This window comes from Alkalihalobacillus pseudalcaliphilus, assembly GCF_028610675.1.
GTDB lineage: Bacteria > Bacillota > Bacilli > Bacillales > Bacillaceae_D > Alkalihalobacillus > Alkalihalobacillus pseudalcaliphilus.
Genome location: NZ_JAQQWS010000009.1, coordinates 71,845 through 121,306 on the forward strand (window position 1 = coordinate 71,845; position 49,462 = coordinate 121,306).

Annotated in this window: 40 protein-coding genes; 5 read left to right on the plus strand and 35 right to left on the minus strand. The window is 40.5% G+C overall.

Annotated elements, in window-relative coordinates; genetic code table 11:
• From PQ479_RS16645 to PQ479_RS16655, 3 genes are all read right to left on the minus strand, one after another.
• Window positions 1-963, minus strand: a 963-nt coding sequence (locus PQ479_RS16645; RefSeq protein WP_273717102.1) for a hypothetical protein, incomplete at its 3' end; no start/stop codon positions are given.
• A 1,233-nt stretch (window positions 964-2,196) separates the two neighbouring features.
• The gene (locus PQ479_RS16650; RefSeq protein ID WP_047987003.1) at window positions 2,197-3,546 is read right to left on the minus strand and encodes a C40 family peptidase; all 1,350 of its coding nucleotides are present in this window, start codon (window positions 3,544-3,546) and stop codon (window positions 2,197-2,199) included.
• 527 nt (window positions 3,547-4,073) lie between these two features.
• Entirely contained in the window at window positions 4,074-7,154 is a 3,081-nt protein-coding gene (locus tag PQ479_RS16655; RefSeq protein ID WP_047987002.1) for an efflux RND transporter permease subunit, read from the minus strand.
• A 959-nt stretch (window positions 7,155-8,113) separates the two neighbouring features.
• On the opposite strand from PQ479_RS16655, the gene PQ479_RS16660 reads away from it, so the two are divergent.
• The 3 genes from PQ479_RS16660 (at window position 8,114) to PQ479_RS16670 (ending at window position 11,768) form a co-directional block, all read left to right on the plus strand.
• Entirely contained in the window at window positions 8,114-9,670 is a 1,557-nt protein-coding gene (locus tag PQ479_RS16660; protein WP_053070274.1) for a S1C family serine protease, read from the plus strand.
• Window positions 9,671-9,843: 173 nt separating this feature from the next.
• Entirely contained in the window at window positions 9,844-10,950 is a 1,107-nt protein-coding gene (locus tag PQ479_RS16665; protein ID WP_047987001.1) for a metallophosphoesterase, read from the plus strand.
• Between the two features lie 311 nt (window positions 10,951-11,261).
• Window positions 11,262-11,768: a sigma-70 family RNA polymerase sigma factor gene (locus tag PQ479_RS16670; protein ID WP_053070273.1), complete on the plus strand. Its 507-nt coding sequence runs from the start codon at window positions 11,262-11,264 to the stop codon at window positions 11,766-11,768.
• Between the two features lie 319 nt (window positions 11,769-12,087).
• Here PQ479_RS16670 and PQ479_RS16675 read toward each other — a convergent pair whose 3' ends face one another.
• The 7 genes from PQ479_RS16675 to spoIIID form a co-directional block, all read right to left on the minus strand.
• Window positions 12,088-12,417: a hypothetical protein gene (locus tag PQ479_RS16675; RefSeq protein ID WP_047987000.1), complete on the minus strand. Its 330-nt coding sequence runs from the start codon at window positions 12,415-12,417 to the stop codon at window positions 12,088-12,090.
• A 331-nt stretch (window positions 12,418-12,748) separates the two neighbouring features.
• Window positions 12,749-13,171, minus strand: a complete 423-nt coding sequence (gene fabZ / locus PQ479_RS16680) for a 3-hydroxyacyl-ACP dehydratase FabZ (protein WP_047986999.1) — start codon at window positions 13,169-13,171, stop codon at window positions 12,749-12,751.
• 1,972 nt (window positions 13,172-15,143) lie between these two features.
• On the minus strand, window positions 15,144-16,058 hold the full coding sequence (locus PQ479_RS16685) for a DNA-directed RNA polymerase subunit beta (RefSeq protein ID WP_083991136.1): 915 nt from the start codon (window positions 16,056-16,058) through the stop codon (window positions 15,144-15,146).
• Window positions 16,059-16,093: 35 nt separating this feature from the next.
• Entirely contained in the window at window positions 16,094-16,933 is an 840-nt protein-coding gene (locus PQ479_RS16690; RefSeq protein ID WP_047986998.1) for a flagellar hook-basal body protein, read from the minus strand.
• Window positions 16,934-17,049: 116 nt separating this feature from the next.
• The gene (locus tag PQ479_RS16695) at window positions 17,050-17,880 is read right to left on the minus strand and encodes a flagellar hook-basal body protein (protein WP_047986997.1); all 831 of its coding nucleotides are present in this window, start codon (window positions 17,878-17,880) and stop codon (window positions 17,050-17,052) included.
• A 582-nt stretch (window positions 17,881-18,462) separates the two neighbouring features.
• Window positions 18,463-19,467 carry a rod shape-determining protein gene (gene mreB / locus PQ479_RS16700; protein WP_047986996.1) on the minus strand — a complete coding sequence of 335 codons (1,005 nt, stop codon included), beginning with the start codon at window positions 19,465-19,467 and terminating at the stop codon, window positions 18,463-18,465.
• Between the two features lie 108 nt (window positions 19,468-19,575).
• Window positions 19,576-19,863 (minus strand): sporulation transcriptional regulator SpoIIID, encoded by a 288-nt coding sequence (gene spoIIID, locus PQ479_RS16705; RefSeq protein WP_047986995.1) that lies wholly within the window; start codon window positions 19,861-19,863, stop codon window positions 19,576-19,578.
• 469 nt (window positions 19,864-20,332) lie between these two features.
• On the opposite strand from spoIIID, the gene PQ479_RS16710 reads away from it, so the two are divergent.
• Window positions 20,333-20,893, plus strand: a complete 561-nt coding sequence (locus PQ479_RS16710) for a hypothetical protein (protein ID WP_273717103.1) — start codon at window positions 20,333-20,335, stop codon at window positions 20,891-20,893.
• 535 nt (window positions 20,894-21,428) lie between these two features.
• Here PQ479_RS16710 and PQ479_RS16715 read toward each other — a convergent pair.
• The gene (locus tag PQ479_RS16715; protein ID WP_047986994.1) at window positions 21,429-22,358 is read right to left on the minus strand and encodes a stage II sporulation protein SpoIIQ; all 930 of its coding nucleotides are present in this window, start codon (window positions 22,356-22,358) and stop codon (window positions 21,429-21,431) included.
• A gap of 202 nt (window positions 22,359-22,560) precedes the next feature.
• On the opposite strand from PQ479_RS16715, the gene PQ479_RS16720 reads away from it, so the two are divergent.
• The gene (locus PQ479_RS16720) at window positions 22,561-23,151 is read left to right on the plus strand and encodes a dihydrofolate reductase family protein (protein ID WP_047986993.1); all 591 of its coding nucleotides are present in this window, start codon (window positions 22,561-22,563) and stop codon (window positions 23,149-23,151) included.
• Window positions 23,152-23,196: 45 nt separating this feature from the next.
• On the opposite strand, the gene spoIID is transcribed toward PQ479_RS16720, so the two are convergent.
• The 24 genes from spoIID to PQ479_RS16840 form a co-directional block, all read right to left on the minus strand.
• Complete coding sequence (spoIID, locus tag PQ479_RS16725; protein WP_047986992.1) at window positions 23,197-24,225, minus strand: stage II sporulation protein D; 1,029 nt, start codon at window positions 24,223-24,225, stop codon at window positions 23,197-23,199.
• A 382-nt stretch (window positions 24,226-24,607) separates the two neighbouring features.
• Window positions 24,608-25,924, minus strand: coding sequence for a UDP-N-acetylglucosamine 1-carboxyvinyltransferase (murA, locus tag PQ479_RS16730; RefSeq protein WP_047986991.1), 1,317 nt, complete (start codon window positions 25,922-25,924; stop codon window positions 24,608-24,610).
• A 44-nt stretch (window positions 25,925-25,968) separates the two neighbouring features.
• Window positions 25,969-26,733 carry a YwmB family TATA-box binding protein gene (locus PQ479_RS16735; RefSeq protein WP_053070272.1) on the minus strand — a complete coding sequence of 255 codons (765 nt, stop codon included), beginning with the start codon at window positions 26,731-26,733 and terminating at the stop codon, window positions 25,969-25,971.
• A gap of 129 nt (window positions 26,734-26,862) precedes the next feature.
• Complete coding sequence (locus PQ479_RS16740) at window positions 26,863-27,174, minus strand: DUF1146 family protein (protein WP_273717104.1); 312 nt, start codon at window positions 27,172-27,174, stop codon at window positions 26,863-26,865.
• 1,123 nt (window positions 27,175-28,297) lie between these two features.
• Window positions 28,298-28,699, minus strand: coding sequence for a F0F1 ATP synthase subunit epsilon (locus PQ479_RS16745; RefSeq protein ID WP_047986989.1), 402 nt, complete (start codon window positions 28,697-28,699; stop codon window positions 28,298-28,300).
• Window positions 28,700-28,854: 155 nt separating this feature from the next.
• Window positions 28,855-30,267, minus strand: a complete 1,413-nt coding sequence (gene atpD / locus PQ479_RS16750) for a F0F1 ATP synthase subunit beta (RefSeq protein ID WP_047986988.1) — start codon at window positions 30,265-30,267, stop codon at window positions 28,855-28,857.
• Between the two features lie 78 nt (window positions 30,268-30,345).
• Complete coding sequence (gene atpG, locus PQ479_RS16755) at window positions 30,346-31,212, minus strand: ATP synthase F1 subunit gamma (RefSeq protein WP_047986987.1); 867 nt, start codon at window positions 31,210-31,212, stop codon at window positions 30,346-30,348.
• Between the two features lie 282 nt (window positions 31,213-31,494).
• The gene (gene atpA / locus PQ479_RS16760) at window positions 31,495-33,003 is read right to left on the minus strand and encodes a F0F1 ATP synthase subunit alpha (RefSeq protein ID WP_047986986.1); all 1,509 of its coding nucleotides are present in this window, start codon (window positions 33,001-33,003) and stop codon (window positions 31,495-31,497) included.
• A 21-nt stretch (window positions 33,004-33,024) separates the two neighbouring features.
• On the minus strand, window positions 33,025-33,573 hold the full coding sequence (locus PQ479_RS16765; protein ID WP_047986985.1) for a F0F1 ATP synthase subunit delta: 549 nt from the start codon (window positions 33,571-33,573) through the stop codon (window positions 33,025-33,027).
• Window positions 33,570-34,076 (minus strand): F0F1 ATP synthase subunit B, encoded by a 507-nt coding sequence (gene atpF, locus PQ479_RS16770; protein WP_047986984.1) that lies wholly within the window; start codon window positions 34,074-34,076, stop codon window positions 33,570-33,572. The genes PQ479_RS16765 and atpF overlap by 4 nt, the downstream gene beginning before the upstream one ends.
• Before the next feature lie 181 nt (window positions 34,077-34,257).
• On the minus strand, window positions 34,258-34,473 hold the full coding sequence (gene atpE / locus PQ479_RS16775) for a F0F1 ATP synthase subunit C (protein WP_047986983.1): 216 nt from the start codon (window positions 34,471-34,473) through the stop codon (window positions 34,258-34,260).
• 71 nt (window positions 34,474-34,544) lie between these two features.
• The gene (gene atpB, locus PQ479_RS16780; protein WP_273717107.1) at window positions 34,545-35,261 is read right to left on the minus strand and encodes a F0F1 ATP synthase subunit A; all 717 of its coding nucleotides are present in this window, start codon (window positions 35,259-35,261) and stop codon (window positions 34,545-34,547) included.
• A 13-nt stretch (window positions 35,262-35,274) separates the two neighbouring features.
• Entirely contained in the window at window positions 35,275-35,667 is a 393-nt protein-coding gene (locus tag PQ479_RS16785) for an ATP synthase subunit I (RefSeq protein ID WP_047986982.1), read from the minus strand.
• Window positions 35,668-35,669: 2 nt separating this feature from the next.
• Window positions 35,670-35,888, minus strand: coding sequence for an AtpZ/AtpI family protein (locus PQ479_RS16790; RefSeq protein WP_047986981.1), 219 nt, complete (start codon window positions 35,886-35,888; stop codon window positions 35,670-35,672).
• A gap of 1,017 nt (window positions 35,889-36,905) precedes the next feature.
• The gene (locus tag PQ479_RS16795; RefSeq protein WP_273717105.1) at window positions 36,906-39,242 is read right to left on the minus strand and encodes a S8 family serine peptidase; all 2,337 of its coding nucleotides are present in this window, start codon (window positions 39,240-39,242) and stop codon (window positions 36,906-36,908) included.
• 710 nt (window positions 39,243-39,952) lie between these two features.
• On the minus strand, window positions 39,953-40,582 hold the full coding sequence (upp, locus tag PQ479_RS16800; protein ID WP_047986980.1) for a uracil phosphoribosyltransferase: 630 nt from the start codon (window positions 40,580-40,582) through the stop codon (window positions 39,953-39,955).
• A 233-nt stretch (window positions 40,583-40,815) separates the two neighbouring features.
• Window positions 40,816-42,057, minus strand: a complete 1,242-nt coding sequence (glyA, locus tag PQ479_RS16805) for a serine hydroxymethyltransferase (protein WP_047986979.1) — start codon at window positions 42,055-42,057, stop codon at window positions 40,816-40,818.
• Between the two features lie 122 nt (window positions 42,058-42,179).
• Window positions 42,180-42,734 carry a TIGR01440 family protein gene (locus tag PQ479_RS16810; RefSeq protein ID WP_047986978.1) on the minus strand — a complete coding sequence of 185 codons (555 nt, stop codon included), beginning with the start codon at window positions 42,732-42,734 and terminating at the stop codon, window positions 42,180-42,182.
• Between the two features lie 1,060 nt (window positions 42,735-43,794).
• On the minus strand, window positions 43,795-44,232 hold the full coding sequence (gene rpiB / locus PQ479_RS16815) for a ribose 5-phosphate isomerase B (protein ID WP_047986977.1): 438 nt from the start codon (window positions 44,230-44,232) through the stop codon (window positions 43,795-43,797).
• Window positions 44,233-44,324: 92 nt separating this feature from the next.
• Window positions 44,325-45,620, minus strand: a complete 1,296-nt coding sequence (locus PQ479_RS16820) for a methyl-accepting chemotaxis protein (RefSeq protein WP_047986976.1) — start codon at window positions 45,618-45,620, stop codon at window positions 44,325-44,327.
• Between the two features lie 170 nt (window positions 45,621-45,790).
• Window positions 45,791-46,243 (minus strand): low molecular weight protein arginine phosphatase, encoded by a 453-nt coding sequence (locus PQ479_RS16825; protein WP_047986975.1) that lies wholly within the window; start codon window positions 46,241-46,243, stop codon window positions 45,791-45,793.
• A 427-nt stretch (window positions 46,244-46,670) separates the two neighbouring features.
• Complete coding sequence (locus tag PQ479_RS16830) at window positions 46,671-47,210, minus strand: manganese efflux pump MntP (RefSeq protein WP_047986974.1); 540 nt, start codon at window positions 47,208-47,210, stop codon at window positions 46,671-46,673.
• A 197-nt stretch (window positions 47,211-47,407) separates the two neighbouring features.
• Window positions 47,408-48,448, minus strand: a complete 1,041-nt coding sequence (locus PQ479_RS16835) for an L-threonylcarbamoyladenylate synthase (protein ID WP_047986973.1) — start codon at window positions 48,446-48,448, stop codon at window positions 47,408-47,410.
• Between the two features lie 227 nt (window positions 48,449-48,675).
• Window positions 48,676-49,128: a GNAT family N-acetyltransferase gene (locus PQ479_RS16840; protein ID WP_047986972.1), complete on the minus strand. Its 453-nt coding sequence runs from the start codon at window positions 49,126-49,128 to the stop codon at window positions 48,676-48,678.
• Between the last annotated feature and the right edge of the window lie 334 nt (window positions 49,129-49,462).

Here is a 49,462-nt window from a genome sequence, read left to right on the forward strand (position 1 = left end):
TTCTTCTAGTTCTTCTTCATCTTCCTCGCTGTCATCTTCTTCTTCTAGCTCTTCATCTTCTTCCTCGGTATCATCATCCTCTTCTAGCTCTTCATCTTCTTCCTCGGTATCATCATCCTCTTCTAGCTCTTCATCTTCTTCCTCGGTGTCTTCTTCTTCATCTTCTGGGTCGTTTTCTTCCTCTGGCGGTTCTTCTTCACCATTTCCGTCATCGTCCTCTTCGTCATCATCGACCGGCTCTTCGTCCTCGTTATCATTATAATCAATTTCTAATTCGTTAAGGATGGGATTAGAGACTTCATCAACATCAACAATACCGTCAGTTAATGCTGCTTTAAATATGTAAACTCCATGATCTAAAGCACGATCTTCCGTCTCAATTCGGAAATTCGCTGCATAATGTGTTCCTTCTTCGATCGGTGTTAAATCAAAAAACTCATAGTAACCATTAATATCAAAGACAACACTATTAGTAGCTCTATTAATTGATACAAAATCATCGGTCGGATGGTCACCTGGGCTTTTCGTTCTTACCTGGTCGTTCTCAATGACGTAACCCGCCATGAAAAAGCTCGTAATAATCCCATTTACTACAGATTGATCATCTAATAAATAGGCCAATTCACTTGGAAATTTCACTTGATATGTTAAGTTACTGTAGGTTTCAAAATCAAAATGAGCATCGCTTGTATTATAAAAATGATGAGCGGTCGTCTCGTAATAATCATTATGAGTGTAACTCATGTAAGTAAGTCTATCCCAAGGAGTCATCAAGTTCGATGTTTGTGCATAAGCAACACTATAACCACCAATAACAGGAATCGAACTTGTATAGTTAAGGATCGCAGGAGCTGTAGAGAGGGTCAGTGAAGCAACCGTCAATGCTGCTACATTTCTAGTAAAACGCATTCTTTTCTTGTTCCTTTGTTGCATTTTTTTCTTATAATCTACTTTTCTTGACAATGTTTATCACCCTTTTACAATTTATTCCTCCATACCTTATCAACCTCTTTCAAAATATTCAAATTCGCAAAAATCAGTCTAATAATCCTAGATTCGTTTATCATTTTAATAGTTCTTTATTTTCAAACGTGAATAAAAGACTATTTTTCTCATTCTAAAGGTCATAAATACACTTATATGTTGATTTAAAAGACGGTAAATATGACAAATTGAGTAAATTCATGTAATTATAAGAATTTTATATTATTACATATTTTATCGTAAGTTTTCCGTATTTTTATATAAAAGTGCAACATTGAGCGTTAATTACCGCTACTGAAAATCATGCTGCTCGTCCTGCGGGAGCATTCGCATGTCTCGCCCGTTAGATCAGCTAAATCTCCATTACATACATCCCCTTAACAGGGAAGGTTGCTTTCAACAGACATGTGCTCACTTCTGGTGTATGCCTATTATATCTAATAGGTAAGAGTCAGATTAATTACCCCTCACATCCAGTCCAGAACATTTTGAAGGAGTTAAGTGACTAGTCAATAGAAGTACTTATGAAATGTGAGTGATTTTAGCTTTTAATTGGTGGCACTTCTGTCAATTTTTCTTTTTCGTTCGTTTACTTAGTGGTTGCGGATCTGTTATTGGATAATACACCCTTCTTGTGCAGATACTGACTCACTTCTCATTAGTATTTGACATGTTCGGCTCTTTTCGTGCACTTACTACTACTATTCCCCACAGTAACTGACATGATTCGCCTTTTACGTGCACTTACTACCGCCCTACCACTCAGTAACTGACATGTTCAGCTCTTTTCGTCCACTTACTACCGCCCTACCACTCAGTAACTGACACGTTCAGCTCATTTCGTGTACTTACTTCCTCCCTACCACTCAGTAACTGACACGTTCAGCTCTTTTCGTGTACTTACTTCCTCCCTACCACTCAGTAACTGACACGTTCAGCTCTTTTCGTCCACTTACTACCTCCTTAACCTTTAATAACTGACATGTTTAGCCTTTTTCGTGTACTTACTTCCTCCTTCACCTTCTGTAACTGACATGTTTAGCTCAATTCGTGCACTTACTACCTCTCTCACACATCACTATCTGCACATATCCCTCCCTTTTGTACACCTACTCCACCTACCCACCACAATATTTGCACATAACGACAAAAAACCTAACCCCCGACTCACGGGGCATTAGGTTTTTCTATATATTGAATTTTTAGTGCTAATTAATGAAGTCGCTTTGCTCCTAGATAACGGGCTTTCCAATATGAGTTGTCCATGCTTGTAATCGTTACACCTGTGGATGAACCACTATGAATGAACTGATTGTTACCGATATAGATACCGTTATGCGAAGGTCCATTCGTATAGGTTTCAAAAAATACGATATCCCCTACGCTTGGTTGAGAGACAGCTGTGGCTGCATTCCATTGTGTCGCAACTGTTCGAGGAATCGAAATGCCTTGTTGGGCAAAAACATATTGAACAAATCCGCTACAATCAAAGCCAGATGGTGTCGTTCCACCCCAGACATAAGGGGTGCCGATATGTATCGAAGCTTCCGCAATCATATTTGTGACAAGTGCCGCTGGTGAATTTTCTACTGCACCACCTGAATTGCCACCGGAACCACCTGTTTGTTGTTTTCCATCTTGATTGGTTGCTACTTCTTTTAATTTGGTCAGTGTCTTGGGACCGGCAATTCCATCTGCCGTTAAACCGTGTGTACGTTGGAAGTTACGAACTGACGCTTCCGTATCTTTTCCATAATAACCGGTTGGATTTTGATTAAAAACACCCACCGAACGAAGTTGGGATTGGAGAGCATGGACTGCATCGCCACTACTACCTACACGATAAATACCTGAAGTTACTGGATTTGATGGCTGTGTTGGTTTTGTTTGATTATTATTCTCTGATGGTGCCGTTGGTGTTTTCGGCTTCTCACCTTTAACCGCGCTCGCTAAAGCTTGGATTGTTTGTGGACCAACAATACCATCTACCTGAATCCCTTGACTTTGCTGGAATTGACGAACGGAAGCTTGTGTGACCGTTCCGTAATAACCAGTTGGATCCTGATTGAAAACACCGACAGATCGTAATTGTGATTGTAGCTCTGTTACGGCCGAACCTGTACTTCCAATTCGATATATACCTGATGGAATCGATCCTGCATTTGATGGTTGGCTCGTTTGGGCAGGTGCTTTTGGTTTTGTTTCTTCTTTTTTCGGTGGAGCTACATCCGCCGGCTTTTTTGCAGCAGCTTGTCCAAGTGCAGCAAAAGTCTTCGGACCAACAATACCATCTGCTGTTAGGTTATTCGCTCTTTGAAAGTCTTTGACTGCATCAAGCGTTACCGTTCCAAAGAAACCTGTTGAACGCTCATATGTAAAAAAACCCTTCTCCGATAACAAATCCTGTAAATCTACCACATCCGGATGTGACATTCCTGAATGAAGCATTTGATCACCAAGAGCAGCATCGACAACCGTTGGTGATGCAAGTGCTAATCCAGTTGCCACGGTGGATGTCATTACTACTTGCTTAACCGTTGACTTCCTAGCCTTTTTCCCCATTATTATACCTCCCTATGTTCTTTTTTTTGTTGCGATAATAAGGACTTTTAAGCTATATATAAGAGTATGACTATTATTACTTTAAAAATAGAACTGGTTAATATGACTTATAACCTACTTATTTATAGATATTTTACTTCATTTATCACCAAGTAGCTATAATTGTAATGAAACTGTAATAAACTTGGATCAAACGACCTAGTCCTATAGACTATTTATCTAGTAAAAAATAAGACCTACTATAATAAAACTAGATAAAAAATCTCACAACGATGATTCTTACCCGTTATAATCTTTAATTAAACGTTTAATTAAGGACTTATGTAATGTTAATTAACCATAACCTTCGATTCACTTTTACTACTATTCGTAACTTTTTAAAATCATGATACAGAAAGCCTTTCTCTTTAGTCACCCTTCCGTTAAAGCGTTTAAGGCTAAATATTGATTTACAAGACAAAAGAGCCAACCGTATGTGGATTCCATACTTAATTGGCTCTTTTTCATTATTTACTTATTATATTTGATTAGTGCACCGGTTGTTTCTGCTCCTTCCCCTTCTTCCACCGGTTTTGCATGAGATAAAGGGCTGGCACGATAAATAAGGTTAGTACGGCAGAAAAGGTAATTCCTGATACGATTGTAATTCCAAGTGGCTTAAATAATGTGTTGTTGCCAAGGGCGATTGGCATTAAGCCTGCTATGGATGTTAATGTCGTTAGTATAATCGGGCGGAAGCGTTGATTGGCTGCTTGTATGACCGCTTCCTGAACGTCCATCCCCTCTGCTCGGCGTTGCTCGATAAATTCGATTAAGACAATTCCGTTTCTTACGACGACCCCTGCTAAACTGACAGCACCCATCATCGACATGAAACCTAGACCTGTCTGGGTAATAAATAGACCTAGTAGGGCTCCAGCAATCGCTAAGTACACAGAGCTGAAGATAATTAACGGTATCGTTAAAGAATAGAACTGAATGACAAGAACAATCAAGATTAAGAAGATGACCACGATAAAGATTTTGCCAATATCAATAAAGACATCTGTTCGTTGTGAAGTCTCTCCACCAATTGAAATGGCATATCGTTCTTCATCTGCAACTGTTTCATCAATGGCATCTGAAGCATCCGCTAATATATCATCGGCTGAGCGATCGCCGGGGTAAGCTCTCACTGTAATCGTCCGCATACTATTTTTGTGCGGGATTTTTGGCTCGATTGTTGTTTCCTCCACTGTAACTAAATCTTCTAAAAGTGTTGCCTGACCTGTTTGGCCGGTAACCGAAATCGTACTAAGCACATCGGCTGGCTCTTGCCAGGCACCGCTAAAAACGAGTCGCATGTCGAGTAGATCGTTGCCCTGCTGAAGCTGACCAACAGGTATACCTTCACCGACAAGTCTTAGGGCTTCCGCCAGGTCCTCACTTGTCACTGCATTCTCTTCTAAGGCCGTGCGGTCTGGTACAAAACGATAAGCGGGCTGTGCCTCACCAACATCGTCTTCAACCGATAAAACCCCCTCTGTACTTTCTAAAATTTGCTGGACTTCCTCAGACAGCTCCATTAAGCGGTCGATTGAATCACCACTGATTTCTATAGCAATTGGTGCTCCTACTGGTGGCCCAGATTCAATTATCGTCGCATTAAATTGAAGACCTTCAAACTCTTCTGGTAATCGTTCATTCCATTCATTCATCGTTTCTCGTGTTGTTTTCTCCGTTCGGTCTATAAAGACAAAAAAGTTCGCTTGGTTACTGCTTGCTACGCCTCCACCACCAGCTCCAAATAAAGCAGGAATTTCTGTCCCTAGATAGGTCGTCACCGACTGAACATGGCTTTGTTCATTAAACCATTGCTCTAGTTCTAACGCCTGTTCCTCAGTCGCTTCAAGTGTCGATCCTTCTGGTAAGGACATTTCGACAAATACTTCATTTCGATCCGTGTCAGGGAAAAATTCTAATGGTATCCATGGTATTAATACATAAGCGGCTGTTCCAAAGGCAAATCCGACAATTACGACGAGTACTGGTTTTTTGGTTACACGGCGCATTAATTTTTCACTATAAAAATCGGCCACTCTATCAAAAGCTGGACCGAGTAAACCTGCCGAACGCTTTGATGCTTGTTTTTGCTTCTTTTCTAAACGTGATTCACGCATCATTCTATAGATTGGAACAAGCATTAAGGCAAATAAGGTCGATGCCACAACGGTTGAAATTAATACAATCGGTAATGGTTTCGCAAACTCTCCGGCCGCACCTGGTAAAAGTAGTAATGGCAGGAATGTAAAAGCGACCGTTAATGTCGATGTAATAACTGAAATCGATACTTCTTTTGTTCCATTTACGGCGGCTTCAAACGGCCCATCTCCAAGTCGTCTTCTTCGGTCGATATTTTCATTAATCACAATGCCGTCATCAACTAAAATCGTAAGAGCGATGATAAAAGCGATCAAGGAAATTTGGTTAAGGTCGACACCAGCAAAAGGTAACAGAATAGAGCCGATACTTAACGAAATTGGAATCGCCAAGGCAACACTTAATGAAGTCGATGGATTTAAGCCTAACGAACAAACGAGTAAAACGGCGCCTACTGCAATCGCAAAGGATATAGCTAAGTCTCGAAATAGCTCTTGTACGAGGTCAGCTTGTGTATACAACAATTCAATTTGAACGCCTTCTGGTAAATCGGCGGCTAATTCCTCAACAAAAGGCGTCAGCTGATTTTGTGTGCTCGTTACACTCGCTCCTTCTTTCAGATAAAAAGTAAGTGCTAATGCCTCTTCACCAGCAAAACGAACTTTTTCTTCTGCTGGCTCAAAATCATTCACAATCGTAGCCACATCACCGACACGAAGGATTTCTCCATCTGGACTTGCTCCTAAAGGGACATTTTCTAAATCACTAATCTCTTCATAGGTTTCGAGCTCTATATAAAAGGACCCAGATCCTTGCTGCCACTCTCCAGGAGGCGTCGTACTGACTTCTCCAAAGAGCACACCTAATAATTGATCGGTCGATATTTGAGCATCTTGCATAGCTTCTGCATCTACTTCGATACGTATTTCTTTTTCTCGTAGACCTTGTGATTCAAACGAGACGATATTCGGAAGCTCACTTAAACGATTTTGATAATCATGTAAGACCTGTTGAACCGCCTCCATTTGTTCAGCCGATTCAAAGGTCAGTTGGTAAGTAGCAAGCCCCTGCACACTCAAATCATTATTGAATTGAGGAGCAAAAGCATCCTCTGGGAAAGCCTCTTGTGCATTGGTAATTCGTTGACGCACCTCATTCCAAACTTGATCCTGATCCTGTAGCCCATCCTGAAGTTGAATCGTCAAAAATGAAAAGCCTGGACTTGAAACCGAGGTGAGCGTCTCAATTTCATCGATTTGATTCAAATTTGTCTCAAGCTCATTCGTAATTTGTTGCTCTACCTGTGAAGCAGAAGCCCCTGGGTACACTGTACTAACTTGGGCAATCGCCAAATTTGTCTCCGGTATTTCTCGCTGCGGCAACTGCAAAAAGCTCAATACCCCGACTATTGTAAACATTAAAAAGAACATGATCGTAACTTTGCGTTTTCGAATTAACCAAGCAATCATCGCTGCTTTGACCTTCTTTCCTTATTTAAATGAACGCCTATTGACTAAATGAATAATAATGGACCTAAAAATGCTTTTTGGTAACTTGAAGTCGTGCTTATGTGATATATTTCCGACTTACATGAATGTACAGCTGCCACTGAGTGCTCTGGGATCGTTGCTAGGGCTGGTTGGTGTGTGGCTATGCTGTAGTATTGTGCCTAGATAATGGACTATTTTGAGGTTCTAACTTTGGTCCATTTGGGTGCTTTTTGGTCCACTTCAGGTGTTTATTTTTACTGGAAGTGGCTGCTTCCCTCTCTATACGGCCACTACTACCTTTCTTTTCTACTCGAAATGGCCGCTTCCCTCCCTTTGTTCGATTACTTTTATCTACGCTAAAGTGTCATAAACTTCCTTATGTAACTTTTCCCCCTCTCGCAGAGCCCTCATCAAACTATGTTCACCATATCTTCACTCTACCCTCCTATTCCTGAAAACAACCCCAACATAATAATTCCGATCAAACCAAACTTGTGGCACCTCACTAAAACAAAGGGTCCTCGTTTTGCTTTAAACGTTCCTTTCTTCCTCTATAAATAATCCATGTTCTAATCCCCATTTTCCCCTCTAAATGTTTAATCAATTGAAAAATAAGGAATAGATTACTGATTCCAACAGAAGATTGTGTTCAGAAACGAATTAATAATGGGCTCATTATATATGACATTTACCGTAAATATGAAACTATTTGTTCGGTGAACCCGTCTTATATATAGAGCCATTCAGACTTATTTACCCCAAAAAGACACATCGTACTCTTAAAAACTAGCTACTTTTTTCTATATTTTTATTTTAATTGTCCCAATACTGATAGCACTTGTTATAATGTGGGTATACTATTGATAGATTCGGATACATAACGGACTCTATCCTTTCGTTGAACCGATCTCTAAACAAAGATAGAAGGAGGGTATTTGATGAGCAATCGACCAAATGAATTCGATAATGCCAACCCTTCTCTTTTTTCGAAAATAAATAAACGTAGCCTAATCTTCATTTCCTTTTTTGCCGCTTTACTACTCGCAGTCGTTATTGGTTTTGGATCTTATTACACAAATGCTAACCAGACACCAAAAGTCATGAACGAGCATGTAACTGCAAGTATCCAGACCCAACCAAAAGATACGAGCACGCCTGATTTTTTAAAGGAAAATGAAGAAAAAACCGTAGTACCAGATGAAGAGGAAAAAGAGGAACCGGTTGAACATAACGATCAAACTATCGTTATCGATGTTGATACAGATGAATCAGAAGATAATACAAATAATGAAGAAATAAATAACGAAGAGGACTCTTTAGATAACGAAAAACAAGAGGTAGAAGTAGAAAATGACACTTCCACTGAAGACGAAAAAGCCGATTCAGATAGCTCCGACAGCGAAAAGGACGCCGAGGAGAATGGAGAAAATGAGCAGGAAAAGCTAGAAAAAGAAAAAGAAGAGCGTCGTCAGTACCTACTTAGTGAAATTAGAAACCAAGTCTTCACCATATACTCGACGACCCACCAAGGTTCAGGTTTTCTATATAACGACCAAGGGATTGTGATTACCAATGCCCACGTTGTTAAAGGAGACCTTCATGTAGACGTCGAAACTCAGGAAGGTACAGTCCATGTGGCTGAAGTAATTGGTTATTCAAATGAAACAGATGTAGCTGTTTTACTAGTTAATGATTTTATTGGGAAAAGCTCCGCACCGCTCGATCGCGCCAATCAATTAGGCATTGGTGATGAGGTCATTACATTAGGGACACCTCAAGGAGAGGGTTTCCGAATGACAAGTGGTCAAATAACAGAAATCGGTATTAATTTTTCCATTGATAGTTTTTACTATATGAATATTTATGAATCTTCTGCAAGAACCCAACCTGGTAGCAGTGGTGGACCACTTATCTCACTTGAGAGCGGGCAAATTGTAGGTATTAATTCAGCCATGGATAAAAATCGAGATAGTATCAGCTACACCATTCCACTCTTTACAGTTGATTCACTCATTCAGGAGTGGGTACAATCACCACTTCTTCAAGACGAGTTGCTTGTTTTATATGGTGATGACAGTGCGATTGTTATTGATGACTCAGATACACAAGGCAATGAGGAAGGTACTCCGCGTGAGGAAAGCGAAGCAAGTGATAGTGTAAGCTCAAGTACACCTTCTTCTAGTCAAAGCAATAACTCGAGTGACCGGGACAACCAACAAGAAGATAATGAACAACCAAAAGAGCAAGTAGAAAAGCACGCTGAACAAGAAAAGGAAGAGACCAATTCTTTAGATAAAACATCTTCAAATAACAAAACGGCAAAGTCACTTCAAAAACAAAATGAACTGCAGGCCGAAATTAATGAAGAGCAGCCTAGTTTAGCGGAAGAGCCACAACAGGAAGAAAACCATTCAGCTTCTAGTAACCAGACAAATACGGTGGATGAACATCAAACTCGTTCGACATCAGAAACAGCTACGGTGGATAACGAATAGCTTCAATTTATGTACCAAACACCCATCTTGGAAAAAATGGGTGTTTTTTATGCCCCTCTCCAATCTCATGTCATGAAAATTTCTTTGAGAATGAAGGGCTTTCAGTTTACATTTTATATCCATCACATGTATGCTATTTTGGGTAGATGATATTTAATGAAAGGATTTGTTTTATGGCTATACTTTATTTCCTATTATTCATTTTAATATATAGTTCTCTTTGTTTTTATGCGGGTTTTAATGGTTGGCGTTGGCTTCAAGCCGCTTTTTCGTTCACGTATAAAAAAACCTATATCCTGATTATTGTTTTATTCTCGTCCGCTTACATAGCCTCTTATTTTATTCCTTCAATACTTTTAGAGTTAATCGGTGGTTATTGGCTGATTATCGTTGGATACAGTCTCATTCTCTTACCACTCGTTAACCTTATTTATTTTGCTAGTAAAAAAAGATGGAAAGTACCATTAGGTTATGTCGTGTCTGCCTTTTTGTTATTTGTCATGATTTACGGCTCTTATAACGCTTGGTCCCCTGTCATTCGAGAGTACGAAATTACCATCGACAAATCGATTACAGAAGAAGACCAGGAGTTGACGGTTTTATTAGCAGCAGATCTTCACATTAACGATATCATTGGCGAAAATCACATGCAGCGGCTCGTTCATTTATCCAAAAAAGTTGAGCCAGATATGATTTTAATACCTGGGGATATCATTGATGATAATATCCAGCCCTATATTGACCAAGGAATTTCTGATGTAATGCTACAGCTGCGTGCACAGTACGGGGTCTATGCCGTGCCAGGAAATCATGATTATTACGGTGGAGATTTAATGCGTTTACGGGCTGAGCTTGAGCAAATCAACATACCCCTTCTTATGGATGAAGTCATTATATCTAAAAATGACATTGCTATTGTTGGGCGTGAGGATTTAACTAACTTTGACAGAGCTTCGATTGCTGAGTTAATCGCCGACATCCCTGAAGATATGCCTATCATTATGCTCGATCATCAACCGGTGGAGATCCAAGAAGCAGCCGAACATGGTGTCGACCTGTTAGTTTCTGGCCACACACATCGCGGCCAAGTTTTTCCAGCAAACATCATCACCGGTTTATTGTTTGATAATGATTACGGTCATTTACAAATCGATGATTTCCATTCCTTTGTTACATCTGGCTTTGGCTTTTGGGGACCAGCCGTTCGCTTTGGCACCCGCTCTGAAATTATGGTTATCAACATCACCTTTACCGGTGAGCAAGCAAGTGAAACTGAGTAAGTTTTTCCATTTATAGGTTACGAATTCTTAGGATTCATTATTGTTCAGTGACGACAAGTACGCATATACTTGTCGTTTTTTCGATCGTGATTCAGGAAGTTTTGTAGCAGTTTACGAATTTCATTGATAGTGGCTAAATCAGGGACTTAGTCATCTGTAAACTCATCAAATCCCCTACGGATAACGCCAAAATCAATCACTTTTTGTTTGGGGTTTTTACAAAATCCCCTTGTGATCGATCATGATATTTACATTAAAGTGAAGCTACCGGTAAAAAATTGAAAGCTAGTTTTCAAGTTATGGGGTTTTAATTGGAGAAAGGTGATACATTTGAAAAGGTGCTAGTAAGCTATGAACCAATGCTTAAAAATCAACTTAAGAAACTTCATATTTATAAAGAACACGAGGATTATTATCAAGTGGCCCAAATTCTTTTATGGAAGGCCTACCAACAATTTGATGCAACAAAAGGAGCTTTCCCAGGCTACGCCCAACATTTAGTTCGTTGTGGACTCATTGACCACTTAAGGAAGGAACGAATTTATGAAGACCGTCACGAAATGATAGAATGGGATTCAAAGACGGAAGGTTTGCTTGGCTTTTTCATTCAAGAGGAAAACCATCCCCTATTAGATGAAATCGAGGAAAGGTACAAGCATTTATCTAAGCGCGAAAAAATATGGTTGATAGAAACCTTCATCAACGATCGGAAGCTCAGCGAAATTGCTCACCTCTATCAAGTTTCCAAACATACAGTCAGCAGCTGGAGAAAAGCTTGCTTAAAGAAACTTCGAGGTCCAAGATTGTCGAACGACTAATGCTACGTTTACCAAAAGGAATAGTTTTAAACAGATATCCTGTCATATCTTTAGATGACACCTACATGTTTCATCAATTCTATTGACAGATTAAAGGAGTTTTACTTTTTATTTGTTTGTCACTGATCATTTGCTGTCAATTCTAGCTATTATTTCCCGAAAAATAATAGAGTTTCTAGAAATACTGAACATCTCATCGACAAACGTAACGAGACACCCCTGCTTCAAACACATTTCGCTATTTTCGTCACTTATTATGCAAAAAAAAGATGCTCAAAGGTCGAAATGACCGATGAACATCTTTTTATATTGATCTATATTATTCTACATCTTCGCCTTCATCGTCACCTTCTAGGCCACCCATGTCATCTTCTTCACCAAAGCCGTCGTTCTCATCTTCAACGCCGCCCATGTCACCATCTTCACCGAAGCCATCATCTTCAAGACCGTCTTCTCCTAAACCATCGTCTTCAAGTCCATCTTCACCTAATCCGTCATCTTCTAATCCGCCATCATCCGTTGCTGGATCTTCAACAGATGGGTCCGTTCCTGGCTCTGTTGCTGGATCCTCTGTTCCGTCTCCGCCACAAGCTGTAAGGAGACCTAAAGACACGACTGCTGCTGCTGATGTTAATAAATATTTTTTCATTTGAAATTACCTCCAATAGTAAATAAAGCTCAGATTTTTAGTATGACTAACCTTATTTGTATCGCTTATCTGTTAGTCTGATTGTATCTTAACAAGGATTATTTTTGGCGTCTATAGGTTGCAGGTTTCTTTTGCAATGTCATACTACATCCAGACTTTGTCACAAATTCTCCCATAAAAAAGTGGGAGAGGTTTTATAATTGAGAGGTTTAAAAGTCGCTTTATGTGGGTTTAGGGGGATTTTTGTTTTAGGGTGAAAGTTCGAGTACCAGCTATTTGCGATTAAAAAAAAGCTTGTCCATATTCAACAAGCTTTCGTTCTTAAGTTGCTTTATTTTAAGGCAAATGTCATTTCTGCTTCAGCCGCTACTTGGCCATCAACAGTGGCCACACCTTTCGCTTTTGCAACTGGTCCCTTCATCCGTGTAATTTCAACTTCTAAACGAAGTTGGTCTCCAGGTCGTACAGGCGTCTTAAAACGACAGTTATCAATCTTAGCAAATAACCCAAGTTTGCCACGGTTTTCTTCTTTTTGGAGCATCGCGACTGCACATGTTTGGGCTAATGCTTCCACAATTAAAACACCTGGCATAACTGGATATTCTGGAAAATGTCCATTAAAAAACTCTTCGTTAGCCGTTACATTTTTAATACCGACTGCACTATGACCAACTTCACATTCAATCACCTTATCCAATAACAAAAAAGGATAACGATGCGGAATAATCTCTTTAATTTCATCAATTCCAATCATTCTATACATCCTTTCAAAACTAGTTTGATTTATTATAACATAAAATCAGGTAATAGTATCAGGTGATAAAAGATGAGGTTTTTTTATATGAAAGTTAGTTCATGCTGGTATGCGGAGTTCTACTCATCGCTACCGAAAATTACCACGTCTCCTGCGGGGTGGCGCTGAGCTAATCGGCTACGCCGCTGGATCTCAGCTCTGCCACTACTTCCCGCGGGAGCTTTTCTCGAGAGAGTCTCCGCATGTTTTCGTTCGCTGGGTACTGCTCATTCTCAAGGTCAAAATCATACTTACAACAAAAATTAAAATGAATAAGAACTAAAAACAAAGGCGAAATGATCGAAGTGCCAACAGTTAAAGAGTCAAACACTACTTTCATTTTTGTCGGTTTCGGAGCGGTTTTGGCTTCGCCATGTCGGTTTTTTACGAAAGTTCATAGGGTGATGCACGGAAACTCGTCAAGTTCACTACCAGTATGACAGGTTACGACTAATCATTAAGCTCAAGAGCTCATTGTAACATCATGCCCCTTGAGTAACTGACATGATTAGACCTTTTTGTGTAGTTACTCACCTTATTCCTTTGAGTACCTGTCTCGATCAGCCTTTTTCGTGCAGATACTCCAAGGGTTGGACTCCTTATCTTCACATTAACCCCCTTTTTGTGCAGATACTCCAAGGTTTGGCCTCCGTATTTTCACATTAACCCCCTTTTTGTGTAGATACTCCAAGGGTTGGCTTCCGTCTCTTCACATTAACCTCCTCTTTGTGCAGATACTCCAAGATTTGGACTCCTTATCTTCACATTAACCCTCTCTTTGTTCAGATACTCCGAGGGTTGGACTCCTTATCTTCACATTAACCCCTTCTTTGTGTAGATACTTCAAGGTTTGGCTTCAGTATCTTCACATTAACCCTCTCTTTGTGCAGATACTCCAAGGTTTGGCTTCCGTATCTTCACATTAACCCCTTCTTTGTGCAGATACTCCAAGATTTGGCTTCCGTATCTTCACATTAACCCTCTCTTTGTTCAGATACTCCAAGATTTGGCTTCAGTATCTTCACATTAACCCTCTCTTTGTGCAGATACTCCAAGATTTGGCTTCCGTATCTTCACATTAACCCTCTCTTTGTGTAGATACTTCAAGGTTTGGCTTCAGTATCTTCACATTAACCCCTTCTTTGTGTAGATACTTCAAGGTTTGGCTTCCGTATCTTCACATTAACCCTCTCTTTGTGTAGATACTTCAAGGTTTGGCTTCCGTATCTTCACATTAACCGCCTTTTTGTGCAGATACTCCAAGATTTGGACTCCTTATCTTCACATTAACCCTCTCTTTGTGCAGATACTCCAAGGTTTGGCTTCCGTATCTGCACATTAACCGCCTTTTTGTGCAGTTACTCCAAGATTTGGCTTCCGTATCTTCACATTAACCCCTTCTTTGTGTAGATACTCCAAGGTTTGGACTCCTTATCTTCACATTAACCCTCTCTTTGTGCAGTTACTCCAAGATTTGGCTTCCGTATCTTCACATTAACCCTCTCTTTGTGCAGTTACTCCAAGGTTTGGACTCCTTATCTTCACATTAACCCTCTCTTTGTGCAGATACTCCAAGGTTTGGCTTCCTTATCTTCACATTAACCGCCTTTTTGTGCAGATACTCCAAGGTTTGGCTTCCGTATCTTCACATTAACCGCCTTTTTGTGCAGATAATCCAAGGTTTGGCATCCGTATCTGCACATTAACCCTCTCTTTGTGAATGATACTCCTAAGGTTGGCGTCCGTATCTTCACAAACCTTATAAATCGTTAAGATCGCGATAGATGACTTTCATCTTTGTTTGTGGCGGAGCTGTCTTTGACTCCGACATGGGCCTTTTATGGAATGCCTTATGAAATGAGCCTTACTTAGTTAACTTTCATATTTAAAAACCACACACCTCGCAATAGGTGTGTGGTTTTTGAATTTCCTTTTATTCGTTTCCTCTGATTATATCTAGGATGTGGTACCAAATTTCTGGTCTGATGGCGTCGGCGGGTTCTCGTCCTCCGATGATTCCGTAGCCGACCATTAAACCGAGAATGAGGCTACCACCAAATAGTGCAACAACAATAGGGATTCGAAGCCATAGGGGAATGAGACGAATTCGACCCTTTCGTTCTTTTGGTCCTCCAGAACGGCTCTCCTTCTCTTTCTCCTGTTCCTCTTCTGCTTCTCCTTCATCCTGTTTTAACTTTTCTCGTCGTTTGGGTGACCTTGTTTGCTTTTCCTTGTTAGAAACAATAGCAGCTGCTGCCGCATGTTGCCCGTCTTCCGCTTCCTCACTCTGCATCGACGTCGACTCAGCCTGATCAAACTCGTTACTTGTTTGGGAGTCTGCTGCTTCCTCATGATGGTCAGTCGTTGCTTCTGGATGCTCAGCTTGTTTACTCGTTTCAGAATTCGCTTGGGCTTCCGGTTGATTCGTCTCTTTGGCATCGTTAGCTTTTGGCTTTGAAACAAACAAACGTGGATGCTCTTCGTCTTTTTTAGCATCAGATTCGGTTCCATCCGAAGGTACTTCATTTGCAACCTCGGTTTCTTCGTTATCTGTTTGTTGGTTATCCGGTTTAGGTTCGTTTGTTTGTTCAGCTTGTAATGACTGATTGGATTCATCTTTTGCCGCATCTTCTGACATTAGGTTCATTTTTTCACCAGGATTATCCTGAAGTGATAAAGGTCCTTGAGTGGGAAGCTCTTGAGAAGAGTCAGTAACTGAATCAGCGTGCTCGGCTTTTTCACTGGAAGACTCCTGCTCTTTGGCTTCGGTTGGATGCTTTGCTGCGTTATTTAATTGGTCGCTTGAAGCGTTATTCGTTTCTACCGATTTGTTGTCTTTTTCACTCATTGGTTTCTCCTTGAACTAATCAGATTCCACAATCATTAACCTCGAATACCATTAACTAGACCAGACATTTGATCGGCCATTGAGATTGCTCTTGAGTTGAACTGATAGTGTCTTTGAGCCACTAATAAGTCACTCATCTCTTTAGCCATATCTACATTCGAGCTTTCTAACGTTTTTTGTAAAACGGCGATTTCTGCTACGCCAACATCTTCAACTATATCTGCTTCAGCATAACCTAATGCTTCCAAATCAGCAAGTGCAAATTGATTTTCGCCAGCTGGCACAAGTGCTTGTGGATTATGTACTTGTCTAATACCCAATGTCCCGATATTTTCTAAGCTTCCATCTTGCATCGTTACAAAAAGCTGTCCATCTTGTAGTTGGAAAGATGTGAAGTCCTCAGGGATTATCATTCTTTCTCCATTATTATCGAGTAGATAATCACCGTTTGCCGTCACAAGTGTTAATTGCTCTGGATTTTCACTATTAGCAGTAATATAGAAATTACCTGCCCTTGTTAACCTTTCTTCTGTCCCCGCACCGTCTGAGGACTCAATTCGGAAAAAGTGGTTCGCCGTCGTTAAGGCAAAATCTAATTCGCGACCTGTGGTTTGCAAAGAGCCTTGTTCAAACTGTAGGACGGTTTGCGCTATTTTTGCTCCGCTCCCAACTTGAAGGCCAAGCGGCGTTAATCTGCCGACTTCCATTTGTGGATTCGATTGGCTATGAAGCTGCTGGGAAAGTAAATCGTGAAAAGCCGATTCTCTTCGTTTATATCCAACCGTTTGACTATTAGCCATATTGTGAGAAATACTATCTATCTGACTTTGAATTTGATTCATCGTTACACTAGCTGTAATCATCGCTCGGTTCAATTTCTTCACCACCTTCTTAATTTTTTTGTGATATGGATTAATGAACATTTGCTTGAGCCTATGCTCCTTCATCCTTATACGCCCACTTTTTTGTTCGTGGTGTCATGTTGCACTCATTAGCCAAGGCGTCCGATTTCATTGACGGCTTTTTGTAAGCTTTGGTCATATGCTTGAAGAACACGCTGGTTCGCTTCAAAGGCACGATATGCATTCATCATTTCTGCCATGGTTTCTGTCGCATCAACATTCGACCTTTCCACAAAACCTTGTTGAATTTGGTAGGTGACTCCATCTAACCCAACCGCTTGAGGAAAGCCTGCTTCAGCTTCTTCTCCATCATAAGCGAGTAAGCCACTTCCTTCTCTTCGTAATTCGAGCGGGTTAGCTACGTACACAACGCCAACTTGTCCAAGAATTTCACCTTCAGATGATGAGATAACGCCATTCTCATTCACATTGAAAAAAGTACTGCCCACTTCAATTTCATTTCCATCCGTATCCAAAACGCGGTGACCAGCTGCCGTTGTTAACATGCCTGCACCGTCGACCGTAAATTGACCATTTCGTGTATATCGTACAGCACCATCATCGCCGGTAACAGTAAAAAATAAAGAACCTTGGGCACCGTCTTCACCCTCTGGCAACACGCCTTGTAGTAACGCTAAATCAGTCGGATTACCTGTTTGGTTTAAATCACCCTGTTTGAAGTTCGGAACTTGCTCTTGCATATAGACACCCGTCGCTATGGAGCCAATTGTAGGATTTTGCTTTACCGGTCCCTCTCCCGTATTCATCGCTTTAAGCATCATATTCGGAAACGATCGAATGGTAGCCTGGTCTGCTTTAAACCCTGCTGTTTGCACGTTCGCTAAATTATTCGTTAACATCTCTTGACGTTGCTGTTGAGCTATCATACCTGCAGCCGCTCCATACATACCTCTTAGCATCCTTACACCTCCATCCTCTTTGAGTTCATCGAAAAATTACTACTATGTATATATCGGATTAATCGTCCATTTTTTCTGTTCATTTGCTTGTCAAAATCATATTCACATAGAAATTAGGTCTTTTTTTATAAAAAGTTGCTGCCAATGCTCGTCCGATCTTTCATCCTAATCTTCCGTGGTGCAGCCTAATTCACTTCCCCACCAACAATGATGAATTTTTAAACATTTGCCTCGTCGTTTACAACTCGCTTAGTATTAGGAGTCGCACGAACAAAAAGGAGCAATATCTAATAAGGTCATCTTTACAAGTTGAGTGACCAGCTAACTTCCAGGCACAACCTGTCGGCCCTTCATAGTCCTGTCGAATCCAGCACTCACCCTAAAAAAGAACGTTCTGATACTACTGTTAAATGCTAAGGACTTATATGGGGTAGGACGGAAATGTAAATGGACGGAAAAGCATGACCAGTGTTGGACATGCTCCTTTTATATATGATGCTACTTCTTTTTGGATTGATCTAGGTTGTTCAGGTTCATTCAATATCAAAATTTGACGACCTCAAACATTAGAAAATACTGATATTATATTTGGACTCGTTTTTTCGACATTTTGTCGAGGTTTTCTAAAATGATGCCCGTTCCCTTCGCTACGCAATGCATAGGCTCGTCCGCGATAAGAACTGGTACTTTTAGTTGATCAGCGAGCAATAAGTCGATTCCGTGCAATAATGCTCCACCGCCTGTTAAAATAACCCCTCGGTCGATAATATCTGCTGAAAGCTCTGGAGGAGTTTGCTCAAGTACTTGCTTAGAAGCTTGTACAATGACCGATACCGATTCTTGTAATGCCTCTTGGATTTCGTCCGAATTGACTGATATCGTTCTTGGTAAACCGCTTACCATATCACGACCTCGGATATCAATCTCTTCACTACGTGCACCTGGAAACACTGTTGCTACTTCCTTTTTGATATTTTCTGCTGTTCTTTCCCCGATCAACAGTTTGTATTTCTTTTTTACATACGTAAGAATATCTTGATCAAAACGATCTCCAGCAACCTTGATCGAAGAGGCGGTGACGATATCTCCCATAGAGAGAACGGCAACATCGGTTGTTCCACCGCCTATATCAACGACCATGTTTCCGCTTGGCTGAAATATATCCATTCCAGCACCGATTGCGGCTACCTTAGGTTCTTCTTCTAAGTACACATTTTTGCCACCGCTCTTTTCTGCTGCTTGACGAATGGCTTTTTGTTCAACTGACGTAATATTAGTTGGGCAACAAATCAGAATTCTTGGTTTAGAAAAAACACTTTTCAGTTTAATTTTATTAAGGAAGTGCTTTAACATCGATTCTGTTAATTCAAAATCTGCAATGACCCCATCTCTCATTGGACGAACAGCAACAATATTTCCTGGTGTACGGCCGACCATACGGAATGCTTCATCCCCTACTGCTAGGACACGATTCGTTGAAGTTTCTACTGCGACTACGGACGGTTCATCAAGTACAATACCATTACCTTTTACATAAATTAGTACGTTTGCGGTTCCTAAATCAATTCCAATATCTCGACCAAACATGATTCATTTTCCTCCCTGTTTTCCGAACATCATATTCATAATGAATACGATTTACCTAGTAATAAATTTTATCACAAAAGGGCTTAACAGGGATAGCTTTTTCGGAATTTATTGTCTAGTTTTGACGACTTTTTCAATCGGTTCGACTTGCGATTTCTTATATTTGACCTTCGTCGCTTCACCACCTCTTAAATGGCGAATAGACTTGTGGTACTCAAGAATTTCCTTGACCTCATTTGCTAAGTCTGGATTTATCTCCGGCAACCGTTCGGTCAAATCCTTGTGTACGGTACTTTTCGAGACACCGAACTCCTTTGCAATCGTTCGAACCGTCTTTCGGGACTCGACTATATACCTGCCAATCTTGATAGTACGCTCTTTGATGTAATCGTGCACACGACTCGCCTCCCTAAATCTGTGTTAGTGATTGGTACAGTTTATTAGGTTGGCTAATGAGATATACCACTTTATTCACAGGACAAGACTTGTTTTTATACAATTTGCGTTATTTCATATTGCGAACAAGCTCTCTCTTTTTATATTCGAGCTTGTTCGCTTGGCGATGGTGGGGTGGGACGTGGGGTATACCTTTGGGGGAGGTATGCCGTGGGGTGTGGAGGGGGCCGTGGGAGTAAGTGTGCGAATAAGGGCTATCATGTCAGTTACTTGAGCAGAGGGGGGCTGGTATGTGCACAATAATCCAGCTCATCAACCTATATCTTACCTTTACTCGGGCTTCCTCTTCCTTTTCCAGCTCGCAACCCCGTGATTCGGCGTTTGCTCGGGCTTCCTCTCCCTTTTTCAGCTCGCAACCCCGTGATTCGGCGTTTGCTCGGGCTTCCTCCCTTTTTCAGCTTGCAACCCCGTGATTCGGCGTTTACTCGGGCTTCCTCTTCCTTTTTCAGCTCGCAACCCCGTGATTCAGCGTTTGCTCGGGCTTCCTCTTCCTCTTCCTTTTCCAGCTCGCAACCCCGTGATTCGGCGTTTACTCGGGCTTCCTCTCCCTTTTCCAGCTCGCAACCCCGTGATTCGGCGTTTGCTCGGGCTTCCTCTTCCTTTTCCAGCTCGCAACCCCGTGATTCGGCGTTTGCTCGGGCTTCCTCTTCCTTTTTCAGGTCGCAACCCCGTGATTCGGCGTTTGCTCGGGCTTCCTCTTCCTTTTCCAGCTCGCAACCCCGTGATTCAGCGTTTGCTCGCTGATGTTGCTACTTCTTGCCTTCTCCTACAACAACTCTGCCTTTTTTCACTCGATGTGTTGTTACTTCCACGCTTCCCCTACAACATTAGAGCCCTTTCCCGCATCTGGTGTTGCTACTTCTCCACTTTTCCGCATCTAAGCCTACCTTTGCTCGGATTCTTCGATCTTCCTCACGCTTTTTCACCTCACCTCCCAGCCCCCATGTGTCGCGATTCAGCTATTACTTAGACTTCCTCTCTCTTCCACCCGCTCACACCACCGCACTCCCCGCCCCAGCTTCCTCACGCTTCTCTCACTCACACTCCTTTCCTCACGCATCCCCATCCTTCCCACCTCATTCACCCCTCTCACAAAAAAAAATAAAAAAGCCGTACAAGAAGGCAACCCTTCTCATACAGCTTTTATTTTACATTAAACACATCGTCTTACTCGGCTTCATGATTATATTCCATCTTCATCTCAAACCTGTTTGACGTTCCAGCCTTCCATTTACACGCTTAGGTTTTAGCTTAAGCTTTGTTTTCGCTTAAGTTTCCGCTTAAGTTCTAGTTTAACCTTAAGTTTCCGCTTGAGTTCCCGCCTAAATTTCACCTTAGTTTTGCGATTGTTACTCGGTCGTTAACGTTGTTACTACCATCTACAACTAGTAGGGATGAGATTTCTATATGTTACTTGCTTTTGCTATTTTTTTGTTTGTGAATTTGTCAAACCCTTTTGTTTCACTCGCCGCGTTAAGACTATGACTATTTAAAAGTAAAGGTTATTAAATTTGATAAGTGACACTACCTAAAGTTTCGCTTGCTTCATCTTCATTCGCATCACTGTCTTTGTCTTCACTGTCATCTTCTTTGTCTGCTTCTTTATCATCTTCAGAACTAGAAGCATCCGTAGATTCTGGTGTTACTTCAGTAGATTCCGAACCTTCTGTTGGCTCTTCCTCTTTACCTTCCTCTTCATCTACCTCAGCTGCTGCTTTGATAACATCAAAGATTGCATCTACTGGCTGCTCAAAAAGTTCAGTCGGATTAATAGGAACGCCATCATGACGGACTTCAAAGTGTACGTGGACACCTGCATCCTTGTTGTACTCATTTCTACCTGCTTGTCCAAGTACATCGCCTTGTTCAACGGTATCTCCCACTTCTACTTCAAGATTCGCTAGACTGTGATAATACGTAACTAAACCATCACCATGCTCTAACTCTACAACATAACCAAAGATTGGTTGTTTTTCAGCTTTGACTACTGTTCCCGTTAAAGCGGAAGAGACGTCAAATGAATCTTCTTTATTTGGCATTGCATAATCCAATCCAAAATTTTGATGGAATGAACTATTATAGCTTACTAGAGCTGCTTGCTTTTCTTCTGATGTACCGTTATGGTCATAGAACATACCTACTAATTCAACCTTTGACTCATCCGCTGGCATTTTTAGAAGTTCTTTGGCTACTGCCGCTTCTACAGCTTCCTCGTCATAAGCTAAATTAGGATCGTTGACTTCCACTTCACCATCTTGATTTGGATTAGTAGAATCTTGTTGACCATTTAAAATAAAAACTGCACTTAGAATTCCGGCTGCTACGATTAAATATAATGCGGGAGCAAGCCAACGTTTTCTCATAAGACGTTTAAGTTGCACACTCAATGATTTTTCTTCAGTTTTCGAAGTACGTTTGTTTTCGTCTTCTCTCATTGTTTCATCACCTCAGCAATCAGTTTGATCAGATTAAGAGGTTTGTATACATCTTTCAAAAAATTTTTTCGATTATTTTTCGACAAAGGCGTCTTTTTTATGCATCTTTATGAAAAAAAGCCAAGTTTTATTGATATGAAAAGGTTTTTTCTAAAAGGTAGCGAACTAGTTTAGAAGAAGTATGAGAACAAGAGGTGAGAAGATGAGGAAGGTTATTGCTCAAGTCATGCTGAGTGTTGACGGCTATTTTGAAGACGCCAAACAACGCTTAGATTGGCATCATGTCGATCAATCCTATCATCAATATAGTGAAGAATTGCTGCATCAAACAGATTATCTATTATTTGGAAGAAAGACCTATGAACATATGGCTTCTTTTTGGCCAACTGATCACGCGTATTCTCTATTTCCTAAAACCGCTAACTATATGAACCAAACCCCTAAGATCGTTGCCTCACATACGATGAAAGATTCAAATTGGCTTCAAACCGAGATTATAAACGAGGGCTTATACATTCGTATTTACGATTTAAAAAACGAGGACAAGAAAGGATATATTCTCTTATTAGCGAGTGCCCAATTAAATGACGCTCTATTAAAAAATCAATTATTAGATGAATTACATGTGATTGTCACCCCTATTCTACTTGGCCAAGGTACGCCTTATTTCAAGGATGCTAGTGTTCGGCTCCAGCTGCTTGAATCAAGAGTATTAGGAGCTGACCAAAAAAGTCAGCCAACTGACCATACTTCTGGCAACCTTCTTTTACGTTACAAACCACTTTATGTATAGCAAAGAACACCTGTCAGCTCAGACAGGTGTTTGCGAGAATTTCTTTTATTTTTTGGCAAGGTGTTTTTCTAACAGCGGTTCTGATTCTTGAATCGATATATCTTGGTAATAATATTTGACGATTTCATCATAGTTTTTTCCTTCTAGAGCCATACCATTCGCTCCATATTGGCTCATCCCGACGCCGTGGCCCCAGCCTTTTGTTTGAATAATTACTTCATTGCCCTGTCTTTGCCATTGGAAATCAGAGGAGTCTAAGCCTAAGCTTTCTCTAACCTCTCTACCCGATTTTTCTTTGCCATTAATATTTACAGAGGCAACTCGGCCAGTTTCTGTCCGCGATAAGATTGTGCCGACCGTTCCGTCATCTGGCAATGTTACTTGTAGCTTTGCTTCAAAGTCCGTTACCGGCATTCTTGTTTCTCCTGTAAAACGTGGTGAAGCTTGATCCCACGGGCTTGCTACACTTTTTAAATAAGGTGTCTCATATTTGTAGTAATCCTCAGAGTTCTCGGTATAGCCGTTACTCGTAGAGAAAAATTGGGCCGAGATCGGTTGCTCATTATACGTTAAAATTTCTCCCTTTGTTGATAGGACTGCCTCTTTGACCTTCGCATAGTTCTGCTCATAATCTTTTCCCCATTTTTCCTTTAGCTGTGCTTCGTCCTTATACACTTGATAGTCGGTCGTATCGGTCACATGTGCTCCATTTGGTACTTCTAAGTTTTCTTGATTCAATAAGTATTGTAAAACAAAGGTACGAGCAGCTAACGCCTGTGCTTTTAAAGCCTCTAATTCAAAAGATGCATGCATTTCAGAACCAACAACCCCGATGACATATTCTTCTAATGGGATTTCATCAACCTCAGAGGTGGCACTTCTATAAACAGCGACATGGACATCTTCTTCACTTTGATAATCATTCGTTTCACTGTTATATGAGGTTGTTTCTGGTTCAGCTTGTAAGTTGTTTAATGCTTCATTTGAGGAATTTGACCCTCCTAAAACAAGCATCGTTGGTACTAAAAGAACCGCCACACAAAAAATAATTCCCACAATCATTAAGCGTCTCATTCATTAGCTCCTTTATTTGTTATCTCTCTACAAAAACTATATGTAGTACGAGGAAAAGATAGAACATGATTTAGTAGATTTGCCAGACGATTCTATATGTATGGAAAAATAACGTTTTTCTTGGCACCTGGTCACAAAATAAGTCGATGCTTGACCTCATTTAGCACTCTAACAGCTTAACCAGGAACAGCACATGTAAAACCGGAAATAATCAAATTAATAGGATTCGCTTAAATGAAAGAGTCAATTTTAATTAAACGTTTCATTAAATAGCAAAAAACCATCACTTCGCTTCATGATTCATGAAATCTAAGAGATGGTTTTATTTGAATAATCATCTGGAGACAAAAGCTCTCTCCATGTAATGAGCTTACGACATGATTTACACTAAATTTGTTTTCGCTTCAGCCGTTTGAGTAACGTCCTCTGTAGTCATAGCTTCATCGTTATAACGCTCAACTTTAGCACCGATACCTTGAAGTTTACCTGTTAAATCAACATAACCACGATCGATATGTTTTAACTCGGTTACACGCGTAACACCGTCCGCTACAAGTCCTGCAATGACTAAGGCAGCACCTGCACGTAAATCTGTCGCGGCCACTTCTGCACCTTGTAAAGAGTTCGGACCGGAGATAATCGCAGCACGGCCTTCAATTTTAATATTACCATTCATACGACGGAATTCTTCTACATGCATAAAACGGTTTTCAAATACGGTTTCCGTAATAACGCCCGTACCTTCTGCTCTTAGTAATAAAGCCATCATTTGTGCTTGCATGTCTGTTGGGAATCCTGGGTGTGGCATTGTTTTTAAATCAACAGATTTCAGCTTCTTAGGTCCAATAACACGTAGGCCTGTCGGCTCTTCAATGATTTCTACACCCATTTCCTGCATTTTAGCAATAAGTGGACGTAAGTGCTCACTTACCGCACCCTCCACTAATACATTTCCTTCTGTAATCGCTGCAGCCACCATAAATGTTCCTGCTTCAATACGATCTGGAATAACCGTATGCTCCGCACCATCTAAAGCGTCTACACCTTCAATGCGGATTACACCTGTACCAGCTCCACGTACTTTGGCTCCCATGGAATTTAAATAGTTAGCCAAACAAACAATTTCAGGCTCTTCTGCTGCATTTTCTAAAATCGTTGTACCTTCAGCTAATGCTGCCGCCATCATAATGTTTTCCGTTGCTCCAACACTTGGGAAATCTAAATAGATTTTTGTCCCTTGAAGACGTCCATCAATACGAGCTTCAATAAAGCCATTCCCAATCTCTACTACTGCTCCCATTGCCTCAAAGCCTTTTAAATGCTGATCAATCGGTCTTGAGCCGATCGCACATCCACCAGGTAATGCGATACGTGCTTTACCAACACGCGCTAAAAGTGGACCCATTACCAAGAATGATGCACGCATTTTACGAACGTATTCAAACGGTGCCTCCGTTTTTAACGCTTTTTCTGCATTCACTTTAAAAGTGCCATCTTTGTAATCAACATCAATATTCAAATTACGTAAAACTTCTTGCATAGTGTATACATCAGCCAATGAAGGCACATCATAAATATGGCTCGTGCCGCGGCCAGCTAAAATCGATGCAGCAATCACAGGTAGCACTGCGTTTTTAGCACCAGAAACTTTTACTGTGCCATTTAACTTGTTGCCACCGTGGACAATAATTTTTTCCAACGTATTCCCCTCCGCGTCTAGAAATTATGGTCTCTTCTATATTATCAATATTCAGTCGTAATAATAGGCGTTCCTATTGTCACTGTCGTCCTAGAGCCCAATCCTTCTTCTTGTCTAATGGCTAGCTGTAAATTCATGTCCTGATTGTTCGTAGTAATGGCTTGGTCCCAGTCCTTTAAATAGCCTGAAAAGGAGACAAAAGACTCTTCTTGCAAGGCTTCTACCGTTTCAGCATGTAAAGTTTGGAGTAAGTCATTGGCTACATCAGGTAACGGCTTTCCATTTTCAAAAGAAATTGAGTTCTGACTTGATTTAATTTGTGTATAAACAGTTGCTTCATTTAATGAGAAAAAATCAATTCGTTTGTCTAAAAGCGGTTCTAGTTGCTTAGATGAAAGAGTATGTGCGTAGGATCCTTGAAGTGTATATGTGTGCGAAAGTTGGTTTTGTCCTTGCTGCGGATAAGCAAATAACGAAATCGTTTCTTGCATGTCCGTATCAGGAACTTGATGAGTTAACACAGCTTTCCATTCTTGCTCGGATGTATCAAAAGCTGTTAGTTCCCATCCATCTAACTCTTTGCTCACGATATGTACATGTTGTTCAAAAGCTCCTCGGTCCAAAATAATGCCCTGTTCATCTCTAATTAAAAACTGCCACTCATCAATGTCCCAATTTTTCTCTTCGGCTAATTCCAGTAAATCATTAGCAGCTTGAACATTGGAATGACCCCCTAAAGAATTCGCAAATTGTACAGCTACGAGCCCTAAAAGAAGTACCACAACAAACCAAATTTTCCCCATTTCCATTTTTGCTTCCCCTCTCCTTAATAACTCTTACTAACATTTTTACCAAGTAGGGAGTGAGCATACATGGAAGTTGTAGTCACTTTTCGACATCTTCATCAGGTCTAAAACTTACAGATTAAACCATTTTTCTTAAAATAAATATCTTAGCATTTGTGATGATTGATAATAGCTTAGGAAAAATTCAGTTAACAAATGGGCAAGTGCAAATGTAAGAAGAACTTGTAATACTTTCGCTCTCGTCCCTTTTGGGTCTCGCAAAAATACATCGAAACGCACGGCTTGCAACGCCCACCATGTGATACCTAAAAACAACACATTCACAAAAATATGGATAAGTGCCTGTTGCCCAAAATCATCAAACATGGTATTAACTCCCTTTTCTACTAAATCAATCAAAATTCGACAAAAATCAGCCGATTGGCTTGTCAGGATTGTTTTCATTTAAACAATCCAACTCTCATAATAACGTATCTGTTCCAAAAAATCTATAGAACAAATATGGAATTATATAGTTGTACAGACCTATTTTTTTGTTAAATGTGACAATATCAAGAACGATAAGGCTCATATACATATAGTGACTGCATCACTTTTAACTATGTACCCAGAAAACGTTACATTTAATCATCAAAATTAAATTGGGCTACTATATTAACGAAATGAAATGGGGAAAAGTTTCATTTTGGAATGAATTTGAGGAGCTGCTTTGTTGAGATAATCACTCTTTTGGCTTTCTTATCTTCACATTAACCGCCTCTTTGTGCAGATAATCGTCCTTTTGGCTTTCGTATCTTCACATTAACTGCCTCTTTGTGTAGATAATCGCACTTTTGACTTTCTTATCTTCACATTAACTGTCTCTTTGTGCAGATAATCGTCCTTTTGGCTTTTGTATCTTCACATTAACTGCCTCTTTGTGCAGATAATCATCCTTTTAGCTTTCTTATCTTCACATTAACCGCCTCTTTGTGCAGATAATCGCACTTTTGGCTTTCGTATCTTCACATTAACTGCCTCTTTTTGCAGATAATCATCCTTTTAGCTTTCTTATCTTCACATTAACTGTCTCTTTGTGCAGATAATCGCACTTTTGGCTTTCGTATCTTCACATTAACTGCCTCCTTGTGCAGATAATCGTCCTTTTAGCTTTCGTATCTTCACATTAACTGTCTCTTTGTGCAGATAATCGCACTTTTGGCTTTCTTATCTTCACATTAACTGCCTCTTTTTGCAGATAATCGCACTTTTGGCTTTCTTATCTTCACATTAACTGCCTCTTTTTGCAGATAATCGTCCTTTTGGCTTTCTTATCTTCACATTAACTGCCTCTTTTTGCAGATAATCGCACTTTTGGCTTTCGTATCTTCACATTAACCGCCTCTTTGTGCAGATAATCATCCTTTTGGCTTTTATATCTGCTTATTTATCCACATTACCCTATTACCACATTACCCCTCCCGCCTCTCCACACACCGAAATCACACTCGCCACCCTCTCTCAACTACCGTAATAAACCAAAAAAACAGCTCATCCACATATGGGATAAGCTGTTTTAATTAAAATTTTATTGACCAGATACGTCAAGGCGGTTCATAGCACGTTGCAGTGATAATTGAGCTCTTTTGGAGTCAATTTGGTCTTGGCGGATTTCCCCAAGACGTTGCTCAGCACGTTCCTTCGCTTGTTTTGCACGGTCAACATCGATATCTGAAGGCAATTCTGCCGCTTCTGCTAAAATCGTTACTTGGTCAGGGCGAACTTCAATAAATCCACCACTTACCGCAACCTTTTCAACAGAGGAGCCTTTCTTCAAGCGTACAGCTCCGACAGTTAGTGGAGCGACTAATGGAATGTGTTTTGGTAAAATACCGAGCTCGCCGTCAACCGTACGAACACTTACCATATCTACATCGCCATCATACACTTTGCCATCAGGAGTTACGACATTCACATTAACAGTTGGCATGTAAAACCCTCCTCAATAGCAATACGGGTTTTGATAAACTTTTCTACTAAAAGTTCATCTTATTTGTAAGGAAAGCTAGTTGTGACTTGCACCACTAGCTCCCATAGAGACCACCGAAGCGGTCATGTATCACACTACACGGAAACCAATGAGCATTAAGCCATTTGTTTCGCTTTTTCTACTACCTCTTCAATACGACCAACAAGACGGAATGCATCTTCAGGAAGGTCATCATACTTACCTTCTAAGATTTCCTTGAAGCCTTTTACCGTTTCTTTAACAGGTACATAAGAACCTTTTTGACCAGTAAATTGCTCAGCTACGTGGAAGTTTTGCGATAAGAAGAATTGAATACGACGAGCACGTGCTACGATCATTTTCTCCTCTTCAGAAAGCTCATCCATACCAAGGATCGCAATGATATCTTGAAGTTCGTTATACTTTTGAAGTGTTTGCTGAACTTGACGAGCGATTGCATAATGCTCTTCTCCTACAACCTCTGGAGAAAGGGCACGTGATGTAGATGCTAATGGATCCACGGCTGGGTAGATACCCATCTCAGATAACTTACGCTCTAAGTTTGTTGTTGCATCTAAGTGAGCGAAAGTTGTTGCTGGTGCTGGATCTGTATAGTCATCGGCCGGTACATAAATTGCTTGGATTGATGTAACAGAACCAACTTTAGTTGACGTAATACGCTCTTGTAATTGACCCATTTCCGTAGCAAGTGTTGGTTGGTAACCAACGGCAGATGGCATACGACCAAGAAGGGCGGAAACTTCGGAACCTGCTTGTGTGAAACGGAAGATGTTATCAATGAATAAAAGAACGTCTTGTCCATCTTTATCACGGAAGTGCTCAGCCATTGTTAATCCAGAAAGAGCAACACGCATACGCGCACCAGGTGGCTCGTTCATTTGACCGAATACCATAGCTGTTTTCTTAATAACGCCTGAATCTGTCATCTCGTGGAATAAGTCATTACCTTCACGAGTACGCTCACCAACACCGGCGAATACAGAGATACCACCGTGCTCTTGAGCGATGTTATTGATAAGTTCTTGGATAAGAACGGTTTTACCTACACCCGCTCCTCCGAATAGACCGATTTTACCACCTTTGATATAAGGAGCTAATAAGTCTACAACTTTAATTCCTGTTTCAAGAATTTCTTTACCTGTAGATAGCTCGTCAAACTTAGGTGCTTCACGGTGAATTGGAGAACGCGGTACATCTGCTGCAACTGGACCCGCTAAGTCAATTGCTTCTCCTAATACGTTAAAGACACGACCGAGTGTCGCTTCTCCAACTGGTACGGAGATCGCGTCGCCTGTATCAACAGCTTCTGTACCACGAACAAGTCCGTCTGTAGAAGACATCGCAACAGTACGTACAGTATCATCACCGAGGTGAATGGCTACTTCTAATGTTACATTAACGTCAACTGCATTTTTATCCGCGCCTCTTTGTTCAACGCGTAATGCATTATTGAGTTCAGGTAACTGTCCGCTGTTAAACTTTACGTCAACAACTGGACCCATTACTTGAGTAATGCGACCTGTATTCATTTTTTTCCCTCCTATTTGGCTATCAACTACTTTATCGACAAAGTAGTGTTGTCCGTATCATTCCATTGAATTTGTTTGCTACTCTAACGCAGCTGCTCCGCCGACGATTTCGGTAATCTCTTGCGTAATCGCAGCTTGTCGTAAACGGTTAAATGTTAATGTCAAGTCATCAATTAAACCTGAAGCATTATCAGTGGCTGCACTCATCGCAGTCATACGAGCACCGAACTCACTTGCCTTTGCATCAAGTAATGCACCGTAAATTAAGCTTTCTGCGTATTGTGGAAGTAATGTTTCCAAAATGACAGATTCAGATGGCTCATAGATATACTCACTACTTGCTCCTGCACTTTCCTTTGCAGCCATGTCTGTTAAAGGAAGTAGCTTTTTCTCGGTAACATCTTGTTTGATTGGATTGACAAAGTGGTTATACCATACATATAACTCATCAAAAATGCCGTCTGCAAACATTTCAACAGTTGTACGGGCTACATTTTTAATATCATTAAATTCAGGTTGATCAGGTAAACCGATTAATTCCTGAACGATTGGAAGATTACGTTTTTTGAACAAGTCACGTCCGATACGACCCATCACAATAATCGCATATTCATCCTGTGATTGATGACGAGATTCAATTGTTTTAATTAAATCACGTACCAAGTTACTGTTATAACCACCAGCAAGACCTGTATCAGAAGTCATTACTACATAACCAGTTTTTTTCACGGGACGAGATTCAAGCATCGGGTGTGAAACTTCTGTGTTAGAAGAAGCAATCCCTTCTACCACCTCACGAATTTTATCCGTATAAGGTTGGAATGCTTGAGCTTTGCTTTGAGCACGGTTTAGCTTAGCCGCCGAAACCATTTGCATCGCCTTCGTAATTTGTTTCGTCTTTTTTGTAGACGTAATACGAGCTTTTATATCACGTAATGAAGCCACTTGTTTCACCACCTTTAAAGAAAACTCGCGGAATGGCAAGCCTTGAAAAGGCGAAGTCAGAAGCTTAGTTGCACTTATACTTCACACCTCAAAATCTTTACCACGTCGACAGGCTTCCTTGCTAAAATTTTATACTTCCTAACGTGCTTGAAAAACTATACATTCAAACGCACATGCACGTGAACGCAAAACTTTTGTAATAGAAACGAGGTCTAAAGACTTTTTACACAGGAGCAACCCATTGCTTAGATCACCCTCACAACTTTAGATCCTACGTCCTAATTACTTGCTAACCGTAAAGCCTTTTTTGAACTCTTCGATTGCTGCTACTAAGTCAGCATCCTCAGGCAAGGCACCTGTTGAACGGATATGGTCGAATAATTCTTTCTTGTTATGCTCGATGAATGTGAACAATTCTGATTCAAAGCGAAGAACATCTGCAACTGGAACATCATCCAAGAAGCCTTTTGTTAATGCATAAAGAATCACAACTTGTTTTTCAACAGAAAGTGGCTTGTGTAAGTCTTGTTTTAAAATCTCAACTGTACGTTGACCACGGTTAAGCTTCGCTTGTGTTGCTTTATCTAAATCTGAACCAAATTGAGAGAATGCTTCTAGCTCACGGTAAGCAGCTAAGTCTAGACGTAGTGTACCGGCAACTTTTTTCATTGCTTTAATTTGGGCAGAACCACCAACACGAGATACCGATAAACCTGCGTTAACGGCAGGACGGACACCGGAGTGGAATAAGTCAGATTGTAAGAAAATTTGTCCATCTGTAATGGAAATTACGTTTGTTGGAATGTAAGCAGATACATCACCAGCTTGTGTTTCAATGAAAGGTAAAGCTGTGATTGAACCGCCACCTAAATCGTCATTTAATTTAGCTGCACGCTCTAATAAACGAGAGTGTAGGTAGAATACATCCCCTGGGAATGCCTCACGACCTGGAGGACGACGAAGTAATAATGAAAGCTCACGATAAGCAGAAGCTTGTTTTGTTAAATCATCATAAATAACTAAAACGTGCTTTCCGTTGTACATGAACTCCTCACCCATTGTTACCCCAGCATAAGGAGCTAAGAATAACATTGGAGCTGGATCTGCAGCTCCTGCTGATACAACGATTGTGTAATCTAGTGCACCTTTTTGACGAAGTGTTTCAACTACACCTGCAACGGTTGATTCTTTTTGACCAATCGCTACATAGATACAGATCATATCTTGGTCAGCTTGGTTAAGAATCGTATCAATCGCAATCGCTGTTTTACCAGTTTGACGGTCACCGATAATCAACTCACGTTGTCCACGACCAATTGGTACCATAGCATCAATTGATTTAATACCTGTTTGTAGTGGTTCGTGTACAGATTTACGAGCCATTACTCCCGGAGCTTGTGCTTCGATTGGACGAGACTTAATTGTGTTAACAGGACCTAAACCGTCAATAGGTTGTCCTAAAGAGTTAACAACACGTCCTAATAATTGTTCCCCTACCGGAACCTCCATGATACGGCCTGTACGTTTTACTTCGTCACCTTCACGGATGTCTCTGTAAGGTCCTAAAATGATAATCCCGATATTATTTTCCTCAAGGTTCTGAGCCATTCCCATTACACCATTTGAGAACTCAAGCAATTCTCCTGCCATTACGTTCTCAAGGCCATGAGCAAGTGCGATACCATCACCGACACGGATAACTGTACCCACATCTTGTACTTGAACATCAGATTCAAAATTCTCAATCTGCTGTTTAATTAGAGAGCTAATTTCCTCTGGTTTGATGCTCATATCATTCACCCCTATCTTCTACTAGCGTGTTCCCGTTACCAATTGACGCTCTAAGCGATTAAGCTGTGCTTTTACGCTTCCGTCAAAAATACGGTCACCAATACGAATTTTCAAGCCACCTAAAAGGTCAGCATTTACTACGTTATGAATTAATAGCTGAGCTTTGCCTACTTTAATCGCAAAAACTTGGGCTATTTGTGATTTTTCTTCTTCTGTTAAAGCTTTCGCTGAGTAAACCGTTGCCTCAGCAATATTTTGTGCTTCATATGATAAAGCAACAAATTTATCAATCATTGGAACGAGAATGTCCGTACGCTTACGGTCTACAAGTAAACGAAGCGTATTCACAACTTCTAGACTTAAAGTCCCTTGAAAGCTTGATTGAATAAACTGTTGTTTTTGCTCCTTAGTAAACTTAGGGTTTGCTAAGTATTTAGCAAATGCAGGTGTTGTTTTCAAAACTTCCTTCATTGCTTTTAGCTCTTCAACAGCTTGGTTCAAAGTTCCTTTTCCTCTTGCTGCTTGAAAAAGGGCACTTGCATAACGATTCGCTACAGCTACATTACTCATAGCTTACCGCCTACCTCTTTAATGTACTCTTGTACAAGCTTGTCTTGTTCTTCTGCATTAAGTTCTTTTTCAATCACTTTCGTTGCAATTAGAACAGAAAGACTTGCTACTTGCTCACGAAGCTCAGAAACAGCGTGTTCTTTTTCACGTTGAATTTCTGCTAAAGCTGCGTCCTTAATGCGCTCGGCATTAACTCGAGCTTGCTCTAAGATCTCTTGACCTTGTTGCTCGCTAAGCTTTTTCGCATTTTGAACAATTTCATGTGCTTCCGTTCGAGCATCTTCTAATGCTTTCACTTGATCTTTAATATATTGCTCTGCCTCTTTACTTCTTGCTTCAGCGCCTTCAATTTGGTCATTAACCATTTGCTCACGCTTTTCCATAATGCCAAGAAGTGGCTTTAAAGCGAATTTACTTAATAAAGCAAGTAATGTTAGGAAAGCTACTAATTGAAAAAGAATAGAGCCTACCGGCACGACAAAACCAAATAGTTCTACTGTCATTGTCCTTCACTCCTTTCATGGATGTGAGAATTTCTTCAAAATCTTCTATGTTTCAATACTACTAAAAGCGGTTATAAAATACATAAATAACTGTTAAAGCTTACACAAGCAATGGCGCAGCCCCATTATGGATGCTGGCGCCATTAACAAGTGCAATAATTGCGTCGCATAAACGACAAGATTAAGCGTTACCCATGATTAGGAAGCCCATAACGATCGCGATGATTGGCACGGCTTCTGCAAGAGGTACCCCAATGAACATTAATGTTTGTAATGTACCTTTAAGTTCTGGTTGACGAGTTACTCCCTCGATAGTTGCTTTTACAATGATAGCTACGGCGATTGCTCCCCCGACAGCTGCTAAACCTGCAACAATTGCTGCTCCTAATAAACCCATGATAAATTTCCTCCCTATAGTTAAAAAGATATTTTATAATTTTTGCTCTTTATGAGCGTTGTACCAAATAATTAGTGTGCCTCAACTTTGTGAGCCATATAAACCATTGCGAGCATCGCAAAAATGTACGCTTGCAATGAACCAATAAACATACCAAATGCTTGCCAGATAACGGTTGGCAAGAATGCACCAAATGCACCAAACAAGCCTGATGAACCTAATCCAACGAGTAGAACCATTAAAAGTTCCTTCGCATATACGTTACCGAATAGACGCATACCTAATGTTAACGTATTAGCAAACTCCTCAATAATTTTAAATGGAAGTAAGAACCAGACTGGTCGAACATAGTCTTTCAAGTATTCTCCCACTCCACGGATTTTAATTCCATAGTAATGTGTAAGAATGATAACTAAGGCTGCCATTGTTAAAGTCAGGGCTGGATCGGATGTAGGTGATTTCCACCATACTTCATGTGTATCCTTATTATAAATTTCAAAAGGAATCCCGAGTAGGTTCGCCACAAAAACATAGAATAACAGTGTAAATGCTAGTGCGATAAATTGACCACCGACTTTCCAACTCATATTCGCTTTAATAATTCCGCGAACAAAGTCGACAACCCATTCTAGGAAGTTTTGCATACCTGATGGCTTCATGGACAAGTTTCTTGTTCCAATAAAAGCAATCAAGAAAACAATAATACAGGTCACAGTTGTCATTAATACGGTAGACATATTGAAATCAAGGCCCATTATGTTTCTCATAGGCTGAATATGTGCCAACATTTCCATCTTTATTTCACCTCTTTCTGCCACTTTGAGTTAGTGTATCCACAAATATAATGACATAAATCAGGGAAATCCCTGCAATGACCGAGTATAAATTCACTTCATCAGGAAATTGCATTGCGATATACAGTGCAAGAATGACAAGTGAGATGCGTATTAGATAGGTCAAACCAGCGAACAGAACTTGCAATTGACCGCCTTGAAATGACTTATCGGTAATACGACCAATGAGAGAAGTTTTTTGGAAAATCGTTAAAAGATTAAGATAACTAACCAAAAAACCTAATGATAAACCGAGGAATATTTCCGGAATTGGTGTTACGACATAACAGACAGCGAATCCAACCATAGCAATCAGAAAGATGACTGTATATTGCTTCATTTTACTACGAAAAGAAATCATCACTAATCTCCTAAATAAGGTTGAATGGTTTTAAACACTGCATAAAACGCAACACCTAGCCATGTAAATAATGAGATAATTAAAAAGAGCGGCTGTGAGTCGAATCGGTCATCTAACCACATTCCTATAAAAACACCAGCTAGCGTGCAAACCACAATGTATGTCGAAATGATTGATACAAGTGCCATTGCTCTAAAAGGACTCTTTTCAGGATTCGACATTTGCGTCTCCCTTCTAACTCTTATCAGGCTTGTCCAAGGTCTTACTTTGTCTAGATATGTAACCCTTATCATCACATTATATCCTTTGTAATCGTACAATAGGGAAAACCAAGTGTCAATTGGTTTTCCCATGAAAAAATTGGAGAATTTCAAGCAGGGTCGAAAGTTCACATTTCCGACAAAAAAATAAATGACTGGATCAATTTTATCCTACTTATTCGTTCCAGTCTTTTCTATTAATATAGTCTATCTTTCCCATCCTTATGCGAACGAGCCAAAATAAGTTTCTCCCCTGCTCAATTGTTTATTTTGTGCTAATAATGTGAACAAACTTTGACAAGGCTCGCAATTGTAGGATTTGGGGATATTAGTGTGGAGTGAAGGTGGGAGTTGAGTTGTTGGGGAGAAGGCGGTGAGGCGGTTGTTGAGTTGTCGAGGAAGAGGCGGTGGATGGTGGGAGGTGAGAAGACGGGGCGGGTTGGCAGCAGGGACGGGTTGACGAGGCGAGACGACGACCTCCTGTTATGTTTGATAGGCTGAGTAATTGTGCAGATACCACTCCCTTTTGCTCTTGTATCTTCACATTAACTCTCTTTTTGTGCAGATAGCACTCGCTTTTGCTCTCGTATCTTCACATTAACTCTCTTTTTGTGCAGATAGCACTCGCTTTTGCTCTCGTATCTTCACATTAACTCTCTCTTTGTGTAGATACTGATCGTTTTTGATCTCGTATCTTCACATTAATCCTCTTTTTGTGCAGATAGCACTCGCTTTTGCTCTCGTATCTTCACATTAACTCTCTTTTTGTGCAGATACCACTCCCTTTTGCTCTCGTATCTTCACATTAATCCTCTTTTTGTGCAGATACTGATCGTTTTTAACAACGTATCTTCACATTCAGCCCCTATTTGTGCAGATACTCTCCACCCTTCTGCCCGTATCTTCACATTAAACACAACTTCCCCCCTAATCAGCTTCACTTCCATAATTCCCACTGACTCACATTACATGCACGCGCTACTCTTCGTCTGTACCTTGGCTTTTAGGTGGGAGCTCAGCACCTATCAAGATCCAGGCTTCGACCGCATCTTCCCTTCCTTCTTGTTTGGCATAAACAAGTGCCTTATAGATGCCATCCTCAAGGTCAATATCATGGATTTCTCCACCGACCATACCTCTCCCTAAATCATATTGAACATCTAAATAGGTTAAAAATTGAAACGTATCTGGGTCATATACAGCAATCCCTACTTCTTCCGCTCCTCCAGGTAAATAAAGCTCATAGCGATAGCTATCCACCTTATCACCGTGTCCAAAGTGAAACGACATCAGGCGGGGATAATCAGGTTCTTCGATAAAAAAGACAAAAGGAACCGAAACCTTATCTGTCCCACCTTCAATGAAAATATCACCGTGATGTAAACCTTCCGCGAGCACACTAGGCATTAAGTCTACAGAAAGCTCAATTTCTTTTTTTTCACCTGGTGCAATCGTCGTTGCATAAGGCACTTTCCATTGGATACCATCTGGCACATCAAAAGGGGGTATAACATGATACGTTCGAGCAACATCATCTTGATTGTCTATTGTGAAACGAAGGGTTCTTTTCTCACGTAAATCATCTTTGGTCCACTTCCCAAATGTTAAAGCAGCCGGATAGACAAGTGTTTTCGCAGCAACAGCTTTATCAACTTGAATTCGCCCAGCCCCTTGTTCGTGCGGGAAATAGGGTTCACCTTCTTGTGTATATAGTTTTTTCGATGTATTCATAAGAGCAGCCTTCACTTGCTCTGGATTCCAATCCGGATGAGCTTGCAAAATAAGAGCAGCCGCTCCAGCAACATGTGGCGATGACATACTCGTTCCATTTAAACTAAGATAACCTCTCGGAATTGTACTATTAATCGAAACTCCCGGAGCGACCAAGTCAGGCTTAACCTCCCAAGAGTGAGTCACAGGACCTCTTGAACTAAATGGAGCAATGAAATCCTGTTCTTTTCGATAAACCGTTCTTACGTGTAAATCTTCCTTTTTCTTCTTTTCCATATGCTGCAAAAGCCATTCCCCATCCTCTTTCGAGACACTAACCGCTGGTATTTTTACACCACCTTCTATCGCTCCAACAAAACTACCAGATAAATTGTTATAAATGATAACAGCTTCTGCACCCGACGCATGTGCGGCTAACACTTTTTCATTAAAAGGAATGAGTCCACGTTTTATTAAAGCAATTTTTCCTTCAGCTTCAATTTCAGCAAACTCCTCTTTCGTTCCATATCCTACTTCTACTAACGGCAAGTCTCGCATAATGTTCCAAGGTAATGCCCCACCCATCGGTAGTAAAGTTAACTCTTTCGTCTCTCCTGCAAGCGTAATATATGGTGTTTTAATTGGTGGTGCAGACGCACCCACTGAAATCGCCTTGGATGAAGTGCCCGGAGAACCGACTGTCCACATTTTCGGACCACTATTTCCATTCGAAGTCACCGCGACAACCCCAGCTTCCACCGCTTTATCCAAAGCAATACTCGTTGGCCAGTCAGGACCATTTACTGTATTTCCAAGCGACAAATTTATGACATCAACCCCATCTTCTACAGCTCTTTCAATTGCCTCAATCACTTGCTCTGTTGTCCCTTGACCACCAGGCCCAAGGGCACGATATACATACAATTCCGCTTCAGGAGCAACCCCTTTTAAAGAACCATTAGCCGCAATAATTCCTGATACATGGGTACCATGTAAAGTGGGGACACCTTGATTCGGCTGAGTTTCCATCGGATCAGAATCATCATCAACTACATCATAACCACCACGATAATTAATTTGCAGATCCGGATGACGATAATCAATCCCCGTATCAATAACGGCAACTTTGACACCTTTTCCCGTTAAATGAGTGCCATGAAAACCCATTCTATCAAGGTGACCTGCCCCTATAAAAGGCACGCTTGTTTCAATATTCGCTTCAAAATAGGCTAAACGATCCACTCGTTCAATGGCTTCGATTTCTTCTAATTTTCCTAGCTCTCTTTTAGGCAATTCCATCGTAAAGCCATGATAAAGGGTGGTGAACTTTTTTCGAATCACTGCCTCAGGAACTTGGTCCTTAATCTCTTGAATGAGCTCATTCATATCACCTTTCGCCGTTACTATTACAATTTCCTTACGGTCTAAATCTTCATCGTCCTCTGAGAAAACAGGGCGTAATGGATATTGAGTACTGTCTCTATTCGTTTGAATATGTATGTCAAATTCGGTTTCCTTTATTTCATTAGCAAAAACCACTTCTAAGCTAGATAGCGACTGAATGCAAAGGACCACTACTAACATTGATAAAATTCGCTGCTTCAAGAATATCATCCCTTCTCCCTACCTTTTATTTGCCATCGTTCATCATGATTGTTTTAGTATGGAAATAAACCCATAGAAACATGTATGAAAAAATGTCAGAATTACTATGAATATCAACAAAAAACAGCCAGTATAACTGACTGCCACAATGATTATATAAGCAAGGTATTACTTAATGTCATCAATGGAAATATGTGTAATTTATTCACTTTACTCAATCTTTTTTACCTATGAGACAAATGAGTCACTATAAACAATGATAGCTCCCATCTATTTTAATGGCTCTTCAACTCATAATCTCCGCACCAATTTTGATGCTACGATTACGAAATGAGACACTTACGATTAATAATCAACTCTGTAAAGGCACGTTATCACGACACCTGTTTTCTCACCATAATCTTCAGTTGTAGATAAACCCGTTTTTTCACTACTACCACTCTGCCTCTTACCTCTCCTGTTGTAGATAAACCCGTTTATTTACCACTACCACCTTGCCTCTGTCCTCTCCTGTCGTTATTAATCTATCGTCTCCCCTAAATATATCCAGGTAACCACGTTTTTTAACCAAAACCCACTGATACGATGTTAAATCTCAAATCCAAAATACCGCCAATGTCACCAAAATTTTTAGATTGAATCCCTCTATAAAAATCAAAAGGAAAACCCACTGAGTTCAAAAGTGACTCAAGTGGGTTTAGATCCATGATTTATTTTGTACCGAATAAACGGTCACCAGCATCACCTAGACCAGGAACAATATAGCCGTGGTCATTTAACTTCTCATCTAATGCTGCTAAATAAATGTCAACGTCAGGATGTGCTTTTTGTGTCTCGGCAACACCTTCAGGAGCCGCTACAAGGCACATTAATTTAATTTGCTTAGCACCGCGTTTTTTCAAACTATTGATTGCTTCAATTGCCGAACCGCCTGTTGCTAGCATTGGGTCAATTACAATAAATTCGCGTTCTTCCACATCATTAGGAAGCTTCACATAATACTCAACTGGTTTTAGCGTTTCAGGGTCACGGTATAAACCAACATGACCAACTTTTGCTGCAGGAATCATGCGTAAAATTCCGTCCGTCATCCCAAGCCCCGCACGTAAAATAGGTACTAAACCAAGCTTTTTACCAGCAATGATTTTTGACTTTGCCTTTGCAACTGGTGTCTCAACCGTCACCTCTTGTAAAGGTAATTCACGCGTAATCTCAAAAGCCATTAAGCCAGAAACCTCGTCCACAAGCTCGCGGAACTCTTTAGTACCAGTTTCTTTATCGCGGATATACGTCAATTTATGTTGGATAAGCGGGTGGTCAAACACATATACTTTACTCATTTTATTAACTCCTTTTTTCTTCGTACCTAGACGAAGCTCATTTGAGCAATTCTCCTTGATGAATTTTACCGAAAAAACTCGATTGATACAAGCCCATATATGAGAATCTGGTTATTTTTTATTTAACAAAATAGTCTAAATAGAAAGGTTATATCATGTAACGCTGTTAATTATGCACCATTTCCACGATAAAAAATCTCACCCTCTATTCGTTAGGGTGAGATTCGTATGATTTACAATGCAGGATACATCGGGAATTTTGCTGTTAAAGAAGCAACGCGATTACGTATTTCTTCAAGCTTTTCTTCGTTTTCGATATTCTTTAATGTGAGGGCGATTAGCTCACCGATTTCATCCATCGCTGCTTCGTCAAGGCCACGTGAAGTCACAGCGGCGGTACCGATACGGATACCACTTGTTACGAATGGGCTTTTTGGATCGAATGGTATTGTGTTTTTATTCGTTGTAATGCCGACGCTATCTAAAGCATGCTCAGCAACCTTACCAGTTAAATCAAGTGATTGAAGGTCTAAAAGTAAAAGATGGTTGTCTGTTCCACCTGAAACAAGGTTAACCCCTTCGCTTTGTAACTTCTCTCCTAAACGCTTCGCATTCGTAATAACTTGTTGTGCATACTGCTTAAATTCTCCTGTTAAAACTTCACCAAAAGATACAGCCTTTGCAGAAATCACATGCATTAACGGTCCGCCTTGTATTCCTGGAAAAATCGATTTATCTATCTTTTTACCGAATTCTTCTTTACATAAAATCATTCCACCACGTGGTCCACGTAATGTTTTATGAGTAGTTGTTGTAACAAAATGCGCATGAGGAACTGGATTTTGATGAAGACCTGCAGCAACAAGGCCAGCAATATGTGCCATGTCTACCATTAAGAAAGCACCGACTTCATCGGCAATGTCACGGAATTTCGCAAAATCGATTTCACGAGGGTAAGCACTAGCACCCGCAACAATAAGTTTTGGCTTGTGTTCAATAGCCAGATTACGAACTACATCATAATCAATATAATGCGTTTCCTTGTCCACACCATATTCAACAAAATTATATTGAACACCACTAAAGTTAACAGGACTTCCATGTGTTAAATGACCACCATGAGATAAATTCATACCAAGTACCGTGTCACCTTGCTCTAGAATCGTAAAATAAACAGCCATATTCGCTTGAGCACCCGAGTGTGGTTGTACATTTACATATTCCGCACCGAAAATTTCCTTTGCACGGTCGCGGGCGATATCTTCGACGATGTCAACATATTCACAACCACCATAGTAACGACGTCCTGGATATCCTTCTGCATACTTGTTTGTTAATACAGAACCTTGTGCTTCCATAACCGCTTCACTGACAAAGTTCTCTGAAGCAATTAATTCAATCTTATCTCTTTGACGTCCCAGCTCTAATTGAATGGCTTCAAATACCTTTTGGTCTTGCTTTTTTAAGTTCTCCATCCTGTTACCCCTTTCGCTCCCATAAAATGATTCGGATTTGTGTAATTATTCTTGTTAATTCGATTTCATTCTACCATAAAAACAAGCACTTTTCCGTATTATATAATTAAATTAATGGAAAATCATTCATGTTCTACAGTTTGTTCATATACGGTCCTTACGCCCCCAATTAACTTTGGTCGGGTGATAGCCATCGTCACATGTGCGGAACCTAACACTTTTATCTCACTTCGAATCGGCACAACGACCTTTTTCAGATGCATACCAATGAACGTATCGCCTATGTCAAGGCCGCAGTCCGCTTGAATATCTTCCACTAAAACTGGATTCTTCATCTGACTGAAAGCGTAAGTAGCCATAGCCCCACCGGCTTTTCGAATCGGTATCGCCGAAACTGGCTCATAGCCTTTTTCTTCCGCTAATTCACGTTCAACCACTAAGGCACGATTGAGGTGCTCACAACATTGGAAGGCTAATTGAATCTTTTCTTTTTGAAGTGTTGAAAAAATGACAGCTGCTACATCTTGGGAACCACTTGTACCAATCCTCTCACCGAGTACCTCACTCGTCGAGCACCCAATAACCAGTAATGTTTTCTCCGTAAAAGGCTTAGCCAACTTTAAATCGTGAAGAAGTTGTTCCAAATCATGCCTCAATTGCTCCATGTTGATTTCCATAAGTTTAGAGGGCTCCTTTCAGTATTATTCTATAAGCCTTGCCGTATTTAAGAAGTTTTTATTGAGGGTGGGATAAAGGTTGAAGCTTAGAAGAGGAAGAGCAAAGGGCCCTTATGCTGCATTTTGGTTGCAAATAGGAACGTTTAACTTCGACCCTACCTTCATCGACATAATCTTAGTCTTTTGTTTGCGTGATCATGTCGACTAACCCTCTTTATCGACAGGTTCTTTGACTTTTTCACTCGTGATCATGTCGACTAACCCTCTTCATCGACAGGTTCTTTGACTTTTTCACTCGTGATCATGTCGACTAACCCTCTTTATCGACAGGTTCTTACCCTTTTTTTCTCATGATCATGTCGACTAACCCTCTTCATCGACAGGTTCTTACCCTTTTTTTCTCGTGATCATGTCGACTAACCCTCTTTATCGACAGGTTCTTACCCTTTTTTCTCGTGATCATGTCGACTAACCCTCTTTATCGACAGGTTCTTACCTTTTTTTTCTCATGATCATGTCGACTAACCCTCTTCATCGACAGGTTCTTTGACTTTTTCACTCGTGATCATGTCGACTAACCGTCTTTATCGACAGGTTCTTACCCTTTTTTTCTCATGATCATGTCGACTAACCGTCTTTATCGACAGGTTCTTACCCTTTTTTTCTCGTGATCATGTCAACTAACCCTCTTTATCGACAGGTTCTTACCCTTTTTTTCTCATGATCATGTCGACACTACCTCTCTACGACATAAGCCAACTTCTTTCACTTGCCGCCTGTCAAAACAGGCTATAAACTTCTACTTATTCCTTCTGTCGGCACACACTAACCGTTTTTCACCACCAAGATCCTGCTGCTTACTCTTGTTCTTTACCTTTTCTTATGAGCACTCACTAGGTACCTTTCTTTCCATGCATCGACTCTATTAGCATCGCTTCAAAAGTAATTTCATTAAAAAACTCCTTGAAACAACTCATAATAACCACCGCAAACCATGTCCGTTCGGTTCATAAATCTAGCTTATAGAAACTATCCAAGCAGCACCTCACCTTGAATCCCCTCAGCACTCGTAATTCGTAATTTTTCCGACACGATTCGCATGTCGTCCACCTTCAAATTCGGTTGCTAACCAAATTTTGACGATGTCTCTTGCTAAACCTGCTCCAATGACACGCTCTCCCATCGATAACATATTGGTATCATTGTGCTCTCTTGTTGCCCGTGCACTAAATGTATCATGTACGAGTGCACAGCGAATGCCTTTCACTTTGTTTGCCGCTATGGACATACCAATACCTGTTCCGCATATTAAGATACCGCGATCAAACTCACCAGCAGCTACTTTTTTGGCCACCGGTAAAGCGTAGTCAGGATAATCTACAGAAGTTTCGCAATTACAGCCAAAATCCTCAAAGTCCAGCTTTAATTCCTTTAATAAAGCTACAATTTCATTTTTTATATTTGTTCCACCATGATCCGATGCAATCGCAATTTTCATCATATACCTCCAATTGTTATCTTCATTGAATAAAAAAGAACCAACAAAACTAGTATAAACTAATCTTCCTGATTCTTCTCTTTGAAAGTTAATTAAATTGTAAACTTTTCAATCGTTGCCTTCAATCGTTTTGCTTGTTCCGCGAGGTTTTGTGCAGAGGAATAGATGCCTGTTAAAGCTTGGGCTTGGTGCTCAGTCATCGCACTGACCTCGGTTGAACCAGCGGATGTTTCTTCTGCAATCGCTGCAACCTCTTGAGATTCGGCATTTGTTTTTCGAATAGAATCCATCTGTTCATCTATCATACGCGTGATTTCTTGAATCACTTCTTCGACTTCTTTTACTGAGGCCTCTACTCCCATTATTGCTTGCGTTGTCAGCTTGCCTTTTTCCGCTTGATCATTGGCAACCTTCACTTGACTGCCAATTTGATTAACGACATTTTTCACTTCATCTTGAATCGTATGAATGAGTTTGGTAATGCCTTGGACGGCCTGGGCACTTTCGTCGGCTAGCTTTCGAACCTCATCCGCCACTACGGCAAAACCACGACCATGCTCTCCTGCCCTCGCTGCTTCAATCGAGGCATTTAACGCTAGTAAGTTTGTTTGTTCCGCTATATCGCCTACAAGTGAAATGATTTCTCCGACTTCCTTTGCTTGCTTTTCTAGCGTTGCAACCCCAGCTAATGACTGCTGATTATCGGCCGCTAGCTGATTGATGCCTTCCACCAACTCATCAATGACGGTTAAGCTTTCTGACAAGGAGTTCACCATTTTATTAGAGGATGAATGCGAATCGTTTGCTAATATTTGCACTTTTTCAGCAATCGTTGTCATATGCTCAATGGATGACACTGTATTTTGGATTGCTATCGCCGAATTTTCAGCGCCTTGAGAAATTTCTTGCATCGTCAAACCGATCTGTTCCCCACGATTTGCCGTTAACTCAGCTGAATTTGTAAGCTCCTTAACGTTTTCATTGGTCTGCTCAAAATTAAGCTCAATATCTCTCACCATCAAACGTAAACTCGTCAACATTTCATTATAAGCGACACCTAGAGCTCGCACTTCGTCATCCGACTTACTGAGCTTTACATCTTGAGATAAATCACCTGAAGCGGTTTGTCTAGCGGCCGATTCCATTTCCTTAATCGGTTTGGTTATATAACCAGCTGCAAAAAATGCTAAAACAGCACTCCAGAAAACTCCACTTAATAAAGTAAAACTAAGGACGGTTGTTTGTGACCAGCCAAGCCAAGTCATCAAATAACTATCTAAGATAAAAATAAAAATCGCACTAAATCCAAAGGTAATAACAGCTAGCGCACTTGCCCCAACTACTAGCTTTCTTCTTAAACTCCCACGATAACGCACCTTTTTTTCCATGACCCCTGTTCATTCCCCTCAACATGTACATGATTTGACCTTTTTTCCTGGCATGGCTCTTTATGACCATGGTCTTATCTATATTCTGCTGATTCTTGATGCTGAATGCGGATGGTTTTCACCAACTTTTTTTGTTTCTTCCCGGCATTAACGAGCAACTAGACGGATAACTAGTTGGATTCTTGATTGTCTTTTTTTATGAATTGCTCGATCAATTGTTCCATTTGAACAGCCGTTTTTTCATAAATGGAAGTTGGTGCACCAAATGGGTCAACAATATCCCCATTCTCTGAGACATAACGGGTTAAAGTTTCTACCTTATTGGCAACTGGATATTGCATAAGCAATTGTTGTTTGTGATTTTCCGTCATCGTCAAAACGACATCGGCCCAATCTAATAATTCAGCTGTGACGCCCTGGGCTTGATGTTTCTCTATGTCAGAAATACCGCGTTTTTTTAAAACATCTGTCGTTCCTTGTGAAGCTGGACTGCCCGGAAAAGCAAAAATACCAGCCGAACGAACCTCATAATGTACACCTGCTTTAGTTTTTAAAATCCATTCAGCAAGAGGACTCCGGCACGTATTACCCGTACATATAAACAGAATCTTTTTCTTTAGCATAAAATAACCACCTTTATCAACTAGGTCAAATGTTTCATTCGAACCTGTACATTTTATAGGTAGTCTGCCCTATTACTTCCTTGTTCAATATCTTACCACATCTTTTTAAGAAAAAAAGCAAAGTTTTTTAATAAATTTGACATATTTATGCAAATCGTCAAATTCATGAAATAGACCTATATTTCTCTCTGTTTTTTTCGAAATGGTAAGATGGTTAGGAATGTTGGAAGGATGTTAGAGGATCGAGACGAGTGTAGTCTCATGCCTATTCCCCTTACCAACTAGACAAACGTTACTCATCTTATCTTAGATTGGTTAAAGGGCTTGGTCAAATGCTGTAACGATCTTTTTTAATGAGGGAGATATAGATGAGGTTTTCAATCATGAGTTACGTTGAAGCGACTGAAGTGCGAATTGCTTTTTGTAGTTATGGAAGTAGAAGTCTTATTCCAAACATGATCAGGATACAGCCACCAAAAAAAACACCATAGGAACCTATCATATGCTTTAGTCTAGAACCAAGGATTAATCCTATCCATGCAAAAACCATACTGAATAGACCGATACATAACACAGTTAAAGCTGTTTTTGCACCAATCATTCCAAAGCTCAGGCCAGCCGAGAAGCTATCAAGGCTCACACTTAATGAAAAAACAATTAAGCCAAATCCAACTGGTTTAATCATCGCTTCTTCTTCACTTCTGAAGCTAGAATAAATCATCTGAATACCAATTAACAAAAGCAAGGCTCCACCAATATAGACCGTAATAACACCCAGCAGCGAGGACATCCATACTCCTGTAGCCATCCCTAATAAAGGCATAATAATATGAAATAAACCAATGACGATACCGATAATGAAGATTCTTTTTAAGCGCAAACCTAGCATACCCATACCTAGAGCGACTGAAAAAGCATCCATCGCCAAAGCTACCGCCATCAAGACAATTGTAATAAGTTCATTCATTGACACCGCCCCTTGTCCTATTGCTCATGTTGATATGTATGCAGGTTGGACAAGGATTAGAAGTCGTAGATATACGGAAACGATTTTCGAGAAAAGGTTGTGCATGATTAAAAAGCGTCGCTCGTTCTTACCAAAAAAAGATGCTTACCTATTTGGCCAGCCTCTCCAAATATCGGTAAACATCTTTAGATTAACCGTTATAAAATACGTCCAGCTGAGGCTTTTTCGAGTCGGTTCATAATCGCTAAACCGATACCTTCTTCCGAAAAAATTTCCGCGAAGATAAGTTCAACACCTTTTTTGTCAAAGGCACGCAAAGCATCATAAAGTTGATTGGCCACGGAAGCTAAGTTGGCTCGACTACCGCAGCTAATAATGACATCAGCCTCGTAGTTCGATTTACTTTCTTCCGTTGCTAAAACCCCAACCATCTTACCTTGCAGACGCCACTTATCCACATAACCTTGAATCTCCTCTTTTTCACTGACAAGAAAAAGGTCGCCTTGTGGAGCATAATGTGTATATTTCATACCCGGTGATCGCGGGGCTTGATCATCCTTTTTTAAAGCCGGGTCAACTTGAATCGGGCCAACTACCGACTCAATCGCCTCCTTCGTAATTCCACCTGGACGAAATAAAATAGGGATCTCCCCCGTGACGTCAAGTACGGTTGATTCTAGTCCTACACCTGTTGAACCACCATCAATTATTCCCACAACTCGCCCTTGCAAATCCGTCCAAACATGCTCTGCCGCCGTTGGGCTAGGCTTTCCTGATAAGTTAGCACTTGGAGCAGCCAGTGGTAAATCAGAAGCAAGAAGTAGTGCTTCGGCAACAGGATGATCCGGCATTCTTACGGCTACTGTATCTAGACCTGCTGTTACATTTTTCGCAACCGACCCAGTCTGTTTAAAAATCAATGTGAGTGGGCCAGGCCAGAAAGACTCAATTAACGCCCTTGCTTTTTCGGATGGCTCTTGAACTAAATCATTTAATTGCTCTCTTCTAGCAATATGTACAATCAATGGGTTATCGTTCGGACGCCCTTTTGCTATAAAAATTTTAGCGATCGCCGCTTCATCCAAAGCATTGGCACCCAGTCCATATACGGTCTCTGTTGGAAAAGCAATCACTTCACCTTGTTGTAATAAGTGTGCGGCCTCAATAATTCCTTGATTTTCTTTTAAGTTTTCCTCATTTTTATCCACAGTCCAGTGAAAAGTTTGTTGATTATTCATACGTCTACACTCCTGTCCTTCCCTATTGTCAACCGAGATATAAAAATTGTCAAATCACGATTTATCAATAGATAAGGATTAATCATTCTCTAACAATTATTATATTTATTTTGCCAAATTAACGAAAATATTTAGATAACCACATTATCCACAAAAAAACAAAATAGTTATCAACAGATGTGAATAACCTGTTGATAACTATTGGTATGAAAGCATACTAAAGGTGATTACAACACCTCGACTTTAAGATCGTAAGACCAGATCGCTGCATTTTTTTCAATCGCTCGTTGGTAATGAGGTAGATTGCTTATATCCTTAGGCACTTCCCCTTTTTCGACTTGCCTAAACCCCAATTGCCAAAATAGTGGTGTCCTACTTTGTGTGCAAGCATACACTTTTTCAATTTTTCTTTCCTTCGCATACCCTAAAACGATGTCCATAAATTCAATACTCATTTCCGCCGTCCATGTCGGTGAATCCAAAATAAAGGATCGAATTAAACCATTCATTTTCCCTTTTTCTATACCAGCTATTCCGATCATTTTCTTTTCAGCATTTTCGACAACCAGAAAGTTAGAAACTTGCTCTTGTGTCGTTGTATCCATAATGCCAGCCCGGGCAATTAACCTTTGTATCTTTAATAAATCATGCTTCACAGCTTGTCTCACAACTAAACCCAACTCAATCTCCTCCATCTCACTATCAATCTAGTATATGGTTATGATAGAGTACCTTCTTTTATGCCAAAAAAGTAGCATCGTGCAAATGAAATTCATTCGTGTTTTGGTATTGCTCAGTCTTTCTTCTGTTTTTTCAGCCCTAACCCCGAGATTCGGCTTTTGCTCGGGCTTTCTTCCGTTTTTTCAGCTCGCAACCCCGCGATTCGGCTTTTGCTCGGGCTTTCTTCCTCTTTTTCGGCTCGCAACCCCGCGATTTCGCTTTTGCTCGGGCTTTCTTCCGTTTTTTCAGCTCGCAACCCCGCGATTCGGCTTTTGCTCGGGCTTTCTTCCTCTT

What these genes read in the sequence shown, in the direction of transcription:
- atpE (WP_047986983.1), bottom strand. Translation starts at nt 34,473, where the DNA reads ATGGGTTTATTAGGAGCAGCAATTGTTGCAGGTTTAGCAGCTGTCGGG.
- PQ479_RS16835 (WP_047986973.1), bottom strand. Translation starts at nt 48,448, where the DNA reads ATGAATAATCAACAAACTTTTCACTGGACTGTGGATAAAAATGAGGAA.
- PQ479_RS16790 (WP_047986981.1), bottom strand. Translation starts at nt 35,888, where the DNA reads ATGTCGAATCCTGAAAAGAGTCCTTTTAGAGCAATGGCACTTGTATCA.
- PQ479_RS16830 (WP_047986974.1), bottom strand. Translation starts at nt 47,210, where the DNA reads ATGAATGAACTTATTACAATTGTCTTGATGGCGGTAGCTTTGGCGATG.
- PQ479_RS16735 (WP_053070272.1), bottom strand. Translation starts at nt 26,733, where the DNA reads ATGGAAATGGGGAAAATTTGGTTTGTTGTGGTACTTCTTTTAGGGCTC.
- PQ479_RS16685 (WP_083991136.1), bottom strand. Translation starts at nt 16,058, where the DNA reads ATGAGTGAAAAAGACAACAAATCGGTAGAAACGAATAACGCTTCAAGC.
- PQ479_RS16820 (WP_047986976.1), bottom strand. Translation starts at nt 45,620, where the DNA reads ATGGAAAAAAAGGTGCGTTATCGTGGGAGTTTAAGAAGAAAGCTAGTA.
- rpiB (WP_047986977.1), bottom strand. Translation starts at nt 44,232, where the DNA reads ATGAAAATTGCGATTGCATCGGATCATGGTGGAACAAATATAAAAAAT.
- glyA (WP_047986979.1), bottom strand. Translation starts at nt 42,057, where the DNA reads ATGGAGAACTTAAAAAAGCAAGACCAAAAGGTATTTGAAGCCATTCAA.
- atpD (WP_047986988.1), bottom strand. Translation starts at nt 30,267, where the DNA reads ATGAATACAGGTCGCATTACTCAAGTAATGGGTCCAGTTGTTGACGTA.
- PQ479_RS16715 (WP_047986994.1), bottom strand. Translation starts at nt 22,358, where the DNA reads ATGAGAGAAGACGAAAACAAACGTACTTCGAAAACTGAAGAAAAATCA.
- PQ479_RS16825 (WP_047986975.1), bottom strand. Translation starts at nt 46,243, where the DNA reads ATGCTAAAGAAAAAGATTCTGTTTATATGTACGGGTAATACGTGCCGG.
- PQ479_RS16650 (WP_047987003.1), bottom strand. Translation starts at nt 3,546, where the DNA reads ATGGGGAAAAAGGCTAGGAAGTCAACGGTTAAGCAAGTAGTAATGACA.
- atpF (WP_047986984.1), bottom strand. Translation starts at nt 34,076, where the DNA reads ATGACAGTAGAACTATTTGGTTTTGTCGTGCCGGTAGGCTCTATTCTT.
- atpA (WP_047986986.1), bottom strand. Translation starts at nt 33,003, where the DNA reads ATGAGCATCAAACCAGAGGAAATTAGCTCTCTAATTAAACAGCAGATT.
- PQ479_RS16655 (WP_047987002.1), bottom strand. Translation starts at nt 7,154, where the DNA reads ATGATTGCTTGGTTAATTCGAAAACGCAAAGTTACGATCATGTTCTTT.
- atpB (WP_273717107.1), bottom strand. Translation starts at nt 35,261, where the DNA reads ATGTTGGCACATATTCAGCCTATGAGAAACATAATGGGCCTTGATTTC.
- PQ479_RS16810 (WP_047986978.1), bottom strand. Translation starts at nt 42,734, where the DNA reads ATGGAAATCAACATGGAGCAATTGAGGCATGATTTGGAACAACTTCTT.
- PQ479_RS16745 (WP_047986989.1), bottom strand. Translation starts at nt 28,699, where the DNA reads ATGCCAACTGTTAATGTGAATGTCGTAACTCCTGATGGCAAAGTGTAT.
- fabZ (WP_047986999.1), bottom strand. Translation starts at nt 13,171, where the DNA reads ATGATTGGAATTGATGAAATTAAAGAGATTATTCCGCATCGTTATCCT.
- PQ479_RS16765 (WP_047986985.1), bottom strand. Translation starts at nt 33,573, where the DNA reads ATGAGTAATGTAGCTGTAGCGAATCGTTATGCAAGTGCCCTTTTTCAA.
- upp (WP_047986980.1), bottom strand. Translation starts at nt 40,582, where the DNA reads ATGAGTAAAGTATATGTGTTTGACCACCCGCTTATCCAACATAAATTG.
- PQ479_RS16785 (WP_047986982.1), bottom strand. Translation starts at nt 35,667, where the DNA reads ATGATTTCTTTTCGTAGTAAAATGAAGCAATATACAGTCATCTTTCTG.
- PQ479_RS16660 (WP_053070274.1), top strand. Translation starts at nt 8,114, where the DNA reads ATGAGCAATCGACCAAATGAATTCGATAATGCCAACCCTTCTCTTTTT.
- spoIID (WP_047986992.1), bottom strand. Translation starts at nt 24,225, where the DNA reads ATGAGACGCTTAATGATTGTGGGAATTATTTTTTGTGTGGCGGTTCTT.
- PQ479_RS16695 (WP_047986997.1), bottom strand. Translation starts at nt 17,880, where the DNA reads ATGCTAAGAGGTATGTATGGAGCGGCTGCAGGTATGATAGCTCAACAG.
- PQ479_RS16720 (WP_047986993.1), top strand. Translation starts at nt 22,561, where the DNA reads ATGAGGAAGGTTATTGCTCAAGTCATGCTGAGTGTTGACGGCTATTTT.
- PQ479_RS16740 (WP_273717104.1), bottom strand. Translation starts at nt 27,174, where the DNA reads ATGAAAACAATCCTGACAAGCCAATCGGCTGATTTTTGTCGAATTTTG.
- PQ479_RS16675 (WP_047987000.1), bottom strand. Translation starts at nt 12,417, where the DNA reads ATGAAAAAATATTTATTAACATCAGCAGCAGCAGTCGTGTCTTTAGGT.
- PQ479_RS16665 (WP_047987001.1), top strand. Translation starts at nt 9,844, where the DNA reads ATGGCTATACTTTATTTCCTATTATTCATTTTAATATATAGTTCTCTT.
- mreB (WP_047986996.1), bottom strand. Translation starts at nt 19,467, where the DNA reads ATGTTTGGTCGAGATATTGGAATTGATTTAGGAACCGCAAACGTACTA.